50 protein-coding genes, 4 tRNA genes, 3 rRNA genes, 1 pseudogene and 1 riboswitch (1 of these 59 cut by a window edge) are annotated in these 57,671 nt (G+C 58.1%); of the genes and pseudogenes, 32 read left to right on the forward strand and 26 right to left on the reverse strand.

Annotated features, from left to right (window positions below; genetic code table 11):
• The 9 genes from RHM62_RS17715 to RHM62_RS17755 all read right to left on the reverse strand — a co-directional run.
• On the reverse strand, positions 1-74 hold the 5' end (the start) of the coding sequence (locus RHM62_RS17715) for an L-threonylcarbamoyladenylate synthase (RefSeq protein ID WP_322123354.1). It extends 928 nt beyond the left edge of the window; only the first 74 of its 1,002 coding nucleotides appear in the window; it begins with the start codon at positions 72-74; the stop codon falls past the left edge of the window.
• Between the two features lie 9 nt (positions 75-83).
• Positions 84-1,277 (reverse strand): 5-(carboxyamino)imidazole ribonucleotide synthase, encoded by a 1,194-nt coding sequence (locus RHM62_RS17720; RefSeq protein ID WP_322123355.1) that lies wholly within the window; start codon positions 1,275-1,277, stop codon positions 84-86.
• Positions 1,274-1,765, reverse strand: coding sequence for a 5-(carboxyamino)imidazole ribonucleotide mutase (gene purE, locus RHM62_RS17725; RefSeq protein WP_009666705.1), 492 nt, complete (start codon positions 1,763-1,765; stop codon positions 1,274-1,276). Before purE ends, RHM62_RS17720 begins: the two co-directional genes overlap by 4 nt.
• Before the next feature lies 1 nt (position 1,766).
• On the reverse strand, positions 1,767-2,663 hold the full coding sequence (locus RHM62_RS17730) for a phosphoribosylaminoimidazolesuccinocarboxamide synthase (protein WP_322123356.1): 897 nt from the start codon (positions 2,661-2,663) through the stop codon (positions 1,767-1,769).
• Between the two features lie 88 nt (positions 2,664-2,751).
• Positions 2,752-3,816, reverse strand: a complete 1,065-nt coding sequence (gene fba, locus RHM62_RS17735) for a class II fructose-bisphosphate aldolase (RefSeq protein WP_322123357.1) — start codon at positions 3,814-3,816, stop codon at positions 2,752-2,754.
• Positions 3,817-3,849: 33 nt separating this feature from the next.
• The gene (gene pyk / locus RHM62_RS17740) at positions 3,850-5,283 is read right to left on the reverse strand and encodes a pyruvate kinase (protein ID WP_322125440.1); all 1,434 of its coding nucleotides are present in this window, start codon (positions 5,281-5,283) and stop codon (positions 3,850-3,852) included.
• Between the two features lie 51 nt (positions 5,284-5,334).
• On the reverse strand, positions 5,335-6,528 hold the full coding sequence (locus RHM62_RS17745; protein WP_322123358.1) for a phosphoglycerate kinase: 1,194 nt from the start codon (positions 6,526-6,528) through the stop codon (positions 5,335-5,337).
• 81 nt (positions 6,529-6,609) lie between these two features.
• Positions 6,610-6,933 carry an AzlD domain-containing protein gene (locus RHM62_RS17750; protein WP_322123359.1) on the reverse strand — a complete coding sequence of 108 codons (324 nt, stop codon included), beginning with the start codon at positions 6,931-6,933 and terminating at the stop codon, positions 6,610-6,612.
• Positions 6,930-7,685: an AzlC family ABC transporter permease gene (locus tag RHM62_RS17755; RefSeq protein ID WP_322123360.1), complete on the reverse strand. Its 756-nt coding sequence runs from the start codon at positions 7,683-7,685 to the stop codon at positions 6,930-6,932. Before RHM62_RS17755 ends, RHM62_RS17750 begins: the two co-directional genes overlap by 4 nt.
• A 221-nt stretch (positions 7,686-7,906) precedes the next feature.
• On the opposite strand from RHM62_RS17755, the gene RHM62_RS17760 reads away from it, so the two are divergent.
• From RHM62_RS17760 to ybeY, 13 genes are all read left to right on the forward strand, one after another.
• Positions 7,907-10,426 (forward strand): DUF3772 domain-containing protein, encoded by a 2,520-nt coding sequence (locus RHM62_RS17760; protein WP_322123361.1) that lies wholly within the window; start codon positions 7,907-7,909, stop codon positions 10,424-10,426.
• A 166-nt stretch (positions 10,427-10,592) separates the two neighbouring features.
• Positions 10,593-12,080 carry an FAD-linked oxidase C-terminal domain-containing protein gene (locus RHM62_RS17765; RefSeq protein WP_322123362.1) on the forward strand — a complete coding sequence of 496 codons (1,488 nt, stop codon included), beginning with the start codon at positions 10,593-10,595 and terminating at the stop codon, positions 12,078-12,080.
• Positions 12,081-12,088: 8 nt separating this feature from the next.
• On the forward strand, positions 12,089-13,150 hold the full coding sequence (glcE, locus tag RHM62_RS17770; RefSeq protein WP_322125441.1) for a glycolate oxidase subunit GlcE: 1,062 nt from the start codon (positions 12,089-12,091) through the stop codon (positions 13,148-13,150).
• A 3-nt stretch (positions 13,151-13,153) separates the two neighbouring features.
• On the forward strand, positions 13,154-14,386 hold the full coding sequence (glcF, locus tag RHM62_RS17775) for a glycolate oxidase subunit GlcF (protein WP_322123363.1): 1,233 nt from the start codon (positions 13,154-13,156) through the stop codon (positions 14,384-14,386).
• 168 nt (positions 14,387-14,554) lie between these two features.
• Positions 14,555-14,752, forward strand: a complete 198-nt coding sequence (locus RHM62_RS17780; RefSeq protein ID WP_322123364.1) for a zinc-finger domain-containing protein — start codon at positions 14,555-14,557, stop codon at positions 14,750-14,752.
• Positions 14,753-14,768: 16 nt separating this feature from the next.
• A complete protein-coding gene (locus tag RHM62_RS17785; protein WP_322123365.1) occupies positions 14,769-15,197 on the forward strand; it encodes a YybH family protein in 429 nt (142 codons plus the stop codon).
• Positions 15,194-16,192 (forward strand): YheT family hydrolase, encoded by a 999-nt coding sequence (locus RHM62_RS17790; protein ID WP_322123366.1) that lies wholly within the window; start codon positions 15,194-15,196, stop codon positions 16,190-16,192. The genes RHM62_RS17785 and RHM62_RS17790 overlap by 4 nt, the downstream gene beginning before the upstream one ends.
• Positions 16,185-16,784, forward strand: a complete 600-nt coding sequence (locus RHM62_RS17795) for a DUF2946 family protein (protein WP_322123367.1) — start codon at positions 16,185-16,187, stop codon at positions 16,782-16,784. The genes RHM62_RS17790 and RHM62_RS17795 overlap by 8 nt, the downstream gene beginning before the upstream one ends.
• 61 nt (positions 16,785-16,845) lie before the next feature.
• Positions 16,846-17,673 (forward strand): HDOD domain-containing protein, encoded by an 828-nt coding sequence (locus tag RHM62_RS17800; RefSeq protein ID WP_322123368.1) that lies wholly within the window; start codon positions 16,846-16,848, stop codon positions 17,671-17,673.
• Positions 17,674-17,789: 116 nt separating this feature from the next.
• Positions 17,790-18,134 carry a hypothetical protein gene (locus RHM62_RS17805; protein WP_322123369.1) on the forward strand — a complete coding sequence of 115 codons (345 nt, stop codon included), beginning with the start codon at positions 17,790-17,792 and terminating at the stop codon, positions 18,132-18,134.
• Entirely contained in the window at positions 18,134-19,504 is a 1,371-nt protein-coding gene (miaB, locus tag RHM62_RS17810) for a tRNA (N6-isopentenyl adenosine(37)-C2)-methylthiotransferase MiaB (protein ID WP_322123370.1), read from the forward strand. The genes RHM62_RS17805 and miaB overlap by 1 nt, the downstream gene beginning before the upstream one ends.
• Positions 19,501-20,583, forward strand: coding sequence for a PhoH family protein (locus RHM62_RS17815; protein WP_322123371.1), 1,083 nt, complete (start codon positions 19,501-19,503; stop codon positions 20,581-20,583). Before miaB ends, RHM62_RS17815 begins: the two co-directional genes overlap by 4 nt.
• The gene (gene ybeY, locus RHM62_RS17820; RefSeq protein WP_322123372.1) at positions 20,567-21,031 is read left to right on the forward strand and encodes an rRNA maturation RNase YbeY; all 465 of its coding nucleotides are present in this window, start codon (positions 20,567-20,569) and stop codon (positions 21,029-21,031) included. The genes RHM62_RS17815 and ybeY overlap by 17 nt, the downstream gene beginning before the upstream one ends.
• Positions 21,032-21,408: 377 nt before the next feature.
• Here ybeY and RHM62_RS17825 read toward each other — a convergent pair whose 3' ends face one another.
• Together RHM62_RS17825 and RHM62_RS17830 are read right to left on the reverse strand one after the other, a co-directional pair.
• Positions 21,409-22,200 (reverse strand): IclR family transcriptional regulator, encoded by a 792-nt coding sequence (locus tag RHM62_RS17825; RefSeq protein ID WP_322123373.1) that lies wholly within the window; start codon positions 22,198-22,200, stop codon positions 21,409-21,411.
• A complete protein-coding gene (locus RHM62_RS17830; RefSeq protein WP_322123374.1) occupies positions 22,193-23,671 on the reverse strand; it encodes a class I adenylate-forming enzyme family protein in 1,479 nt (492 codons plus the stop codon). The genes RHM62_RS17825 and RHM62_RS17830 overlap by 8 nt, the downstream gene beginning before the upstream one ends.
• 157 nt (positions 23,672-23,828) lie before the next feature.
• Here RHM62_RS17830 and RHM62_RS17835 point away from each other — a divergent pair, with 157 nt between their 5' ends.
• The 5 genes from RHM62_RS17835 to RHM62_RS17855 all read left to right on the forward strand — a co-directional run bounded on the left by RHM62_RS17835 (position 23,829) and on the right by RHM62_RS17855 (position 30,164).
• Positions 23,829-25,355 carry a 3-hydroxyacyl-CoA dehydrogenase gene (locus RHM62_RS17835; RefSeq protein WP_322123375.1) on the forward strand — a complete coding sequence of 509 codons (1,527 nt, stop codon included), beginning with the start codon at positions 23,829-23,831 and terminating at the stop codon, positions 25,353-25,355.
• A gap of 43 nt (positions 25,356-25,398) precedes the next feature.
• On the forward strand, positions 25,399-26,583 hold the full coding sequence (locus tag RHM62_RS17840) for an acyl-CoA dehydrogenase (protein WP_009666576.1): 1,185 nt from the start codon (positions 25,399-25,401) through the stop codon (positions 26,581-26,583).
• Positions 26,584-26,601: 18 nt separating this feature from the next.
• Positions 26,602-27,798 (forward strand): acyl-CoA dehydrogenase family protein, encoded by a 1,197-nt coding sequence (locus RHM62_RS17845; RefSeq protein WP_322123376.1) that lies wholly within the window; start codon positions 26,602-26,604, stop codon positions 27,796-27,798.
• Position 27,799: 1 nt separating this feature from the next.
• A complete protein-coding gene (locus RHM62_RS17850) occupies positions 27,800-28,909 on the forward strand; it encodes an acyl-CoA dehydrogenase family protein (protein ID WP_322123377.1) in 1,110 nt (369 codons plus the stop codon).
• Positions 28,910-29,114: 205 nt separating this feature from the next.
• The gene (locus RHM62_RS17855; RefSeq protein ID WP_322123378.1) at positions 29,115-30,164 is read left to right on the forward strand and encodes a PDDEXK nuclease domain-containing protein; all 1,050 of its coding nucleotides are present in this window, start codon (positions 29,115-29,117) and stop codon (positions 30,162-30,164) included.
• Here RHM62_RS17855 and RHM62_RS17860 read toward each other — a convergent pair.
• A complete protein-coding gene (locus RHM62_RS17860) occupies positions 30,161-32,122 on the reverse strand; it encodes an APC family permease (RefSeq protein ID WP_322123379.1) in 1,962 nt (653 codons plus the stop codon). The two genes, RHM62_RS17855 and RHM62_RS17860, sit on opposite strands and share 4 nt — an antisense overlap.
• Positions 32,123-32,255: 133 nt before the next feature.
• Here RHM62_RS17860 and RHM62_RS17865 point away from each other — a divergent pair.
• Positions 32,256-32,340, forward strand: a tRNA-Leu gene (locus RHM62_RS17865).
• 140 nt (positions 32,341-32,480) lie between these two features.
• On the forward strand, positions 32,481-33,386 hold the full coding sequence (locus RHM62_RS17870) for a 5'-nucleotidase (RefSeq protein WP_322125442.1): 906 nt from the start codon (positions 32,481-32,483) through the stop codon (positions 33,384-33,386).
• Positions 33,387-33,470: 84 nt separating this feature from the next.
• On the opposite strand, the gene RHM62_RS17875 is transcribed toward RHM62_RS17870, so the two are convergent.
• The 5 genes from RHM62_RS17875 to RHM62_RS19100 form a co-directional block, all read right to left on the reverse strand.
• Positions 33,471-35,783, reverse strand: a complete 2,313-nt coding sequence (locus tag RHM62_RS17875; RefSeq protein ID WP_322123380.1) for an NADP-dependent malic enzyme — start codon at positions 35,781-35,783, stop codon at positions 33,471-33,473.
• 212 nt (positions 35,784-35,995) lie between these two features.
• Complete coding sequence (gene sctC, locus RHM62_RS17880) at positions 35,996-38,143, reverse strand: type III secretion system outer membrane ring subunit SctC (RefSeq protein WP_322123381.1); 2,148 nt, start codon at positions 38,141-38,143, stop codon at positions 35,996-35,998.
• A gap of 67 nt (positions 38,144-38,210) precedes the next feature.
• Positions 38,211-38,621 (reverse strand): hypothetical protein, encoded by a 411-nt coding sequence (locus RHM62_RS17885; protein WP_322123382.1) that lies wholly within the window; start codon positions 38,619-38,621, stop codon positions 38,211-38,213.
• A 4-nt stretch (positions 38,622-38,625) separates the two neighbouring features.
• Positions 38,626-38,853, reverse strand: a complete 228-nt coding sequence (locus RHM62_RS17890; RefSeq protein WP_322123383.1) for a hypothetical protein — start codon at positions 38,851-38,853, stop codon at positions 38,626-38,628.
• A gap of 257 nt (positions 38,854-39,110) precedes the next feature.
• Complete coding sequence (locus RHM62_RS19100) at positions 39,111-39,374, reverse strand: IS66 family transposase (RefSeq protein WP_416172272.1); 264 nt, start codon at positions 39,372-39,374, stop codon at positions 39,111-39,113.
• Positions 39,375-39,501: 127 nt separating this feature from the next.
• On the opposite strand from RHM62_RS19100, the pseudogene RHM62_RS17900 reads away from it, so the two are divergent.
• Positions 39,502-40,014: pseudogene (locus RHM62_RS17900) on the forward strand (IS66 family transposase); the annotation flags it as partial.
• 55 nt (positions 40,015-40,069) lie between these two features.
• Here RHM62_RS17900 and RHM62_RS17905 read toward each other — a convergent pair.
• The 8 genes from RHM62_RS17905 to glyA form a co-directional block, all read right to left on the reverse strand.
• Positions 40,070-40,801: an IS4 family transposase gene (locus RHM62_RS17905; protein ID WP_322123385.1), complete on the reverse strand. Its 732-nt coding sequence runs from the start codon at positions 40,799-40,801 to the stop codon at positions 40,070-40,072.
• 354 nt (positions 40,802-41,155) lie between these two features.
• A 5S ribosomal RNA gene (gene rrf, locus RHM62_RS17910) occupies positions 41,156-41,268 on the reverse strand.
• A gap of 178 nt (positions 41,269-41,446) precedes the next feature.
• Positions 41,447-44,332, reverse strand: a 23S ribosomal RNA gene (locus tag RHM62_RS17915).
• A 366-nt stretch (positions 44,333-44,698) separates the two neighbouring features.
• Positions 44,699-44,774: transfer RNA gene (locus RHM62_RS17920), tRNA-Ala, on the reverse strand.
• Between the two features lie 53 nt (positions 44,775-44,827).
• Positions 44,828-44,904: transfer RNA gene (locus RHM62_RS17925), tRNA-Ile, on the reverse strand.
• Between the two features lie 145 nt (positions 44,905-45,049).
• Positions 45,050-46,582: ribosomal RNA gene (locus RHM62_RS17930) — 16S ribosomal RNA — on the reverse strand.
• Together the 16S, 23S and 5S rRNA genes with 2 tRNA genes alongside form the textbook arrangement of a ribosomal RNA operon.
• Positions 46,583-47,100: 518 nt before the next feature.
• A complete protein-coding gene (gene nrdR / locus RHM62_RS17935) occupies positions 47,101-47,574 on the reverse strand; it encodes a transcriptional regulator NrdR (RefSeq protein ID WP_322123386.1) in 474 nt (157 codons plus the stop codon).
• A 93-nt stretch (positions 47,575-47,667) separates the two neighbouring features.
• Positions 47,668-48,912: a serine hydroxymethyltransferase gene (glyA, locus tag RHM62_RS17940; RefSeq protein ID WP_322123387.1), complete on the reverse strand. Its 1,245-nt coding sequence runs from the start codon at positions 48,910-48,912 to the stop codon at positions 47,668-47,670.
• A gap of 96 nt (positions 48,913-49,008) precedes the next feature.
• Positions 49,009-49,119, reverse strand: a riboswitch (ZMP/ZTP riboswitch).
• A gap of 125 nt (positions 49,120-49,244) precedes the next feature.
• On the opposite strand from glyA, the gene RHM62_RS17945 reads away from it, so the two are divergent.
• The 9 genes from RHM62_RS17945 (at position 49,245) to RHM62_RS17985 (ending at position 55,428) form a co-directional block, all read left to right on the forward strand.
• Positions 49,245-49,994 carry an SDR family NAD(P)-dependent oxidoreductase gene (locus tag RHM62_RS17945; RefSeq protein ID WP_322123388.1) on the forward strand — a complete coding sequence of 250 codons (750 nt, stop codon included), beginning with the start codon at positions 49,245-49,247 and terminating at the stop codon, positions 49,992-49,994.
• A gap of 12 nt (positions 49,995-50,006) precedes the next feature.
• Positions 50,007-50,456 carry a tol-pal system-associated acyl-CoA thioesterase gene (gene ybgC / locus RHM62_RS17950; RefSeq protein WP_322123389.1) on the forward strand — a complete coding sequence of 150 codons (450 nt, stop codon included), beginning with the start codon at positions 50,007-50,009 and terminating at the stop codon, positions 50,454-50,456.
• A gap of 46 nt (positions 50,457-50,502) precedes the next feature.
• On the forward strand, positions 50,503-51,204 hold the full coding sequence (gene tolQ, locus RHM62_RS17955; protein WP_322123390.1) for a protein TolQ: 702 nt from the start codon (positions 50,503-50,505) through the stop codon (positions 51,202-51,204).
• A complete protein-coding gene (locus RHM62_RS17960; RefSeq protein ID WP_322125443.1) occupies positions 51,204-51,641 on the forward strand; it encodes an ExbD/TolR family protein in 438 nt (145 codons plus the stop codon). The genes tolQ and RHM62_RS17960 overlap by 1 nt, the downstream gene beginning before the upstream one ends.
• 7 nt (positions 51,642-51,648) lie before the next feature.
• Positions 51,649-52,623: a cell envelope integrity protein TolA gene (gene tolA, locus RHM62_RS17965; protein WP_322123391.1), complete on the forward strand. Its 975-nt coding sequence runs from the start codon at positions 51,649-51,651 to the stop codon at positions 52,621-52,623.
• A gap of 7 nt (positions 52,624-52,630) precedes the next feature.
• Positions 52,631-53,896 carry a Tol-Pal system beta propeller repeat protein TolB gene (gene tolB, locus RHM62_RS17970; RefSeq protein ID WP_322123392.1) on the forward strand — a complete coding sequence of 422 codons (1,266 nt, stop codon included), beginning with the start codon at positions 52,631-52,633 and terminating at the stop codon, positions 53,894-53,896.
• A gap of 51 nt (positions 53,897-53,947) precedes the next feature.
• The gene (gene pal, locus RHM62_RS17975; protein WP_322123393.1) at positions 53,948-54,472 is read left to right on the forward strand and encodes a peptidoglycan-associated lipoprotein Pal; all 525 of its coding nucleotides are present in this window, start codon (positions 53,948-53,950) and stop codon (positions 54,470-54,472) included.
• A 5-nt stretch (positions 54,473-54,477) separates the two neighbouring features.
• Positions 54,478-55,239: a tol-pal system protein YbgF gene (gene ybgF / locus RHM62_RS17980; protein WP_322123394.1), complete on the forward strand. Its 762-nt coding sequence runs from the start codon at positions 54,478-54,480 to the stop codon at positions 55,237-55,239.
• A gap of 113 nt (positions 55,240-55,352) precedes the next feature.
• Positions 55,353-55,428: transfer RNA gene (locus RHM62_RS17985), tRNA-Lys, on the forward strand.
• Between the two features lie 116 nt (positions 55,429-55,544).
• On the opposite strand, the gene RHM62_RS17990 is transcribed toward RHM62_RS17985, so the two are convergent.
• On the reverse strand, positions 55,545-55,769 hold the full coding sequence (locus RHM62_RS17990; RefSeq protein WP_322123395.1) for a hypothetical protein: 225 nt from the start codon (positions 55,767-55,769) through the stop codon (positions 55,545-55,547).
• Between the two features lie 119 nt (positions 55,770-55,888).
• Here RHM62_RS17990 and RHM62_RS17995 point away from each other — a divergent pair, with 119 nt between their 5' ends.
• Both RHM62_RS17995 and sbcB read left to right on the forward strand, forming a co-directional pair.
• On the forward strand, positions 55,889-56,191 hold the full coding sequence (locus RHM62_RS17995) for an antibiotic biosynthesis monooxygenase (protein ID WP_322123396.1): 303 nt from the start codon (positions 55,889-55,891) through the stop codon (positions 56,189-56,191).
• 23 nt (positions 56,192-56,214) lie between these two features.
• Positions 56,215-57,648, forward strand: a complete 1,434-nt coding sequence (sbcB, locus tag RHM62_RS18000) for an exodeoxyribonuclease I (protein WP_322123397.1) — start codon at positions 56,215-56,217, stop codon at positions 57,646-57,648.
• Positions 57,649-57,671 lie beyond the last annotated feature (23 nt).

Below are 57,671 nucleotides of genomic sequence, written 5' to 3' on the forward strand. Positions count from 1 at the left end.
GGAAATGCCACCAGCCGGCCCTGTTCGAGCAGCGCGGCAGCGCGGAGGATGTCATCGTCGTGCAGCAGGCTCACGCGTGCGCCTTAGCGTGCAATGCGCAGGATCGCGCACGCTGCCTGCAAGCTCGCTTGCGCGTGATCCAGCGTCGCCGCGACGAAGGTCACGTGGCCCATCTTGCGGGACGGCCGCGGATCATCCTTGCCGTACAAATGCAGCGATGCACCGGGCAAGGCCAGCACGCGATCCCAAGCCGGCTCGATCCGTTCGCCGGTGGCGACATCGAACCACAAATCGCCAAGCAGATTGAGCATCACCGCCGGCGAATGCTGGCGCACATCGCCCAGCGTCAGTCCGGCCATCGCCCGCACCTGCTGCGCGAACTGGCTGGTGATACAGGCATCGATCGTGTAATGCCCGCTGTTATGCGGTCGCGGTGCCATCTCGTTGACGACCAATGACCCATCGTCAAGGATAAAAAATTCGATGCACAGTACGCCGACATAACCGAGATGGTCGATGATCGCCAGCGCCGCATCATGGGCCCGCATCGCGCAATCGGCCGACACGTTCGGACCGGGCACGGTGGTGGTGAAGAGGATGCCGTCGCGATGGACGTTTTCGGCAATTGGATAGACCACCGATTTTCCATCATGGCCGCGCGCTGCCAGCACCGAGACTTCATAGGCCAGCGGCAGCATTTTTTCGAGCACGCACGGCACGCCGTTCATGCCGGCAAATGCGGTGCGTAATTCGGCGATGGTCGTGACGCGGGCCTGGCCCTTGCCGTCGTAACCGAGCCGCACTGTTTTCAAAATACCGGGCAGTAGCCCATCGCTCACGGTGTCGATATCGCTATCGGCAGCGATCAGCTGGTGCGGTGCCGGCAGCACGCCGGAGCGTGCGGCGCAATCGATGAAGAAGCGCTTCTCGACCATCCGGTCCTGCGCCACCGACACGCACGCCGCCGACGGCGAGACGCTGGCATGCTGCGCCAGCAAGTCCAGGCTGGCAGCCGGCACGTTCTCGAATTCGGTCGTCACGGCCGCGCATTGCACGGCCAGTTCCTGCAGCGCACCGGCGTCGTCGTAACGCGCCACCAGATGCCGGTCGGCCGCATGTGCGGCCGGCGATTCATCGACCGGCTCCAGCACCGCGACTTTGTAGCCCATCGCTTGTGCGGCATGGACGAACATCCGGCCGAGCTGGCCGCCGCCCATCACGCCGAGCCACGTAGCCGGGGTTGCCGATGGAATCAATGCAGGCTGCAGGTCGCTCATAACGGCAATACCATCGCCAGCGCGACTTGCGTCTGCGCCGTGCGGAATACCTCGAGTTTGGCGGCCAGCGCGTCATCGGTGGTCGCCATCATCGCAATGGCGGCCAATGCCGCATTGGCGGCACCGGCTTCACCGATGGCGAAGGTCGCGACCGGAATGCCCTTCGGCATCTGCACGATCGACAGCAATGAATCCTCGCCGCGTAAATATTTCGATGGTACCGGCACGCCCAGCACCGGCACGATGGTCTTGGCCGCCAGCATGCCCGGCAAGTGCGCTGCACCGCCGGCACCGGCGATGATCGCGACCAGGCCGCGCGCACGGGCGCTTTCGGCATAGGCAAACAATTGGTCCGGCATCCGGTGTGCCGAGATCACTTGCGCCTCATGCGCGATACCAAAATCCTTGAGCATCGCGACCGCATGTTGCATCACGTCCCAGTCGGATGAGGAACCCATCACGACGCCGACTTTTACTGATTCAGTCATCTCAGTCCTCCAGCGTGCCGCCGGTCAGGCGCTCGAGCGCTTCGCGGTATTTGGCACCGGTTTTTGCGATCACGTCGGCGGGCAGGGTCGGTGCCGGCGCGGTCTTCGGCCAGTCGGTCAATGTCTCGAGATAGTCGCGCACGAACTGTTTGTCGAACGACGGTGGCGAACTGCCCGGCGCGTACGAATCGGCTGGCCAGAAACGTGACGAGTCGGCCGTCAGCACTTCATCCATCAGGTACATCGTGCCATCGGCATCGAGGCCGAATTCGAACTTGGTGTCGGCGATGATGATGCCGCGCGTGGCGGCATAATCGGCTGCTGCCTGGTACAAGGCGATACTGACATCGCGCATCTTCGCGGCCAGTTCTGCACCAATGCGCTGCTCCATGTCGGCGAAGCTGATGTTCTCGTCGTGCTCGCCGAGTTCGGCCTTGGCCGCCGGTGAGAAGATCGGTGCGGCCAGCTTGTCGGCCTGGCGCAAACCGGCCGGCAACGCCACGCCGCAGACCGCGCCGGTGGCCTGGTAATCCTTCCAGCCGGAGCCGATCAGGTAACCGCGCACGACCGCCTCAACCATGATCGGCTGCAGCCGCTTGGCCACCACCGCACGACCGCGCACCTGGTCGATTTCATTGGCTTGCACGACCGATTCCGGCGTCACGCCGGTCAGGTGATTCGGCACGATGGCGGCGAGTTTTTCGAACCAGAAATTCGACATCTGGTTGAGCACGCGACCCTTGGCCGGAATCGCTTCGTTCATCACGACATCAAACGCCGACAGGCGGTCCGTCGTGACGATGAGGATCTGGTCGTCACCGACGGCGTAGTTGTCGCGCACTTTGCCGCGGCCCAGCAGCGGCAGGGACGGGATCTCGGACTGATAAAGACTGGTCATATGTTTTTCCATAAATTCCGGCCGGGGATGCATGCGCAACGCCGGCCGTTAGGTGCCCCGTGGGACAGGTTACTGTTCAATGATCGACTTATTGAACGATCTGTTTCAGGTCGCCCTGCTTGTATTTTGTCGCCATTTTTTCGAGTGACAACGGCATGATCTTTGAGGCCTGGCCTTCGCAACCGAAGGACAGGAAACGCGACTTGGCCACCAGCATTGCGGCTTCGCGGGCAGGTTTCAGGTAATCGCGCGGATCGAATTTGGATGGATTCTCGAACAGGTAGCGACGGATCGCGCCGGTCATCGCCAGGCGGATATCGGTATCGATATTGATCTTGCGCACGCCGTGCTTGATGCCTTCCTGGATTTCTTCGACCGGCACGCCGTAGGTTTCTTTCATGTCGCCGCCGAATTCACGGATCTCGGCCAGCAATTCCTGCGGCACCGATGACGAGCCATGCATCACCAGATGCGTGTTCGGGATGCGGGCGTGGATTTCCTTGATGCGGTCAATCGCCAGGATGTCGCCGGTCGGCTTGCGTGAAAACTTGTACGCGCCGTGCGAGGTACCGATCGCAATGGCCAGTGCATCGCACTGGGTCAGGTGGACGAAGTCGGCGGCTTGCGAGACATCGGTGAGCAATTGCTCGCGGGTCATCTTGCCGTCGGCGCCGTGGCCGTCTTCCTTGTCGCCCATCATGGTTTCGAGCGAACCGAGCACGCCCAGTTCGGCTTCGACCGTCACGCCGATGGCGTGCGAGAACTCGACCACCTTGCGCGAGACTTCGACGTTGTATTCGTAGCTGGCGACCGACTTGCCGTCTTCATTGAGCGAGCCATCCATCATCACCGACGAGAAGCCGGAGCGGATCGCGGTCATGCAGACCGACGGCGACTGGCCGTGATCCTGGTGCATCACGACCGGGATGTGCGGATAGGCTTCGATGGCCGCTTCGATCAGGTGGCGCAGGAAGGGCTCGCCGGCATATTTGCGGGCACCGGCCGAGGCCTGCATGATGACCGGCGAATTGACTGCATCGGCCGCGCCCATGATGGCGAGGACCTGTTCGAGGTTGTTGACATTGAATGCCGGCAGGCCGTAGCCATTTTCAGCAGCGTGGTCGAGCAGTTGACGCATTGAGACGAGTGGCATGGTGAGACTCCAGAGCTAGTTAAATTTGGTCGTTCAGTGCGCGCCGATTTTCACGATCCGCAGCGCGTTGGTGCCGCCGGCCTGCCCCATCGGCTCGCCCCAGGTGACGACGATCATGTCATCTTTTGCCACCACGCCTTTGGCCAGCAACAAATCCTGGACGTTTTTCAGCATGACGTCGGGGTCGGTTAATTTTTCCAGCTCAAAAGGCCGCACGTTGCGGTACAGCGCGGCCTTGCGCTGGGTTGCCATGCTAGGCGTCATCGCAAAGATCGGGATATCGATGTTGTGCCGGCTCATCCACAGCGGTGTCGATCCCGATTCGGTCAATGCCACGATTGCTTTTACGCGCAGATGATACGCGGTGAACAGCGCGCCATACGCAATCGATTGATCGATCCGGCTAAAAGTGAGGTTCATGAAATCGGCGTCGAGCTTGTAGTCTTCGGATTTTTCGGCTTCGATGCAGATGGCATCCATCGCTTCGACGGTCTCGACCGGATAGCGACCGGAGGCGGTTTCGGCCGAGGTCATCACGGCATCGGTACCATCAAGCACCGCATTGGCCACGTCCGACACTTCGGCGCGGGTCGGCACCGCATTGACGATCATCGACTCCATCATCTGGGTCGCGGTGATGGCCAGCTTGTTCGAGGCGCGCGCCATCTTGATCATGCGTTTTTGCAGTGCCGGCACGGCCGCATTGCCGACTTCGACAGCCAGGTCGCCACGCGCCACCATGATGCCATCGGAGGCGTCGAGGATTTCCTGCAAGACCGGAATCGCTTCGGCGCGCTCGATCTTGGCGATCATCAGCGGCTTGTGGCAATACTGCTCGCCGGCGATGTTGGCCAGCTGGCGCGCCATCATCATGTCGGTCGCGCTTTTCGGAAACGATACCGCCACGTAATCGGCCTGGATGCTCATCGCCGTCTTGATGTCTTCCATGTCCTTGCCGGTCAGTGCCGGCGCCGACAGTCCGCCGCCCTGCCGGTTGATGCCCTTGTTGTTGGACAGTTCGCCACCGATACGCACCGTGGTGTGAATCGCGCTACCGACGATTTTGTCGACGATCAGTACGATCAGTCCATCGTTGAGCAACAGCACATCATTGGCGCGCAAGTCGCGCGGCAGCTCGCGGTAATCGAGTCCCACCACATCCTGATTGCCCAGCTGGCAAGCGGCGTCGAGCGTAAAGCTGGCCCCTTTGACCAGCTCGATCTTGCCGTGTTCGAACTTGCCGACGCGGATTTTCGGGCCTTGCAGATCGGCCATGATGGCGATCTCGACACCGCAATCGGCCGCTGCCTGGCGCACCAGCGCGGCCCGGTCGATGTGGTCCTGCGCCTTGCCGTGCGAAAAATTGAGCCGCACTACGTTCACGCCGGCGCGAATCATGCGCGTCAGGGTATCGAGGTCACTGGAGGCGGGACCGATGGTGGCAACGATTTTAGTAGCGCGGGACAAGGACATAGGGGAACCCTTTCGAAGGCGTATCTGCTGGTTGATGTGCGGTGCTTATTGACTGAAACGTTGTTGAAGAATCGCGACGGCCGGCAAGGTCCGGCCTTCGAGGAATTCCAGGAAAGCGCCACCACCGGTCGAGATGTAATCAATGCGATCGGCGATGTCGTACCTGGCAATGGCAGCTAGCGTATCACCGCCGCCGGCAATCGAGAACGCCTTGGCGTCGGCAATCGCCAGCGCCAGTGTTTTGGTGCCATGGCCGAACTGTTCGAACTCGAACACGCCGACCGGACCATTCCACACCACGGTGCCGGCTTGCGCAATCTGGCCGGCCAGCAGCGCGGCAGTTTGCGGACCGATGTCGAGGATCAGGTCATCGTCTTCGACGTCGGCCACGGCCTTGACGGTGGCGACCGCATCGGCAGCAAACTGCTTGGCGCAGACCACGTCGGTCGGGATAGGCACCGACGCGCCGCGTGCACTCATCATCGCCATGATCTCGCGGGCTTCATTGACGAGATCGGCTTCGGCCAGCGACTTGCCGATCTTCAGGCCGGCCGCCAGCATGAAGGTGTTGGCGATGCCGCCGCCGACGATCAGGTGGTCGACCTTGGACGCCAGGGCTTTCAGGATGGTGAGTTTGGACGAGACCTTGGAACCGGCCACAATCGCCAGCAATGGCCGGGCCGGCGCATTGAGCGCCTTGCCGAGCGCATCGAGTTCGGCCGCCAGCAAAGGACCGGCGCAGGCGACCGGCACAAATTGCGCGATACCGTAGGTGGTGGCTTCGGCGCGGTGGGCGGTGCCGAACGCATCATTGACGTAGATGTCGCATAGCGCGGCCATCTTTTTTGCCAGTTCGGGATCGTTCTTTTTTTCGCCACGATTGACGCGGCAGTTTTCCAGCAACACGATCTGGCCCGGCGAGACTTCGACGCCATCGACCCAGTTATGGACCAGCGTGACGGTTTGATCGAGCAGTGCCGACAGGCGCGTGGCAACAGGTGCGAGGGAATCGGATTGCTTGAATTCGCCTTCGACCGGGCGACCCAGATGCGAGGTCACCATCACGGCAGCGCCGGCGTCCAGCGCCTGGCGAATCGCCGGAATCGAGGCGCGGATGCGGGTGTCTTCGGTAATATTACCGTCGGCATCTTGCGGCACGTTCAGGTCGGCGCGGATGAAGACGCGTTTGCCGCGCAATTGGTTGGCGGCGATCAGGTCGCTCAGTCGGTTGAATTGCATAGTCAAAAATCCCGAAACCCAGGTTGGAAGAGGCCGCATTTTACCTCAGCACCCGGGCATACCTGCCGTTTTTGCAACTCGTTACTGAACCAGCCGCAGTACCGTGTACAACGCCATGCCGATAATGATCGTGCCCAGCAAATGTTTGGTGACCAGGAAAAAACCCACCGCACCGAGACCGGCCAGCAGGCGCGGATTGGTCCAGTGCAAATCGAGCGTGCCACCAACCAGCACCAGGTCGGGCGCGACGATGGCGGCCATCGCGGCGGCCGGTGCATAGCGCAGCGCGTGCTGGACTTTTTCCGGCAATTTGACGGCATGGCCGAGCAGGAAAAAAGAACAGCGCGTCAGCACGGTGGCCAGCATCAGCAGGCCGATCGTGATCCAGATTTCGGTCGTCGTCATGGCGTCTTGCGCGGCAGGTGCCGCTCCATCAGGTAATCAATCAGCATCGCCACCGTCATCCCGACCACGACTGCGACCAGCAAACCCAGCCGGTACGGCAACTGCGCCGCCGCGATCGCCACCGTGCCGGCGACCAGCACGCCACCCAGCGCTGCGAGGTTGATGGTCAGCGGAATCATCACCGCCAGCAAGGCCAGCGTGCCGGCGAAGCCGATGCCCCAGCTCTCCGGAATCTGGCTGGCCAGCAGGATGCCGGCTACCGCGCCGCTCTGCCAGGCACACCAGTTCGGGTAGCAGATACCGGTGAAATACCCGACCTTGCCGGCCGGCTGATGCAGGGTTTCGGCAGGAAAACGGCGCGGAAAAAATCCCATCGTGATATCGGCATTGAAGTAGCCATACCAGAGCCGCTGTTTCCAGCGCAGATGCGCAAAATGCGGCCCGATCGCCGCCGCAAAAATCACGAAGCGCAAGTTCACCACCAGCGCCGTCACGAACACCACCCACTCCGGCGCGTTGGCGGCAATCAGCGGCAGCGCCGCCAGCTGCGCCGAACCGGCAAACACGAAGAACGACATTCCCAGCGCCTGCCAGATCGTCAAGCCCGACTTGACCATCGCCATCCCCGACACCAGGCCCCAGGCAAAAATGCCCGGCATGGTGGCGGCGCTGACCTTGAAGGCAGCAGCGTAAGCACGTTTTTCGATGATGGCGGGAGATGGGTGGCCGGACGCGGTTTCGGAATTGAGCATGGCTTTGAATCAATGATTGAGGGCACATAGTACAGAGGAAGTTTTGGGCACCCCGAACTGATCATGGTTGGCAGTGGCCAATGCGTGTGCGTCAGGCTGGCTTGGCTAGCCCGCACACAGCTAACGGTTAGAATGCGATGGCCAAAAATACCGGGCTGATTGCTGCCGGCGAGGGTCCGCCCGGAACGGGTACTACCAGAAATCAACAGGAACTTCGCGTCATGCGCCTCCAGATTCAACAGTTCAGAATTACGCTGGCAAGTGCCATCGGCACCCCGCTGTTTTTGCTTGCCCTGCTGCTATCGACGCCAGGCTTCGGGCAGGACGTGGTCGCGCCCCCGCCGGCACCGGCGGCGATTGTCGACAATGCGCGCAAGGAAATGGATCTGGTTCAGTCCGCCTTGTCCAAAGAAGTCGACAGTGCCCAGTTACAGGAAGCGCGGCAACGCGCGCTGGCAACACAGGCGCAGCTGGAAGTCGCCGCCGAGGCCATCTCGACACAGCTTGCGCAAGTGCAGGCACGGCTGGCCGAACTTGGCACGCCTGCTGCAGGAACAAAGGAAGCACCGGATATTGCCTCGCAGCGTGCCGAACTGGTGCGATCTCAAACGGCGCTGGATTCCCAGGTCAAGCTGGCCGGCCTGCTGGCCGTCGAGGCAGAGCAGGCGGTAACGACCATCGCTACGCGCCGGCGCACCCAGTTCAGTGCGCATCTGTTCGAGCGCACCGACTCGCCGCTGAGTACCGCGTTCTGGAGCAATGTGGGATCGGATGCGCCGGCCGACATTAGCCGGGTGCGCCAGCTCGGGTCGACGATACTGGCCAGGATGTCCACGGTCGCTAAAAGCGTCTGGCTGTTGACCTTTCTGGCATGCGCCGTCCTGGTCGTGGCGAGTGGCCCCGGCGGACGCGTCCTGCTGCGCATCATCTCGACGCGCATTCCTGCCGGACGTCTGCGCCGCTCTCTGTATGCATTAGGCGTGGTCGGGGTCTGGACCGTGGTCCCCGGCGTCGCCGCCCATGTGCTGTTTACTGTCCTGACAAGCGGTGCATCGGGGGTACCGATTTCGGATGAACTGCGCGCCCTGCTGGGCGGCTTGGACGCCATCGTGTGGTTTGGCGGCTTTTGCGTCGGCCTCGGCGTGGCCCTCCTGATGCCGGCAAAACCGACCTGGCGGCTACTGCCGATTGCCGACCGGACCGCCTGGCGGCTGCGCTGGTTCCCGCTGGCGTTTGCCATCACGATGGTAGTCGAAGGCATCTCGACCCGGCTCTCGGTGGCCGCCGAATTGAGTCTCACCGCGACAGTGATCCTCAAAGGCCTGGCTGCGCTGACGCATTCCTTACTGATCGTGGCGGCGCTGGTGCAATTCCGGCGCACGGCGCTCGATAGCGCAAGCCCCGATCACCCTTCGGAAAGTGATCCCGCTGCAACCGTCGAGACCACCCCGGTCGTCCTCGCGATCCCTTTGTGGCTGCAGTCGCTGCGCTCGTTCACCTTGCTGATCCTGTTGCTGACCTTGTTCGGTTTTATCGCCGGCTACATCGCGATGGCCAGCTTTCTGCTCAATCAGCTGAGCTGGATTTTTATCGTGGCGAGTGCCGCCTACCTGCTGACCATCGTCACCGACGACCTGTTCATGACCTTGCTCGCGCCCAAGGTCCAGCCACCCGAACAGCTGGACAAGACCACGCCAGGCCAGACCGCCACCGCCGCCCCGCCGCCCCGGACACTGGAGCTGACCGCGGTCTTGCTGTCCGGCGCCAGTCGCATTCTGATCACGCTGCTCGCGCTGGTGCTGCTGGTGGCGCCGTTTGGCGAGAGCCCTCTCGAACTGCTGCACCGGGCCAGCAACGTCAACGAAGGGCTGTCGATCGGCGAGATCAGCATCCGGCCAGCGACGGTGTTCCAGGGACTGCTCGTGCTGTGCATCGGCCTGTTTCTGGTGCGTATGCTCAAGCGGTGGATAGGCAGCCGCCTGATGCCGACGACGCGGCTCGATGACGGCATGCGCATGTCGCTGACGACGCTGTCCGGCTATCTGGGCGTGATCCTGGTCATCGCCCTGTCGATGTCGGCAGTCGGGGTCGGCCTGGAGCGCGTGGCATGGGTGGCCAGCGCCCTGTCGGTCGGTATCGGCTTCGGCCTGCAGGGCGTGGTCCAGAACTTTGTCTCCGGCCTGATCCTGCTGGCCGAGCGTCCCGTCAAAGTGGGCGACTGGGTGTCCTTGTCCGGCGTCGAAGGCGACATCCGCCGGATCAACGTGCGGGCCACCGAGATTCAGATGGCTGACCGGTCTACCGTCATCGTGCCCAACTCCGAGTTCATCACGAAGATTGTCCGCAATGTGACCTACACCAATCCGATCGGCATGGTGCAAATCAAGTTGCCGATGCCGCTGGACACGGACACCCTCAAGGCAAGAGCGGTCATCCTGGAAGCCTTCGACAATCATGCCGGCGTGCTCGCCTCGCCGGCCGCGAGCGTGCAACTTGACGGCATCGACGGGCTGCGCCTGGTCTTCAACGCCTGCGGTTACGTCAGCTCGCCGCGCGCCTCGTATGGGGTCAAGAGCGATTTGCTGTTCGATATTCTCACGCGCCTGAAGGAAGCCGGGCTGAGCCTGTCCTTGCCACCGACTATCGTCATGTCGAACAGCACGGAGGTGCCCGCTGTGCCGTCTGCAGTGCGCCTGAACAATCCGGAAACGGACATCGATAATCGAAAAAAAACGAGTTGAACGACGCCGTCGCAACCCCGACAGCAATCACCCTCTGCCGATTACCGGATCGGTCCTGCGTTACCGCCCCACCTGAAAACATTTCATCCGACCCCGCAAGCATTTGAAACGCAGCCTTCTTCGCGATCCGTTAAGATGCAGGCCTGCCATCCCACTGGAACCGATCATGAATGCCGTCGCCGATCTCCCCTACACCGTTACCCGCCAACGTGATGTCGTCGACGCCTTGCGTCGTTTGTTACCCGAACGCTGCGTGCTATTCAATGACGAGGACGTCCGTCCCTACGAATGTGATGGCCTGGCTGCCTACCGGCAAATGCCGATGGTGGTCGCGCTGCCGGAGTCCGAGGCGCAACTGGTGCAGATCCTGCAATTGTGTCGTGACATGAAGCTGCCTATCGTGCCGCGCGGTGCCGGTACCGGCCTGTCCGGTGGTGCCACGCCGATTGCCGACGGGCTGGTGCTGTCGACGGCCAAGCTCAATCGCATCATCAAGGTCGATCCGGTGTCCCGCACGGCAGTGGTCCAGCCGGGCGTGCGCAACCTGGCGATTTCGGATGCCGCTGCTCCGCATAATTTGTATTACGCACCGGACCCGTCGTCGCAGATCGCCTGCTCCATCGGCGGCAACGTGGCCGAAAACTCCGGCGGCGTGCACTGCCTCAAATATGGGTTGACCGTGCATAACGTGATGCGCGTGCGCATCGTCACCATCGATGGCGATATCGTCGAACTCGGCAATAGCGCGCTCGATGCACCGGGCCTCGATCTGCTGGCCGTCTTCATCGGCTCCGAAGGGATGCTCGGCATCGTCACCGAAGTGACCGTGCGACTGATCCCGAAACCGCAGCAAGCCTGCGTGATCATGGCGTCGTTCGATGATGTCGTTAAAGGCGGCAACGCGGTCGCCGATGTGATCGGTGCCGGCATCATTCCGGCCGGGCTGGAAATGATGGACCGCACCAGTTCGCGCATGGTCGAGCCCTTCGTCAAGGCCGGCTACGATATCGACGCCGCCGCAATCCTGCTGTGCGAATCCGATGGCACACCCGAAGAAGTCAGCGAAGAAATCGCCCGCATGACGGCGATCCTGACGGCCAGCGGTGCCACCAAAATTTCCGTGTCGGGTTCGGACGAAGAGCGCATGCGCTTCTGGTCCGGCCGCAAGAATGCGTTCCCGGCTGCCGGCCGCATCTCGCCCGATTACTACTGCATGGACGGCACCATCCCGCGCAAGCGGCTGGCCGACGTGCTGCTGCGCATCGGCGAAATGGAAGTCAAATACGGCCTGCGCTGCGCCAATGTCTTCCATGCCGGTGACGGCAACCTGCACCCGCTGATCCTGTTCGATGCCAACAAGCCCGGCGAATTTCATCAGGCCGAAGCCTTCGGTGCCGAGATCCTCGAGCTGTGCGTCGAAGTCGGCGGCACCATCACCGGCGAACACGGCGTCGGCATCGAGAAAATCAATTCGATGTGCGTGCAGTATTCGCCGCAGGAGCGCGAGGCATTCTTCGCGGTCAAGCGCGCCTTCGACACCGCCTTCCTGCTCAACCCGGACAAAGCCATTCCTTCGCTGCACCGCTGCGCCGAATACGGAAAAATGCACGTGCAACGCGGTCAGCTGAAGTTTCCGGATCTGCCCCGTTTTTGAAAGACATGATGAATCAGGTACTAGACCAATTTCGCCAGCGCGTGCTCGATGCCAGCGCACAGGGCACGCCATTGCAACTGCGCGGCGGCGGCACCAAGGACTGGTACGGCCAGGCGCCGCACGGTGCGCGGCTTGACACCCGCGCCTACACCGGGATCATCGATTACGATCCGACCGAACTGGTTATCACGGCGCGCTGCGGCACGCCCTTGGCCGAGATCGAAGCCGCGCTCGACCAGAAGAACCAGATGCTGGCCTTCGAGCCGCCGTATTACGGTGATGGCGCAACCCTCGGTGGCGTAGTTGCCAGCGGCTTGTCCGGCCCGCGTCGTGCGGCCGCCGGCGCGGTGCGCGATTTCATGCTCGGCGCGGTGCTGATGGATGGCCATGGCGAAGTGCTGCATTTTGGCGGACAGGTGATGAAGAACGTCGCCGGTTACGATGTCTCGCGCTTGTTGGCCGGTTCGCTCGGCACACTCGGACTGCTGCTCGAACTATCGGTCAAGGTTCTGCCGAAGCCGTATGCCGAAACCACGCGCCAGCTGGCAATGACGCATGCGCAAGCGATCGAGCAGCTCAATGCCTGGGGCGGTCAGCCGCTGCCGATTTCGGCCAGTGCCTGGTGCGATGGCCAGCTGATGGTGCGCTTATCAGGTGCGCGTGCCGCCGTCGCTGCCGCTGAAATCCGCATCGGTGGTGACGTCGTCGACGATGCCACCCGCCTGTGGCGCGACCTGCGCGAACAGGGCAATACCTTTTTTGCCGATGAACACCATGCGCTGTGGCGCCTGTCGGTGCCATCGGTGACGCCACCGATCGACTTGCCGGGTGCGCAGCTGATCGAATGGGGTGGCGCGCAGCGCTGGCTGCAAACCCGTGCACCTGCTGCCGATATCCGTGCTGCGGCCAGCAAGGCCGGCGGTCACGCCACGCTGTACGGTGGTGATGACAAAGCCGTTGGCGTCTTTCATCCGCTGGCTCCTGCTGTTGCAGCGATCCATCGCCGCCTGAAAACCTCGTTCGACCCTGCCGGTATTTTCAATCCGGGCCGTCTGTATCCGGAGCTCTGATTCATGCAAACCAATCTTGCCGATTTCATCAAGAACACCCCCGACGGCATCGAAGCCGATGCCATCCTGCGCGCCTGCGTGCACTGCGGTTTCTGTACTGCGACTTGCCCGACCTATCAATTGCTGGGTGACGAACTCGATGGCCCGCGCGGCCGCATCTACCTGATCAAGCAAGTCCTCGAAGGCGTCGCACCGACTACCAAAACCCAGCTGCATCTGGACCGCTGCCTGAGCTGTCGCAGTTGCGAAACCACCTGTCCGTCCGGTGTGCAATACGGTCGTCTGCTCGAAATCGGTCGCAAGGCGGTCGATGCCCAGGTGCCGCGTCCGCTGGCCCAGCTGCTGGTGCGCACCGCGCTCAAGGAAGCGCTGCCGCGCAAATGGCTATTCACGCCGGCCATGAAAACCGGCCAGCTGTTGCGTCCGTTCCTGCCGAAGTCGCTGCGTAACAAGGTGCCGGCGGCACGTCCGCGTGGCCTGATGCCGATGCGCGAACATGCACGCAAGATGCTGCTGCTCGACGGTTGCGTGCAGCCGTCGATGGCACCCAACATCAATGCCGCCACTGCCCGCGTGCTCGATGCGCTAGGCGTGCAGCTGGTGGTCGCACCCAAGGCGGGTTGCTGTGGCGCGATCCGCTTCCATCTGAATGACCAGGATGGCGGGCTCGATGACATGCGCGCCAATATCGATGCGTGGTGGCCACTGGTCGAAGCCGGTGCCGAAGCGATCGTGATGACCGCCTCCGGCTGCGGCAGCATGGTCAAGGACTACGGTCATCTGCTGCGCCACGACATGATGTATGCCGACAAGGCAGCACGCATCTCGGCGCTGACACGTGACCTCAGTGAAATCATGCCGGCCTTCGAAGCGCAGCTGCAGGAAAAGCTGCGTGGAAAAATCACACAGCGCGTGGCTTACCATCCGCCGTGCACGCTGCAGCACGGGCAGCAGATTCGCGGCAAGGTCGAGAGTGTGTTGCGGGCGATTGGTGTCGATGTGCAGTTGTGCGGTGATAGTCATATCTGCTGCGGATCTGCGGGAACGTATTCGGTGACGCAGCCGGAACTGTCTTATCAGCTGCGTGATAACAAGCTCGAAAAATTGCACGCCACTAAACCGCAGACGATAGTCTCGGCCAACATCGGTTGCCTGACGCATTTACAGTCGGGCACCGATACGCCGGTGCAGCACTGGATTGAATTGATTGACGGGGCGCTGACGACGGCGCATTGAACTTGTCGAGGGCGCATTGTCCGTAGCGCCTGCGACAAGCTCCCTTCGACAGGCTCAGGGCAAACGGGAGTGAGGGCGCGCAACTCCCCCGAACCAAATGCACTGCAGCCCCGCCCGCCACGCCTGCTAAAATCAGCACCCCGTCATCCCAACAATCCGAAACCCGCCATGAGTGCTCCGAAATCCCCTCCCGCCCCTGTCGAACTGGCCGCCAGCGATCTGCCGGCTTATTGTCCCAATGATGCAATGCCGTTCTGGTCATCTCACCCGCGCGTGTTCCTCGACATGCGCCACGGCGAAGCGAAGTGTCCGTACTGCGGTACGGTGTATCGCCTGAAAGCCGGCGAAACCGTTCACGCCCACTAATTCCACGGAGCTTGCCATGTCCAGCAAGAAGCAATTGTCCGGCAGTCCCGACGATACCGAAGCCGCGTTCTACGACGCCCTCGGGCGCGCCGACCTGGAAGCCCTGATGGCGCTGTGGGCCGACGATGAAGAAATCACCTGCATCCATCCAGGCGCACCGCGTCTGATCGGTCACGCGGCAATCCGCGCATCATGGCAAGCCGTGTTTGCGCATGGCGGCGTGCACATCCATCCGGTGCAATTGCACGTCATGCAGAACCTGATGGCGGCGACCCACAGCGTGCTCGAACAGATGCGCAGCGGCGACATCACGCAAGAGATGCATATCCTCGCTACCAATGTCTACATCAAGACGCCAATGGGCTGGCGCATCGCCGTGCACCATGCGTCGATCGCGCCGGGCAAGGCACCGGTGGTGGTCGTCGATTCGACGACGCTGCATTGAAGCGCTCCGGCCACGGCCAGCAGCCCCAGCCACCCTATCGCGCGCCACGCTGGCTGCCGGGCGGCCATCTGCAAACCATCTATCCGGCCAAGTGCATCGCCACACCGGCGACACCGCTGCGGCGTGAACGCTGGAGTGCACCCGATGGCGATTTCGTGGATATTGATTTTGTCGACGGTCGTGCCGGCTTGCCGTTTGTGGTGCTGTTCCACGGGCTGGAAGGCTCGTCCGGCAGTCATTACAGCCGCGCCCTGATGGCGCATCTGCACAGCCTGGGCTGGTCCGGTGCCGTGCCCCATTTCCGGGGCTGCTCGGGCGAGATGAACCTGGCACCGCGCTTTTATCATTCCGGCGATGCGACCGAAATCGACTGGTTGCTGCGCCGTCTGAAAGTCACGCCGGCGGCGGCACAGGCCGGTGATTTTTTTGCGGTCGGGGTTTCACTCGGCGGCAATGCACTGCTGCGCTGGCTCGGCGAATCGCAGCACAGCGCCGGCATCGTCGATGCCGCTTGCGCGATCTCGGCACCGCTCGACCTGGCCGCCGGCGGCGCGGCCCTGTCGTCAGGTTTCAACCTGGTCTACACGCGCATGTTCCTGCAGACGCTGAAGCCCAAATGCCTGCAAAAGCTCGCGCAGTTCCCCGGCCTGTTCGACCGCGACAAGCTGCTGGCCGCGCGCGATCTGTATGCCTTCGACAATATCGTCACGGCGCCACTGCACGGCTATCGCGACACCAACGATTACTGGAACCGCGCCAGCGCGCGCCACGTCCTCGGCGACATCACGGTGCCGACGCTGGTGCTCAATGCCCGCAATGATCCGTTTTTACCGGGTCGGCATTTGCCCGCCAGGGCCGCAGCCGCCGTGACGCTTGACTATCCGGATACCGGCGGCCACGTCGGTTTCGCCGACGGCGCGCCACCCGGCCGGCTCGACTGGCTGCCGCGCCGCATCGTTGATTTTCTTCAGCACAGGAGTAACTCACATGGATGACATCGTGCGCAAGGCCATGGCCAAATGGCCGGAAGTGCCGCACTGCTATGGCTGGCTGGCGCTGGATGCGCGCGGCCACTGGCGCATGCGCGACGAAGCCGCGCAACAGCACAAGCAGCCCGGCGACCGGATCGCCCATGTCGCGCTGATGGGCTTCATCAACCGCAATTATCTGCACGATGCAGAGGGCCGCTGGTATTTCCAGAACGGACCGCAACGGGTCTACGTGAACCTCGAAGCGACGCCGTACATTGCCCGCACCGATCCGCAACACGGCTTCGTGCTGCAGACCGGCACCGCACTGGAGCACATCCAGGCCGCGTGGCTGACCGGGCAGGGCCAGCTGATCCTGCAGGCGGGCGAGCAGGTCGCGCAGGTCGATGATCGCGATACCGCGCACTGGCTCGGACAATTGCAGATCAACGGTGTCAGCGTCGATGACGACGCGCTGCTGGACTGGCTGGCACAACCGGCACAACCGGCGGCACTGATCCTGATTTACCGTGACCAGAAGATAGTCCTGGGCCGGCTCGATGCAGCGGCCTTGCCGGCGCATTTCGGCTTCGTCCGGTATCCGCAACCATCTGTCTAAGGTATTCTCGGCAGCTAGCGCGCGAGCTCACTCCATCTCCACAGCCACCACGGACTAACTCATGACGACTGCCACCCGGACGCAATGCATCCAGAACGTGCGGGACTTGCCGTCCCCGCCGCTGATCGTGATGGAATTACTCAATATCGTCGATCAGGACAACCTCGATATCGCGCTCCTGGCGGGCAAGGTTTCGCAAGACATGGCACTGACAGCCAAGACGCTGCGACTGGCCAACTCGGCGTATTTCGCCACCGCAGTCAAGGTCACCACGATTCATCAGGCCATCACGCTGCTGGGGTTCCAGAATGTCCGCACGCTCATTACCAAGGCGGCGCTGACCGGTTGCTTCCCCGAGCGCACCTGCAAGGGCTTCGATCACACGGTGTTCTGGCGGCATTCATGTGACGCTTCCGTCGCCGCCGGTATCCTGGCACGCCACATCGGCATGCATCCCGACATCGCGATGACGGCCGCGCTGCTGCATGACATCGGCCGACTGGTGCTGGTGAGCTGCTTCCCTGACGAGTACGCCCGCGTGCTGGCCAGGTATCACGAACACGGCGGTGCCTTGATCGAGGCAGAGCGCGACATCCTCGACATCGATCACGCCGAAGCCGGCGAACTGCTGGCGATCAGCTGGAATTTTTCGGACACGATGCGCCTGGCGATTGCCGGCCACCACGAACCGGACCGTCACGGCGTCGGCTTTCTGGCTGCGCTGGTCCACATCGCCAACGCCATCGTGCACCAGCTGGCATCGTCCGACGAAGGTCACGAACTGGCTCCGTCGGTCGCGCGCACCGCCTGGCAGGCATTGAACCTGAACGACGAGACGTATGCCCGTATCTGCGGGGAGACACAGCGCGCCATCGCCCGGCAGCGCTGAGTGCGACGGCGATCCGGCACGGGGTTGGTGATAAACTACAAGGCCATTTGCGGTGCCTTGCGCATTAACCGGCCCCGCTCCTGAATCATCCCGACAGTCCTTCCTGCGGAGCCACCATGCGTTTATCTCGCCCCCTGATCTTGCTAGCCCTGACCCTGACGACGCTGTCGGCACTGGCTTTCGACCGGCCGTTCCCGGCCGGTGCCAATCGTGCCAGCCTCGTCATCACCGACTATCCGCAAGTGCAGGTGGACGGCAAAGCGGCGCGGCTCTCGCAAGGCGCACGGATCTGGAGTACCGATAACCTGACGGTGATTCCGAACACGCTGGGCCACAGCGCGCACATCGTCAACTACACCACCGACCTCGACGGCGCGATCAACCGGGTCTGGCTGCTCAGCGCCGCTGAAGCCGCCGTCCGGCTTCCCGCCAAACCTACCACTTCAAGCCAGAATCAATAATGCAGAAAAAAGTATTCATCAAAACCTTCGGCTGCCAGATGAACGAGTACGACTCGGACAAGATGGCCGATGTGCTCAACGCTACCCACGGCATGGTCAAGACCGACACCCCGGAAGATGCCGACGTGATCCTCCTCAACACCTGTTCGGTGCGCGAAAAAGCCCAGGAAAAAGTCTTCTCCGACCTCGGCCGCATCCGTGAACTGAAGCTACTCAAGCCCGACCTGGTGATCGGTGTCGGCGGCTGCGTCGCCTCGCAGGAAGGCGCGGCCATCATCAAGCGCGCGCCGTATGTCGACGTCGTGTTCGGTCCGCAAACGCTGCACCGCCTGCCCGCGCTGATCGATCAGCGCCGCGCGTCCGGCAAGGCGCAGGTCGACATCAGCTTCCCTGAAATCGAAAAATTCGATCACCTGCCACCGGCGCGGGTCGATGGCGTCACCGCCTTTGTCTCGATCATGGAAGGCTGCAGCAAATACTGCAGCTATTGCGTGGTGCCGTACACCCGCGGTGAAGAAGTCTCGCGCCGTTTCGATGACGTGCTGGCCGAAGTGGCCGGACTGGCCGCGCAAGGCGTCAAGGAAATCACGCTGCTGGGCCAGAACGTCAATGCTTTTCGCGGCGTGATGGCCGATGGCGAGATCGCTGACTTTGCGCTGCTGATCGAATTCATTGCCGAAATCGACGGCATCGAACGCATCCGTTTTGTCACCAGCCATCCCAAAGAATTCAGCCAGCGCCTCATCGATGCGTATGCCAAGGTGCCGAAGCTGGTCGATCATCTGTACCTGCCGGCGCAGCACGGTTCGGACCGCGTGCTGATGGCCATGAAGCGCGGCTACACCGCGCTCGAATACAAGTCCATCATCCGGCGCCTGCGCGCGGTGCGGCCGAACATCGCGATCTCGTCAGACTTCATCGTCGGCTTCCCCGGCGAGACCGATGCCGACTTCGAGGCGATGATGAAACTGATCGATGACATCGGCTACGACAATAGCTTCAGCTTCATCTTCAGCCCGCGTCCCGGCACACCGGCGGCCACACTCGAGGACGACACGCCGCATGCGGTCAAGCTGGCCCGGTTGCAGCGCCTGCAAGCCGTCATCGATGCCAACACGCGGCGCTACAGCGACGCGATGGTCGGCCAGGTCGTGCGCGTGCTGGTCGAAGGCCCGTCGAAAAAAGACGCCGGCGATTTCCAGGGTCGCGCCGAGAACAACCGCGTCGTCAACTTTGCCGCCGGACCGGACGGTGCCAGCCTGGTCGGCCAGTTGCTCGACCTGACCATCACACACAGCTTCGGCTATTCGGTACGCGGTGAAATGCCCGCTGCGCCTTCACTTCAGACACCTCAACAAAGAACCGCTTGAAAACTCGCTCCCCCGCCGAACCGCTGTACTTCATTCCCGAGCCGCTCGACAACAAGCGGCTGGCCCACTTGTGCGGACCGATGGATGAAAACCTGCGCCAGATTTCTGCCGCGCTTGACGTCACCATCTTCCGCCGTGGCGAACGCTTCATCGTCGGTGGCCACAATGCCGAACGCGCAACCTCCCTGCTGGCGCAGTTCTATGCGATTGCCGACAAGGTGGTCTCGATCGAAGAAGTCCAGCTGGCCCTGGTTGAACAGCGCGCCGGCATGGCCTATGCCGAAGTCCCGGCCGCGAGCCTGAAACCGCTGCGTGGCGCGGCCAAAAAGAAAGCGCTGGAACTGATCGAGGCTGAGGCCGACACGCCAGCGCCGGAAGGCCCGACACTCAAGACCCGTCGCATGGACCTGCGCGGCCGCACGCCGAACCAGCTGGCCTACCTGAAAGCCATCCTCGACCATGACGTCACTTTCGGCGTCGGCCCGGCCGGTACCGGCAAGACCTACCTCGCGGTAGCGTGCGCGGTCGATGCGCTCGAACGCGATGTCGTCAAGCGCATCGTGCTGACCCGCCCGGCAGTCGAAGCCGGCGAACGGCTGGGCTTTCTGCCCGGCGATCTGGCCCAGAAAGTCGACCCGTATTTGCGCCCGCTATACGACGCGCTGTACGACTTGCTCGGTCACGACCGCACGCAAAAAATGTTCGAGAAACAAGCCATCGAAATCGCGCCGCTGGCTTACATGCGCGGCCGCACGCTGAACCATGCATTCGTGATCCTCGATGAAGCGCAGAACACCACGCCGGAACAGATGAAGATGTTCCTCACCCGGATCGGCTTCGGCAGCAAGGCTGTGGTGACCGGCGACATCACGCAGATCGATTTGCAGCGCACGCAAAAGAGCGGACTGGTCGATGCAATCGACGTGCTCGACAACGTCCGCGGCATCGCCTTCACGCGCTTCAACAGCGCCGACGTGGTCCGTCATCCGCTGGTGGCGCGCATCGTCGATGCGTACGCAGCAGCCAGCGCGCCGGCCCCGGTCAAACAAGCAGCGAGCCGCCGTGTCGCAAAAAAATAAACTCTCGTTATCGGTCCAGTATCCGGACCCGCGCCTGGCCACCGTCGTGACCCGCCCGCTGGTGCGGCGCTGGGTCCGGGCAGCGCTATTCGCGCCGGCAGAACTGACCGTGCGCTTCGTCGACAGCGACGAAGGCCGCACGCTCAACCGCGATTACCGCAGCAAGGATTACGCGACCAACGTACTGACTTTTGCCTATAACGATGGCGAAGAAGATCCCGATGACGACATCACCCGCGCCGACCTGATCCTGTGCACCGACGTGCTGCAGGCCGAAGCACTCGCGCAAGGCAAACCACTGCTCGCGCATGCTGCGCATCTGGTGGTGCACGGCGTGATGCACGCGCAGGGCTACGACCACGAAAACGAGCTCGAGGCCGATGAGATGGAAGCGCTGGAGATCGAGGTGCTGGCGAAGCTGGGGTTTGGGAATCCGTATCTGGAATAGCGTGGCGCGGGATCATAGGCTCGGGAGTGTAATGAATCGCCGGACGCGTCGTAGCCGTTGAAGTTGATTTTGAAGTTGAAGTTGAAGAGGCTTTTGAAGATCGTAGGGTGCAATAACCGAAGGGCATTGCACCGAATGGACCGCCTGCGGTTCATGAAATTGAAAGCACTCCGTCATGACCTAGCCGGGGGCCCGGCTTGGTCGTAGCGGAGCACAGACAGTTTCATCAACCGCTAGTGGTGCACCCGGTGCAATGCCCTCCGGTTATTGCACCCTACGATTTTGTTGCGGTTGCGGTTGCGGTTGCGGTTGCGGTGGCGGTGGCGCTTGCTTCAGAAAACCAGAGAGTCATTGAACCAACAGCGGTTCCGCATCCATCACGCCGCCATCGCCCGCCGCAACTGCTCAACCAGATCAATGAGCCGCGGCCGCACTTCCCGCACCAGAAAATCCGCCGACAACGAAAACGCCGGACCACCGCAATTGATGCTCACCGGCGTACTGCCATCGGGCGGACGGAACGCAATCGCAATCGCATTGACGCCCGCTTGCCAGTCACCAATCGACGTGCAACAACCGAACTCGCTGTACTCGTCGAGCGCGCGTTGCACGCCTTCCTGCAAGGCCGGCCAGCCAGCCTCGTCGAGTTCGCGCGCCCGCGCCAGCAGCTCGTTGCGTTCGCCCTGCGGCGCCACGGCCAGATAAGCGCGACCCATCGCGGTACTGGCCAGAGGAATGCGCGAGCCGACATCCAGGCTCAGTGTCAGCGCCGCCTGGCTGCGGCAATTTTCGATGTAAATCATGCTGAGCCGGTCGCGCATGCCGAGCGACACCATCGCATGCGAAAAGTCTGCCAGCTGCTGCATCGCCGGCCGCGCCAGCTGGCGCACATCGAGCCGGCTCAGCATCGCGCTGCCGAGCGACAGCGTGGCAGTACCCAGCCGGTACTTGCCCGCACTTTCGTCGAATTGCAGATAACCCAGTTTGGTCAGCGTGTAGGTCAGGCGCGAGACAGTCGACTTTGGCAGCTTGCTGCGCTCGGCCAGTTCCTGATTGCCCAGCATCTTGTCGCCGGAGCGGAAGCACGCCAGCAAATCCAGTCCGCGCGCCAGGGCGGTCACGAAGTGACGGTCTTCCTTGACCACGGCCGGCTTGACGATCTTATGCATTGGCGATGGCCAGCTTGTGCAGTTCGCGCTTGAGGATCTTGCCGCTGGCGGCGGCCGGCAGGCTGGCCAGCGCGATGATTTCGGCCGGCATCTTGTACGGCGACAGGTTGGCGCGCAGGTACTCGTGCAGATGGGCGCGGTCCAGCACCGCATCGGCGCGCAGTTCGATGAAGGCCAGTACCTCTTCATTGTCGGCACTGCTGCGTCCGATTACGGCCGACTGCACGATGGCAGGATAGGCATTGAGGACTTGCTCGACTTCGACCGGATAGACATTAAAGCCCGAGCGGATGATCAATTCCTTGCTGCGGCCGACGATGGTCACCGCGCCATCGGCATCGATGCGGGCCAGGTCGCCGGTATGCAGCCAGCCGTCGGCAGTCAGTGCGTCGGCGCTGGCTTCCGGTGCGCGGTAATAGCCGGCCATCACGTTCGGCCCGCGCACCTGCAATTCGCCGATGCCATCGACATCCTGCATCAAGGTATCGAGCCGGATCTCGATACCCTCGATGGCCGGCCCGACCGAACAGTCGGTACGCGGCACGTCCATGCGGGTCTGGCAGATTGACGGCGCGGCTTCGGTCATGCCGTAGCCGTTGTGCAGCGGGATACCGAAACACGCTTCGAAATCGGCCTTCACCGAGGCCGACAAGGGTGCCCCGCCCGACTGCGCGACCCGCAATTGCGGTGCCGGCAAGCGCTCGCCCGATGCCAGTAATTTGGCATACATCGCCGGCACGCCATGCAGCACCGTCACACCGTCGTGCGCCAAGGCGTGCGCCATCGCCAGCGGATCAAAACGTGGCACCAGCTGCAATGCCGCACCACTGGCCAGCGCCGCCACCAGCAGAGCCGACAGGCCGTACACATGCGACAGCGGCAGCACGCCATAGATCACATCCTGCGGTGTCAGTGCGCGGATCTTGCGGCTGTTGGCACCGATGAACAGCAGGTTCGCATGCGTAAGCATCACCGCTTTCGGCGCACCGGTGGTGCCGGAGGTGTAGACCAGCGCGGCCACGTCGGGTGCTGCTGGCTCGGTCGTGACCCCGGCCTGCAACGGTCCCAGCATCACCGCGCCGATGCCCTCCCATTGCTGCAATTGCGCGCCCTGTGCCTCGCCATGGCGGGCGGCCTCGTCCGAACCGGCACTGAAATACATGGCCCGGCGCGCGCCGGAGTGCAGCAGGAAGTTATCGATTTCGCGCGCTGACAAGCGGGCATTGACGCTCGCCGACCAGGCCCGCAAGCGACTCACGGCGAGGATGGTCAGCGCCAGCGCGACCGAGTTTTCGGCTACCAGCAGGACCCGGTCGCCGGGGCGCACGCCGGCCTGCTGCAGTTGCCGCACGACGGCATCGACCCGCGCGTCGAGGTCGGCGTAGGTAACACTGTCATGACGGTCCTGCAGCGCGATATGGGTGGCGTGAGTACGGGTGAAAGACTGGAAAACCTGATCGATACGAGACATAGTTGAGCTCCGCCGGAGTGAGCCAGTATTCTGCACTGCAGAATCGCGATTGACAAGCGTGAACAAATGCAATTGCCGGTTGACAGCCCTGCTCTGCCTCAATACAGTATGGCAACCCAAAAAACATATTCTGCACTGCAGAACACCGGAGACCAGCATGTCCGAGTCAATCCATTCCATCGCGACGCCTGCACCACTGATCGGCATCATCGGCTGCGGCGTGATGGGACGTGGCATTGCGCAGATCGCCGTGCTGTCCGGTGCGACCGTTTTTCTGGCCGACGCCGGTGCCGGTGCGGCCGCCGCTGCCAGCCGCACGCTGGCCACCACGTTCGCCACGCTGGTCGCCAAAGGCAAGCTGCAGGAAGACCACGCCAGCGATGCGCTGGCCCGCCTGCATGTGTGTGGTGAACTGGCCGACCTGGCCGATTGCGATGTGATCATCGAAGCGATCATCGAGGATCTCGCCGCCAAGAAGACCCTGTTCGCGACGCTGGAGACACTGGTGCGTCCCGACGCAATCCTGGCATCAAATACCTCGTCGCTGTCGGTCACGGCGATTGCCGCCGGCCTGCAGTATCCGCAGCGCGTGGCAGGCTTCCACTTCTTCAATCCGGTGCCGCTGATGAAGATCGTCGAAGTCATCGGCGGCATCCTGACTACCGAGGCAGTCGTTGCGCAATTGCTGGCACTGGGCCGGCACTGGGGGCACACGGCCGTGCGCGCCAAGGACACGCCGGGCTTCATCGTCAATCATGCGGGACGCGGCTTCGGTACCGAAGGCTTGCGCATCCTGGCCGAAGGCGTGACTTCGGTGGCGTCGCTGGACCGCATCCTGCGCGACACCGCCGGCTTCAAGCTCGGTCCGTGCGAACTGATGGACATGACCGGCCTCGATGTCTCGCATCCGGTGATGGAATCGATTTATCGCCAGTATTACGACGAGCCGCGCTTCCGGCCGCAAGGCCTGACCCGGCAAATGCTGACGGCCGGGCTGCTCGGCAAGAAGACCGGACGCGGCTTCTATGCCTACGATGACAACGGCAAGAAAGTCGTGCACGCCGAACTCGCCAATCTTCAGGCCGAGCCGGGCGCGGTCTGGCTGAGCAGGGCCGAACCAGCGCTGGCGGAGCGTTTGCTGGCGGCCGGCTACGCCGTCGAATCCAGCGTCACGCCATCGGCGCAGGCGCTCTGCATCGTCACGCCGTTGGGTCAGGATTGCACCGACTGCGTGGTGCAGCAAGGCCTGGATGCGCGCCGCACGGTGGCTATCGATGCGCTGTTCGACAGCCCGACCCATCATGTGCTGATGACCAATCCGGCCACCGACCCTGCCTATCTGGCGCGGGCCTGCGGCCTGTTTGGCCGCGACGGCGCGCGCATCAGTGTGCTGCACGACAGCACCGGGCTGGTGGCGCAGCGCGTGCTGGCCCACATCATCAACATCGCTTGCGAGATCGCCCAGCAAGGCATCGCGCTGCCGGCCGACATCGATCGCGGTGTCGTGCTGGGCCTGGGCTATCCGCAAGGACCGCTGGTCTGGGGCGATCAGCTCGGTGCCGCCACCGTGCTGCGCATCCTGCACAATATCGAACGCCTCAGCGGCGACACGCGCTACCGGCCAAGTCCGTGGCTGCAGCGTCGCGCTGCACTCGGTTTGTCGCTGCTGCACGCGCCCGCCTGATTCCGATCACACTGGACACCATTCACTTTTTCCGAGGACTGCCATGAAAAAATCTGCACCTTTCCACTGGGACGATCCGCTACTGCTGGATCAGCAACTGACCGACGAAGAACGCATGGTGCGCGACGCCGCGCACGCGTATTGCCAGGACAAGCTGCAACCGCGCATCCTCGAGGCCTTCCGTCACGAAAAAATGGATGCGTCGATTTTCCGCGAGATGGGCGAGCTCGGTTTGCTCGGCCCGACCATTCCGGAAGAGTATGGCGGTCCCGGTCTGAACTATGTCTGCTACGGCCTGATCTCGCGCGAAGTCGAGCGGGTCGATTCCGGTTATCGCTCGATGATGAGCGTGCAGTCCTCGCTGGTGATGACACCGATTTTCGAGTTCGGCACCGAAGACCAGCGCCAGCGTTTTCTACCCAAACTGGCGACCGGCGAATTCATTGGCTGCTTCGGCCTGACCGAACCGGACCATGGCTCGGACCCCGGCTCGATGGTGACGCGCGCGCGCAAGGTCGCTGGCGGCTATGCGCTGACCGGCAGCAAGATGTGGATTTCGAATTCGCCGATCGCCGATGTGTTCGTGATCTGGGCCAAGGACGATGAAGGCGCGATCCGCGGCTTCATCCTTGAAAAAGGCATGGCCGGTTTGTCGGCACCGGCAATCCACGGCAAGTTCGGTTTGCGCGCATCCGTCACCGGCGAGATCGTCATGGACAACGTGTTCTGCCCCGAAGAAAACGCCTTCCCCGATGTGCGTGGTCTGAAGGGGCCGTTCACTTGCCTGAATGCAGCGCGCTACGGCATTTCATGGGGTGCGCTCGGTGCAGCGGAATCCTGCTGGCATATCGCGCGCCAGTACGTGCTCGACCGCAAGCAGTTCGGCAAACCACTCGCCGCGAACCAGCTGATCCAGAAAAAACTGGCCGACATGCAGACCGAGATCACGATGGCGCTGCAAGGCGTGCTGCGCCTGGGCCGCATGAAGGACGAAGGCACGGCGGCCGTCGAAATCACGTCGATGATGAAGCGCAATTCGTGCGGCAAGTCGCTCGATATCGCGCGTGTCGCGCGCGACATGCTGGGCGGGAACGGGATCTCGGACGAGTACGGCGTGATCCGTCACATGGTCAATCTGGAAGTGGTCAACACCTACGAAGGCACGCATGACATCCATGCGCTGATCCTCGGCCGTGCGATGACCGGCATCCAGGCATTTAGCAGCTAATCTTTTTTCGAGACCCGCATGGATCTGAATTTCAGCAACGACGAGCAGGCATTCCGGCAGCTTGTACGCAATTTCATTGTGCACAATCTTCCTGACGATATCCGGCACAAGGTCACCCGTGGCCTGAGCCTGGGTCGCGACGATTACCTGCGCTGGCAGCACATCCTGCATGCGCAGGGCTGGGGTGCGCCGTCATGGCCGGCCGCGTTCGGCGGACCGGGCTGGAGTGCCACGCAACAGTATATTTTTGATGAGGAATCCGCCGCTGGCGGTGCGCCACGCGCGGTGCCGTTCGGCCTGAAAATGGTCGCGCCGGTGCTGATGCAATTCGGTTCGCCGGAGCAGCAGCAACGCCATCTGCCGAAAATTCTGGCGGGTGAAGAGTGGTGGTGCCAGGGCTATTCGGAACCCGGCGCCGGCTCCGACCTGGCCTCGGTGAAAACCCGTGCAATACAGGATGGCGACGACTACATCGTCAATGGCCAGAAGACCTGGACCACGCTGGGCCAGTATGCGCAGTGGATTTTTTGCCTGGTACGAACCGACACCGAGGTCAAGCCGCAGCGCGGGATTTCCTTCCTGCTGATCGACATGGCATCACCCGGCATTACGGTGCGACCGATCATCACGATGGATGGCGCGCATGAGGTCAATGAAGTCTGGTTCGACAATGTGCGGGTGCCCGTAAGCAATCTGGTCGGCACTGAAAACCAGGGCTGGACCTACGCCAAATTTTTGCTCGGTCATGAACGAACCAACATCGCCGGCATCGGTATCGGCAAGCGGGAACTGGCGCGCCTCAAGCGTGTCGCGGCACAGCAAATCAAGCACGGCAAACCGCTGCTGCAAGACCCGCTATTTGCCGCCCGCATCGCGCAAATCGAGATCGACCTGATGGCGCTGGAGATCACCAACCTGCGCGTGCTGGCCGCCGAAGCCGAGCGCCGCACACCGGGTCCGGAAGCCTCTATCCTGAAAATCAAGGGTACCGAAATCCAGCAGGCGATCACCGAACTGCTGGTGCAGGCGGTCGGACCGTACGCGTTGCCGCTGCGGCGCGATGCGATGGCCGAGGGCTACGACGGCGAGCAGGTCGGACCCGATGACGCTACCGCGCTGGCAGCCGGTTATCTGAACATGCGCAAGCTGTCGATCTACGGCGGCTCGAATGAAATCCAAAAAAACATCATCGCGCAAATGATCCTGGGACTCTGACATGGACTTCACCTTTCACGACGAGCAGAACATGCTGCTCGAAACGACGCGCCGCTATCTCGGCAAGGATTATGACTTTGCGAAGCGCCAGCAAATCATTGACGGTTTCAGCGCTACGGCCTGGCAGGGTTTTGCCGATCTCGGGCTGCTAGCCTTGCAGGTGCCGGAAGCCGATGACGGGCTTGGCGGGACACCGGTCGATACGCTGCTGGTGATGACAGCGATGGGCGAAGCGCTGGTACTGGAACCTTACCTGGCCAGCGCGGTGATGGCGACTACGCTGATCGCGCAACTGGGCACTGCGCAGCAACGTGCAGCGTTGCTGCCGGCGCTGCTGGACGGCAGCCTGATTGCGGTGCCTGCGCATGATGAAGCCGGCACGCGCTTCGACTGGACGCAGATTGCCACGCGCGCCACGCCGATGGCGGATGGTTTCGTGCTGAATGGTCAGAAATGCCTGGTTGCTCATGCCAGCTCGGCGCAGTTGCTGCTGGTCAGTGCGCTGCTGCCGGACGATCGTATTGCGGTGTTCGGTGTGCCTTGCACCACCGCGGGCGTGCGACTGGTGTCTTACCAGACCGTCGATGGCGTGCCGGCGAGCGAGGTCTATCTCGACCAGGTGGTGGTGACTTCAGACGCGCTCTTCGATCACGCCGGAACGGCACTGGCCGACATGCGTGACCGGGCGCTTGCTGCGGTCTGTGCCGAGGCGGTCGGCATCCTCGACAAGCTGCTCGCGGCAACGGTGTCGTATGCCCGCGACCGCCAGCAGTTCGGTGTCGTGATCGGCAAATTCCAGGCCTTGCAGCATCGTATGGCCGACATGGTCCTGCATTGCGAACAGGCGCGTTCGATGAGTTTTCTGGCGGCTGTGCGCTGCACCGATGCCGACCTCGCGCAGCGTGCGGCGGCGCTCTCGGCCGCCAAGGTCGTGATCGGCCAAGCCTGCCGGTTTGTCGGGCAACAGGCAGTGCAATTGCATGGCGGGATGGGCGTGACGGACGAGCTGATCGTCAGTCATTACTTCAAACGCTTAATGGCCATCGAGTTGCAGTTCGGGAGTACCGATCAGCATCTGGAAGCGTTTGCGGCACAACTGAAGGCGGCCTGACCTTCCCGCTCACGCTGCTATTGCATTGTGAGCAATCAGGTTGCGTGCAACCTTCATCGTCACCGGCAAGCACCGTATTTTTTCTTCCGGATGACCGGAAACTGCATCTCGCATCCGCCCGGCGCGACCATCTGACGGCGCGCCAGGCGGAGCTTGCCATAGCTCCACCAGCGCAGCATTCCTTTCCCGCACAAGGAGCTACGTCATGGCAGAGGCCAATTCGATTCCGTCCGAATCGCACTACGGCAGTTTTTTATCCACGCTGAAATCCCGTATACACTCGGCCCAGTTCAAGGCGCTACGCGCCGTCAACAAGGAGTTGATCGCGCTGTATTGGGACCTCGGCAAGCTGATCGAGGAGCGACAGATCGCTGATGGCTGGGGCAAAGGCGTAGTTGAAAAACTGTCACGGGATCTGCGTGCCGAGTTCGGCGAAAAAAGTGGCTATTCGGTGCGTAATCTCTGGTACATGCGCATTTTCTATCGTGAATACAAGGACATGCCAATTCTGCAGCCATTGGCTGCAGAATTGGCATGGACAAAAAATACGCTGATCCTTGACCGCTGCCAGAATGCGCAGGAGCGCGAGTTCTACCTGCGCGCCACCGCCCGCTTCGGCTGGACCCGCCGCGTACTCGACCACCAGATCGACGGCAAGACGTTCGAAAAATATCTGCTGAACCAGACCAGCTTCGATACAGCGCTATCCAAGGCCGTGGCCAGCCAGGCCAAACTGGCGGTGAAGGATCACTACACCTTTGCCTTCCTTGAACTGGCCGAGGCGCACGAAGAGCGCGAACTGGAAGCGGCGCTGCTCGGCAAAGTGCGTAACTTTCTCCTCGAAATGGGACCGCACTATACGTTTGTTGGCAACCAGTACCGGCTGACCGTCGGCGGCAGCGACTTCTTTATCGACTTGCTGCTCTACCACCGGGTATTGAAAAGCCTGATCGCCATTGAACTGAAGGTCGGAGAATTCCAGCCTGAGTACAAAGGCAAGATGGATTTCTATCTGTTCGCCTTGAACGAGCAGGTCAAGGTCGATGGAGAAAACGATGCGATTGGCATCATTGTGTGCAAGAGCAAAAACCGCACGGTGGTCGAATACGCCCTTAAAACCACCACCATGCCGATCGGCGTTTCCACCTATGGCACCAGCTCACGACTACCGGAGGCCTATCGCAAATTGCTTCCCACTGAACAGGAAATCGCGGAACGCCTGAAAGATTGGCACCTGCCAGACACGGAGTGCTAGACCTTCATCGGCAGAATCACCATTTGCAAACCATCAAAATGCAAGCGCCGCTGGATCGCCAGCGCAGCCTGGTTGTGCAGCAAGCGGATGAACCAGTTATCAGCTTCGAAGATCAGTTTGCTGGTGAAAAAAATCGCATTCGGATAGGTCCGGCTGATGTCTTCGCATTGATGCGTCACTTCATCGACGACATCGGTACCGAAGCCGAGTGAAGAAGCCGATGCCATGCCGTGGCTATGGCAAAAATCAACGAAGAACTTGAGCGTGGCATTGGCTTCTGCCCGCATCAGTTCGACCGCCCCTTCGCCGCCGTAGGCATGGGAATCGACTGTGCGCGCATTGACGAAGACAAAATTCTTGAAGTGTCCGGGAAACATGCGCTGGACCCACAGCAGTGCGTGCAGACCGCCTCCACGCGATGTGCCGACGATGAAGACGGCAGTCTGATTATCCGGATCGGGTTCGACCGGACCGACATGCGGGCCGAAGGGTTGATTGGCAAAGACCTGATCGACCGACCGGATCGCTTCCTTGGTCTCGCTGTAATGATTGCGGATGTAGATGCAGAGCGCGGCAATGGCCGCGATGATGACTGCCGTTGCCCAGCCGCCGTCGGTAAATTTCTCTACCAGCAAGACCATCAGAATGCTGAAGCAGATCGCAAAACCAAGCAAAGATAACAGGAAGCGCCGCCTCCAGTGCTCCAGCTCATTGCGATGCCGCCACCAGTACAGACACAGACCGAACAGCGAAATGGCGAAGGTCAGGAACACGGAAATCGAATACAGCACCACCAGCAAGGTGACGCTTCCGCGGGTCCAGAACAGGATCGCCAGGGCAGCAACGCCCATGACCAGGATGCCGTTTTGCGTCACCAGCCGGGTCGACAGATACCGGAATTTATGCGGCACCCACGAGTCGCCCGCCATGTTCGACAAGACCGCCGGTCCGCCCAGAAAACCGGTATTGGCGGCGACAAACAGCAAGCCGGCCTCGAAGGCCAAGACAACGATCAAAGACAGTTGGCTGCCCCACGGCCCCATGCCGAGACTGTCGATGATGGCCTTGAACGTGGTGGCATTGAGGGTCTGGCCTTCGACCGGCCGGGCATCCCACAGCAGGTACAGCAGAATGATTCCGCTGGCGGTGAATGCCAGCGATAGCGCCATGTAGAACATGGTCATCTTGCCGGTATGGACGCGTGGTTCCGCCAGAATATTGACGTTGTTCGACACCGCTTCAAGGCCCGTGTACGTACCACCCCCTTGCGAATACGCCAGCAGCAACATGCCTGCCACGCCTATCCAGCCGATGTTGCCGGCTAGCTGGGTTGTCTCGGCGAGGGTATGGGGCACCAGCCCGGGCAAATTGCCTGCGTGGGCAATGATGCCGTAGACAATCAGGAACAAATGGGTCGCGACGAACCCGAGGAAAATCGGCAACAAAATCTTGATGGCTTCTTTCATGCCACGCAAATTGAGCACGATCAACAGACCGATCACGACTACTTCCGTCCACAGCTTGTAAGCATGAAAGCCGAGGGGCAGCAAGGATGCCAGTGCTTCGACGCCGGCGGCCACGGAAATGGCGACCGTGAGTACATAGTCGAGGATCAGTGCGCATCCGGCGATGAGTCCCATGTAGGGGCCGACCAGCTTCGATGCCACCCGATATCCGCCGCCACCGGTCGGAAACAGTTCGATGACCTGGTTGTATGCCAGCGCAATGATGAAGACTGTCAGCGCCGTGGCAATCGCCATGTAGAGGCCGAGGTGCGTATGCACGCCAAGGGCGCGGAAGGTCTCTTCAGGACCATACGCCGAGGACGACAATCCATCGGCACCTAGTCCGACCCAGGCAAGAAAAGCCACCAATGCGAGTGAATGGCGTGTTTCGGTTTTCAGGGGATCGAGCGCCTTGCCCAGGAAAACTTCCCTGATTTTTTCCCAGCGGATCATCGGTGGCGACCGCGTTGCGCGGTTGTAATAATCGAGCCGGAATCATACCTTGAAGTTTACGCGGCAATGGTGCAATCAGCGGGCCAGCGAGGTTGCCCCGCACAACTTAATGCGCCATAATGTTGCCTGCGTTGCCGGGATGGCGGAATAGGTAGACGCACGGGACTCAAAATCCCGCGCTGAAAGGCGTGCCGGTTCGATTCCGGCTCCCGGCACCAATCAGGTTCAAACAGGTTCAAACAGACTCAAGTAACGTCATCAAAAATGAGCAGTCAGCTAATCGTATAAATTTTTTATACTGTTACTTGCCTGTTTTTTTTCGTCTGCTGCTTTTGCCCTCCCTCTTTCTGGAGTCATGATGCCGGTATCGCTCGATCAATTGCTGGTCATCGGAATTTCTTCCCGCGCGCTGTTTGACCTCGAGGTCGAGGAAGCGATTTTTCAGCAGCATGGATTGGATGCCTATCGACAGCATCAACTCGAACACGAAGACCAGATACTGCAACTCGGTGCCGGCTTTGCACTGGTGCGGGCGCTGCTGAAGCTCAATGTACTGACGCACAACCAGCGTTTTGTGGAAGTCGTAGTCATGTCGCGCAATTCGTCCGAAACCTCGATGCGTATTTTTAACTCGATTGCCTATCATGGGCTCGACATTACACGGGCCGTGTTGTCGGGTGGTGCGCCGCTGGCACCCTACCTGCATGCTTTCAATGTGAGCCTGTTTCTGTCGCTGCACGATGACGATGTTCAGGCAGCCGTAGACAGCGGTGTGGCGGCAGCCTTGCTGTATCAGAAACCAGATAACGTACTTGAGGAGCTCGATCAGATCCGGATTGCCTTCGATGGCGATGCCGTGCTGTTTTCAGATGAGTCAGAGCGGATTTATCAGACGCAAGGTATCGAGGCATTTGAACGGCATGAACGCGAAAACGCACTGAAGCCGTTGCCGGAGGGGCCGTTTGCCCGACTGCTCAAGGCATTGTCGTTCATTCAGAATAACTTCAAGGCCGCTGACGGGCGTGCGCGTCCGATTCGTACCGCCTTGGTGACGGCCCGCTCTTCACCTGCGCACGAGCGCGTAATTCGAACATTACGTGCCTGGGATGTGACGATAGACGAAACGTTTTTCATGGGAGGTGTGGCGAAGTCGGATGTACTGGCGGCATTTCGTCCGCATATGTTTTTTGATGATCAGCTGGGTCATTGCGACCGCGCATCAACCGTTGTACCAACCGGTCGCGTGCCATTGAAGCTGCTTTGAAAAACGCATTTTTTTTCAATAGATCGTGCATAAAAAAAGCCGGCAGCTACATTGGCCGCCGGCTTTTTTTGGGGCTGGCCTGTCTTAGCGCTCTGCGATTGCGTCCACCACACACAATGCCGTCATATTAACGATGCGACGTACGGTCGCCGATGGCGTGAGGATGTGGACAGGCTTGGCGCATCCCAGCAGGATAGGCCCGATCGCGATGCCATTTCCGGCGGCAACTTTTAGCAAGTTGTAGGCGATGTTGGCCGAATCCATGTTTGGCATTACCAGCAAGTTGGCATCGCCCTTGAGAGGCGAGTCCGGCATCATCTTGTTCCGCAGTTTGCTGTCAAGCGCCGCATCGCCGTGCATTTCGCCATCAACTTCAAGATCTGGTGCGTCGCGCTGAATGATTGCCAACGCGGCACGCATTTTCTTGGCGGACTCGGTGTTGCTGGACCCAAAACTGGAATGCGATAGCAAGGCAGCGCGAGGATACAAGCCGAAGCGACGCATTTCTTCTGCTGCCAGGATAGTGATTTCAGCCAGCTGTTCCGCAGTCGGATTTTCGTTCACATGGGTATCGACCAGTACGAGCTGGCGATCCGGCAGGATCAGTCCGTTCATCGCCGCGTAGACGTTGACGCCATCGCGCTTGCCCAGGACTTGATCAATGTAGTGCAAGTGCAGCGCATTCGTGCCGAAAGTGCCGCAGATCATGCCGTCTGCATGGTTTTTGTGGATCATCATCGCGCCGATCAGCGTGTGACGACGACGCATTTCCAGCTTGGCCCATTGTTCGGTCCCGCCTTTGCGCAGGGTGATTGCCAGGTAGGACTGCCAGAAATCACGATAACGCTCGTCCTGGTCCGGATTGATCACCTCGAAATCGACATCCGGCTTCAGGCGCAAACCGAATTTTGCAATGCGCTGCATCAGCACGGCTGGGCGACCAACCAGAATTGGCTTGGCAAGTCGTTCATCCACGACAACCTGCACAGCGCGCAAGACCCGCTCTTCTTCACCTTCGGCATAGACGATACGTTTAAGTTCGTCCGGAGCATTCTTAGCTAACTGGAAAAGCGGCTTCATGAACGTGCCACTGTGGTACACAAACTGCTGCAGGCGGTCCACGTAAGCCTGCATATCCGTGATCGGACGAGCGGCCACACCAGAGGCAGCTGCTGCTTTAGCAACGGCTGGCGCGATTTTCATCATCAACCGGGGATCAAACGGCTTCGGGATCAGGTATTCACGGCCGAAGCTCAGGTTCGCGATGCCATACGTGGTGGCGACGATGTCAGATTGTTCCGCTTGCGCCAGTTCAGCGATCGCATGAACGGAGGCGATTTCCATTTCACGGGTGATCGTCGTGGCACCACAGTCGAGTGCGCCACGAAAAATATACGGAAAGCACAGTACGTTATTAACCTGATTCGGATAATCCGACCGGCCGGTGGCGATGATTGCATCACCACGCACCGCCATGACTTCTTCAGGCAGGATCTCCGGCGTCGGGTTGGCTAGTGCAAAGACCAGCGGGTTGGCGGCCATGCCTTTGACCATGTCCTGTTTCAGGACACCACCTGCCGATAGTCCGAGGAAAATATCGGCACCGGGCATGACATCGGCCAAAGTGCGGGCATCGGTTACTTGAGCGAAACGATCCTTATCCGGATCCATCAGTTCAACGCGCCCCTGATACACCACGCCGGCAAGGTCGGTGACAAAAATATTCTTAATGGGGAAGCCAAGGTCGACGATCAGATCCAGACAAGCCAGAGCAGCCGCACCAGCGCCGCTGACGACCAGTTTGCAATCTTTGATGTCCTTGCCGACGACTTTCAAACCGTTGAGGATTGCCGCACCAACGATGATGGCCGTGCCATGCTGGTCATCATGAAACACCGGAATTTTCATCCGGTCGCGCAACTTTCGCTCGATATAAAAACATTCCGGTGCCTTGATGTCTTCCAGGTTGATCCCCCCGAAAGTCGGCTCCAGCGAGGCAATGATGTCGCACAACTTATCAGGATCAAGTTCATTGATTTCGATATCAAATACATCGATACCTGCGAATTTTTTGAACAGTACGCCCTTGCCTTCCATGACCGGTTTCGACGCCAGCGGGCCGATATTTCCCAAACCCAGCACAGCGGTACCGTTAGTAATAACAGCGACCAGGTTTCCACGTGCCGTGTAGCGAAATGCGTTGGCTGGATCAGCAACGATTTCCTCGCAAGCAGCGGCAACACCCGGCGAATACGCCAGGGCAAGATCGCGCTGATTGGTTAATTGTTTGGTAGGTGTGACACTGATTTTGCCGGGAGTGGGAAACTCGTGGTATTCGAGCGCAGCCTGACGTAGTTGCTGGCGAATTTCTTCCTTCTTCTCGATCATCGAATCCATCTCTGCAGCCTTCCTATTGAGTTTTATAACGTAATCAAGAAGTTTAGCAGAGCCACTCATGCGTTCTTATACGTATTTGTACCATTGCTTGTGTGTGTAAAGCGCAATTGTCCCATCCAAAAGCTGTAGATTCCGTGCTTGCTATCACCGCAAACCTTAGCGTTTCTCGCTGTCGAGTTGGCATCCTGCTTAGGCCGTTACGCTACCGCGGTCTATTGTCGATAGCGAAGTAACAGCACTTGCTGCTTTTTCTTCTTCGTCTCTTTGGGTGTCACGGAACTGGGCTCATCTGATTGAGCAAAAGTACGCTGAGGCACATTTGGTGTCATATCATTTGAAGCAAGCACTTGACTGACTTGTGCACGAGTTAGTGTATCTAGAACTTGTGCCGGTGCCGGCCCCCTTGTTGTACCAGATGCGCTTGAGGGCGCCATCTGCATTGCCGGCGATGGTGATGGAGACAGAGTTGCGGGTAGTTGTGGAGCAGGTAGTTGTGGAGCTGATACTCGTGGATCGGGCGAGACTGCAGCACGCGTTTGTTGCCGTGCGGATGGGGATTGCGGCACTAACTGAGAGGCTCGATCGGCTTGCAAAATATCACGTGCTTTTTCGGTAAGTGACGATTGGCGATTTGCTTGCAAACCGGTCAACCCGGAAATCCTTGGCGTAATCAGAAACAGCCGTTCACGATTGTTGATGCTATCCGCGTTATTCTGAAACAGCCCGCCAATCACAGGAATGTCGCCGAGAACTGGAATTTTTTGACGACTCTGCGTTTTCGCTTCGGAGTGATAACCGCCGATAAGCAAGGTATGTTGCGGTTCGATAATGGCTTGTGTGGTGATCGTTGATCGTGTGACGTTTGTGCTGCTCGCGGCGTCAGCGGAAAACGCGCCATCCTCTATATTGATATCCAACCGCACCCGGGTGAGCGGACCCTCGCGCACGATGCGCGGCGTGACTTTCAGCATCGTGCCCACATTCACATTTGCGAGATCGACGACTCGCTCCCCAACCAACGGCAAATAGCGACTCTGGCTTAAATCCAATACGGCGGCGATGTTCTCAAGAGTGGAAATTGTCGGTTTGGCCAATATACGCGCATCGCCCTTGTTTTCCATTGCGTTCAATCTGGCGTAAAAATTTGCTGCATTCTTGATCAATAATGTTGATCCGGATACGGGCAAAGACGCACCTTTGGAATCTGTGGACATACCATTAAATGTCGCGCTAACACTACCGGCATTGAATCCCCACTCAGCACCAAGCTGATTGAGTTGGCTCCGGTCAATGTCAACGATCAATGCCTCAATTTCAATTTGTTGAGGTTCAATGTCGAGTTCGGTAATTAATGCCTGGTACATCGCTCGCTTATTTCCGCTGTCATAAATAATAATCGCATTGAGCGATTGGTCAGCATCGATACGCACACTCGGCATTTTTGAACGCGGCGAGCGTTTGAGTTCGTCCGTATCGCCATCCTCATTACGAGGATTCGTATTGTAGTCACGAGCACTAGCAAGCAAGGTACGACTTGACTCACCCGTTCTGGGTGAGGTGGTGAGTTCTTTGGCGCCGCCACGCCCGGATTTTCCTTGCCGCGAACGTTTATCACTACCCACCGAAAAATCATCAGGACTGGAAAAACCCTGGCTCCCCTGTGCATTTAGCAGTCCCGACAGAATGGATTTAACACCGGGAATAATATTGTCTGCTTGACCGCGGGTACTAATTGTCCTGTCAGTGGCACTGGCATATTTCAGACGAAACACCATTAACTGTTTTTCAGTAATACCGTTTTTCTTGCTTTCACCAGTGGGCAATAATGTTTCGCGCACCAGATCGACATACTGCCGGGGACCACTTACTAATACCGCCCCTTCATCTGGCAGTTCACCCCAACCGAAACGTGAATCGAACAAACCCAGACCAGTCAAAGCGGCCTTTGAGTCCAGAACAGCATCTTCTCCGACTTGAATACGCATTGACGTCACATCACTGGACCGACCAACATACAACGTGTCGTTATAGACGAACCAACGGAAAGAATACTTCGCAGCCAACCGATCAAGGAATTCGGATCCATTACTTCCTTGAAATCTGCCGCGCAGAACAGCATCCGTGGACATCGTGTTCTTTAATTTAACCCCATAGGTTGTACTAAATTCCTGTAACACATCAGACAGCGTCATGCCGCTTGCGTTAATACCAAAACCAGTTGCTTTCCAGCTTGCTGGAACCGCGGCAGCTACTTTTTCCACCATAAACAAAGATGACAATATATAAAAAATGGAAGCCAATAAATATATACGAATATCCACGTATTTGGAGACCCATAGCGAAATCTTTGTGCTGTGCATAAATTATCCTATTCGTGAAATAGGTAAAAATATTTATATATGAAGGAAGGCTGTTAATTATTTATCTTCAACGGTAAAGTAATCTACGAATACGTTGCTCTTCCCTTGACTTTGAATTTTCACTTGAAGAAAAATTATTTTCGACAGCTGTACTTGGAATACAGCAATCCATCTGATTAAGTAATTTCTCAAAATCAATTTCAGCATCGCGCCATGACCGAACACGTGGCAACCATTTTATTAGCAATAACAATTCATTACGATCATCAATTGCAATACCCGCATCAAAAGAAAGAACCATTGAAAAAGATGATTCCAAAAAAGTTGTTAAATCGGACTGAGTATATGGTTTTGATAACACGCCACTTAATATGGCACCCTCAGAAAATATTTCCAAACAGACTGAAGTGCCGTCGAAATTGATAGTTTCATTTAATGGGAGCTTATCTAAAATATCATTTTCACTAAATTCTTCCATATAGTTATTTTGATTCGTTCAAGGCTGCCTTCTTACCTTTTTCATTGAGTTTTATCGTCGCTTCCATGGCTTGTTGGGAAACCTGACGTTTTTGCAATTGCGCAAAAAACTCCGAGGGATCAGGCTCCTCTCCTCGCATCCCTCGCTCAAAGTAATCGTCCAGTTGCTCATTTGCCCCATCATAGTGTTGCCCTAAACGACGCAATACTGGCATGACTTCGCTTGCGGCCATATTGATCTCCTTAAGTTGAATTTCTCCCTGACACTTCATGAGTAACAAGGTAACGGTCTTAGTTCAATCGATGTGAGCGCTTCGCTAATAAAATCACGATCAATTTTATTTCGCAGCAAATGCGAGATTTAGCGCAAAGCGGCCGCAAGCTTATCGATGACATTTCACGGTAGTAATTAATTGAGTTGATTGATAGGTTGATCGGCGATATGCGTGAGCACACGGAGCAGGCAGGCCGCCGCATCAATACAGGTCAGTTAGACGGAGCCAATCAGTACGTGAACGGCTGCAACGCCCTTGTCGTCGCAGTCGACATATACGAAAAGGAACGTTTCTCGTCTTTGGGCAACGCTGCGCAATGCGCGTTTAGCTACCTTGTTGTCGATGTCGGCGATGCGGTGATCGCAGTACAACAACAATGCTTGCCACTGGTTACTCACGTAATTGATGACTTTGGTCTCGTAGGATTTAGTCGACAGAGCCAGCAAGCGCGCTCGCAGCCATACTTCGAAGGCGAACAACAGGAAAAGCGCTTGGGTTTATCGTATTAGCTTATGTACATCCAGTGACTTGTCGCATAGCGGTTTTTCAATCTCATACAGTTCACAGATTCGGCGCAGAAGCGCGGTGGTAATCGCCATTGGATGGACGACATTCACCAACGAGGTGCTGCGCCGGATCGGCGAACTGTACGAGATTGAAGAACCGCTGCGCGGCAAGCCACCGGATGTGCGCAAGCAGGCTCGACAATCTGAGACGTTGCCCCTGCTGGTAAATTTCGAAGCGGGGCTGCGTGCGCGCTTGCCGACCCTGTCGACCAAGTCCGACACGACCAAAGCCATCAATTACGCGCTCAACCAGTGGCAGGCGTTGCTGCTGTACTGCGATCACGGCATCGCCGAGATCGATAACAATGCGGCTGAACGTGCTCTGCGCGGCGTCGCTCTGGGACGCAAAAATTTCTTGTCCGTCGGTGCCGACAGCGGCGGCGAGCGCGCTGCCGCCATGTACGCGCTAATCGGCACCGCCAAACTGAACGGCATCGATCCGGAAGCCTACCTGCGCCATGTGCTCACGCACATTGCCGACCATCCCATCAATCAAATCAACGATTTGCTGCCTTGGAATGTGGCCGACCAGCTTGGCGCCGCTTCGCGCTAAATCCCGTATTTGCTACGAAGCGCAATTGGTCAAGACGTTGCTCGTGAGCTTTCAATTACCCATATCTTTCTGAGGCAAGATTAAAACCGAATTGCATATTTGCCAGTCGACGCATGCCTCGCCACATAACAATATTGCCTGGTGGTGAATCATTGGCCCTTGCGAGATAACCGCCCAGTTGGGCAATTTTTTCAAGATAGCGCGACAGTGGTGGCAGCTTACGGGCCCGCTTACTGTCTTTTACCAAACAGTTGAACAGTTCAATTTCGACATTGGTCAGTGCTACTGTTGGCTTGGCATCGGGGCATGTCCGGTTAATCATGGTGAGCCAGAACAGTCGCCAACTAATGATGCAAAAAACAGAGATCACGTTGGCGAGTCGATCCGCTGTGCGTAATCGGGACTCTTCGGCTCGGCATCCGGACTTCAGAATGTTATGAAACGTCTCGATTTTCCAGCGCAGGGCATACCAGTCGAGTTTTTCAATCGCTTCGCGCCGGGAAGTGACTGACAAATCGGTGATGAGCTTCCACTCGATAGGCTTCCGATTGGCTGGCGCACCGCGTTCACGCGCGTGGATGACCGTCAAGGAAAGAGCGGGATACCGGCTCTGTTTGCCAATGGGGGGCCGGACTTTGATACAGCGATAGCGAATCTCCAGATCGACATCGATGACGTTTCCTTTTTGATCTGAAGTCTGAACACGGTACATTCCTTTCAACCGAATCTCCTCCATCTCGTCGGCGACCGTGTGAGTAACATCGCCGGCCAAACGATCGACCCCCAATTGGGAGTGGCGGTTTTACGCAGCTGACGATACAAAACCTATATCAGTTTTGAATCGTTGTTGAAGACATCGTAGTGCTGCAAGCGCGCGATAGTATTGAAGCGATCCGCTTGTGCGCAACGCGTCTTGTGGTGATGCGCGCAGGCAAGGTGATCTCACGTACGCCGGTGGCGATTGCGATGGTGGATTTGCCAGGTCGACCTTCGATGGTGGATTGGAGGGTAGGTCGATAAATCGCCATTCGGCACACGGCGGTTGAGGGAATAGTCGTCAATTTTCCTTTGCTTTTTCTGCCGCGCCAATGCAAAAAGGCCCTTCTTTCGAAGGGCCTTCTTGTTTGCTGCATGTAACTGAGCCTGACGATGACCTACTTTCACACGTGTTGACGCACTATCATCGGCGCAACGTCGTTTCACGGTCCTGTTCGGGATGGGAAGGGGTGGTACCGACGCGCTATGGTCATCAGGCTTAACTTGTAGAATCCTCTGTGGGGGCCGTTGATCTGGCTCCTTCAGGGGACGCAATTCGGAAGAAGTAAAGAAGTACAACACACACCTTGAAATCATCTTCAGTGTGCAGTTAGCGGGCGTGATGCATCAACAATCGCATACGCCATACTCGTCGTCTCTAACCCATCAAGGTTATAGGGACAAGCCTTACGGGCAATTAGTACTGGTTAGCTTAATGCATTACTGCACTTCCACACCCAGCCTATCAACGTCCTGGTCTCGAACGACCCTTCAAAGGAATCAAGTTCCTGGGAAATCTCATCTCAAGGCAAGTTTCCCGCTTAGATGCTTTCAGCGGTTATCTCTTCCGAACTTAGCTACCCGGCAATGCCACTGGCGTGACAACCGGTACACCAGAGGTTCGTCCACTCCGGTCCTCTCGTACTAGGAGCAGCCCCCTTCAAATTTCCAACGCCCACGGCAGATAGGGACCAAACTGTCTCACGACGTTTTAAACCCAGCTCACGTACCACTTTAAATGGCGAACAGCCATACCCTTGGGACCGGCTACAGCCCCAGGATGTGATGAGCCGACATCGAGGTGCCAAACTCCCCCGTCGATATGAACTCTTGGGAGGAATCAGCCTGTTATCCCCAGAGTACCTTTTATCCGTTGAGCGATGGCCCTTCCATACAGAACCACCGGATCACTATGTCCTACTTTCGTACCTGCTCGACTTGTCAGTCTCGCAGTTAAGCACGCTTATGCCATTGCACTATCATCACGATGTCCGACCGTAATTAGCGTACCTTCGAACTCCTCCGTTACACTTTGGGAGGAGACCGCCCCAGTCAAACTGCCTACCATGCACTGTCCCCGATCCGGATAACGGACCAAGGTTAGAACCTCAAACAAACCAGGGTGGTATTTCAAGGTTGGCTCCACGAGAACTAGCGTCCCCGCTTCAAAGCCTCCCACCTATCCTACACAGATTGGTTCAAAGTCCAATGCAAAGCTACAGTAAAGGTTCATGGGGTCTTTCCGTCTAGCCGCGGGTAGATTGCATCATCACAAACATTTCAACTTCGCTGAGTCTCGGGAGGAGACAGTGTGGCCATCGTTACGCCATTCGTGCAGGTCGGAACTTACCCGACAAGGAATTTCGCTACCTTAGGACCGTTATAGTTACGGCCGCCGTTTACTGGGACTTCAATCAAGAGCTTGCACCCCATCATTTAATCTTCCAGCACCGGGCAGGCGTCACACCCTATACGTCCACTTTCGTGTTTGCAGAGTGCTGTGTTTTTATTAAACAGTCGCAGCCACCAGTTTATTGCAACCCTTTCGTCCTTCCTCCGCAGGGAGGTCAAACTACAAGGGCGTACCTTATCCCGAAGTTACGGTACCAATTTGCCGAGTTCCTTCTCCCGAGTTCTCTCAAGCGCCTTAGAATACTCATCTCGCCCACCTGTGTCGGTTTGCGGTACGGTCTCGTATGACTGAAGCTTAGAGGCTTTTCTTGGAACCACTTCCGATTGCTTCGCTTATAAATAAGCTGGCCTCAACCCCTTGAATTACGCACCCGGATTTACCTAGATGCCTTCTACAAGTCAAGGACCGGGACTTCCAACACCCGGACAACCTTCCGCGATCCGTCCCCCCATCGCATCATACGACGGTGCAGGAATATTAACCTGCTTCCCATCAGCTACGCATCTCTGCCTCGCCTTAGGGGCCGACTCACCCTGCTCCGATGAACGTTGAACAGGAAACCTTGGGCTTACGGCGTGGAGGCTTTTCACCCCCATTATCGCTACTCATGTCAGCATTCGCACTTCTGATACCTCCAGCATCCTTTACAAGACACCTTCGCAGGCTTACAGAACGCTCTCCTACCATATCGACGTCATAAATGACGTTAATATCCGCAGCTTCGGTGACTGGCTTAGCCCCGTTACATCTTCCGCGCAGGACGACTCGATCAGTGAGCTATTACGCTTTCTTTAAATGATGGCTGCTTCTAAGCCAACATCCTGACTGTTTTAGCCTTCCCACTTCGTTTTCCACTTAGCCAATCTTTGGGACCTTAGCTGGCGGTCTGGGTTGTTTCCCTCTTGACGCCGGACGTTAGCACCCGACGTCTGTCTCCCTTGCTCGCACTCATCGGTATTCGGAGTTTGCAATGGGTTGGTAAGTCGCGATGACCCCCTAGCCATAACAGTGCTCTACCCCCGATGGTGATACAAGAGGCACTACCTAAATAGTTTTCGGAGAGAACCAGCTATCTCCAAGTTTGTTTAGCCTTTCACCCCTACCCACAGCTCATCCCCTAATTTTTCAACATTAGTGGGTTCGGACCTCCAGTGCGTGTTACCGCACCTTCATCCTGGCCATGAGTAGATCACTTGGTTTCGGGTCTACACCCAGCGACTGAACGCCCTATTCGGACTCGATTTCTCTACGGCTACCCTATACGGTTAACCTTGCCACTGAATGTAAGTCGCTGACCCATTATACAAAAGGTACGCAGTCACGGATCAAGTCCGCTCCTACTGTTTGTATGCACACGGTTTCAGGATCTATTTCACTCCCCTTCCGGGGTTCTTTTCGCCTTTCCCTCACGGTACTGGTTCACTATCGGTCGATATCGAGTATTTAGCCTTGGAGGATGGTCCCCCCATCTTCAGACAGGATTTCGCGTGTCCCGCCCTACTTGTCGCAAGCTTAGTTCCACACCAGACATTTCGTGTACGGGGCTATCACCCACTATGGCGCCAATTTCCAGTGGCTTCCACTATGTCTCATGCTAGATCTTGCAGGCTCTTCCCATTTCGCTCGCCGCTACTTTGGGAATCTCGGTTGATTTCTTTTCCTGCAGCTACTTAGATGTTTCAGTTCGCCGCGTTCGCTTTGCAACCCTATGTATTCAGGTTGCAATGACCATTAAGGCCGGGTTACCCCATTCGGAAATCTGCGGATCACAGCGTGTTTGCTCGCTCCCCGCAGCTTATCGCAAGCTACTACGTCCTTCATCGCCTGATATCGCCTAGGCATCCACCATGTGCACTTAGTCACTTGTCCCTATAACGTTGACCTCTGTACCACCAGCGTCTTTCTTTCGAAATGCACCGGTGACACAAAGACGGTTAGAACAACTGAGTACTACGTATGCACTTGCACCTTTGTAGCTACTTGCGTAGCCCAGCTAGATGCAAGCATGTTGAATCCATGTTTGTTGATTACAATCACTACCCACCAGCGCCTTTAATTCTCGCTTTCACGAGTCTCATCGACACTGATAAATCTTTACTTCTTCCAAATTGTTAAAGAGCGAACAGCTCATGGTTTCTTGTTATAAAAAACCAAACCTAATACCTTGTCATTCGCTTCGCGAATGACGCTGCTTAGGTTTGCATTTTTACTTCACTGCATTTATTCATCGTTCTCTGGTGGAGGTTGACGGGATCGAACCGACGACCCCCTGCTTGCAAAGCAGGTGCTCTCCCAGCTGAGCTAAACCCCCCAGGTGTTTCACTGACTGCTTAACTACTTGCTGCTTACCACCCTACTCTGTCTTGGTGGGTCTGGTTGGGCTCGAACCAACGACCCCCGCGTTATCAACACGGTGCTCTAACCAACTGAGCTACAGACCCGCTTGAACCCGCGCCACTTCACCACGACATATCACCACACTCTCGTGCACTTCCTTGTCATCGCTTGCTTGTTTTTACTGCTTGCTGTTCTTCTCTCGACTAACAGCTGATAAGTGTGGACACAGGGCTTCCGCGCATGCTCTAGAAAGGAGGTGATCCAGCCGCACCTTCCGATACGGCTACCTTGTTACGACTTCACCCCAGTCACGAATCCCACCGTGGTAAGCGCCCTCCTTGCGGTTAAGCTACCTACTTCTGGTGAAACCCGCTCCCATGGTGTGACGGGCGGTGTGTACAAGACCCGGGAACGTATTCACCGCGACATGCTGATCCGCGATTACTAGCGATTCCAACTTCATGCAGTCGAGTTGCAGACTACAATCCGGACTACGATACACTTTCTGGGATTAGCTCCCCCTCGCGGGTTGGCGGCCCTCTGTATGTACCATTGTATGACGTGTGAAGCCCTACCCATAAGGGCCATGAGGACTTGACGTCATCCCCACCTTCCTCCGGTTTGTCACCGGCAGTCTCATTAGAGTGCCCTTTCGTAGCAACTAATGACAAGGGTTGCGCTCGTTGCGGGACTTAACCCAACATCTCACGACACGAGCTGACGACAGCCATGCAGCACCTGTGTACTGGTTCTCTTGCGAGCACACTCTGATCTCTCAAAGCTTCCAGCCATGTCAAGGGTAGGTAAGGTTTTTCGCGTTGCATCGAATTAATCCACATCATCCACCGCTTGTGCGGGTCCCCGTCAATTCCTTTGAGTTTTAATCTTGCGACCGTACTCCCCAGGCGGTCTACTTCACGCGTTAGCTGCGTTACCAAGTCAATTAAGACCCGACAACTAGTAGACATCGTTTAGGGCGTGGACTACCAGGGTATCTAATCCTGTTTGCTCCCCACGCTTTCGTGCATGAGCGTCAGTGTTATCCCAGGGGGCTGCCTTCGCCATCGGTATTCCTCCACATCTCTACGCATTTCACTGCTACACGTGGAATTCTACCCCCCTCTGACACACTCTAGCCATGCAGTCACAAATGCAGTTCCCAGGTTGAGCCCGGGCATTTCACATCTGTCTTACATAACCGCCTGCGCACGCTTTACGCCCAGTAATTCCGATTAACGCTTGCACCCTACGTATTACCGCGGCTGCTGGCACGTAGTTAGCCGGTGCTTATTCTTCGGGTACCGTCATTAGCCCACCGTATTAAGATGAACCGTTTCTTCCCCGACAAAAGAGCTTTACAACCCGAAGGCCTTCTTCACTCACGCGGCATTGCTGGATCAGGGTTGCCCCCATTGTCCAAAATTCCCCACTGCTGCCTCCCGTAGGAGTCTGGACCGTGTCTCAGTTCCAGTGTGGCTGGTCGTCCTCTCAGACCAGCTACTGATCGTCGCCTTGGTAGGCTTTTACCCTACCAACTAGCTAATCAGATATCGGCCGCTCCACGAGCATGAGGTCCTTGCGGATCCCCCACTTTCATCCGTAGATCGTATGCGGTATTAGCGCAACTTTCGCTGCGTTATCCCCCACTCCAGGGCACGTTCCGATATATTACTCACCCGTTCGCCACTCGCCACCAGGGTTGCCCCCGTGCTGCCGTTCGACTTGCATGTGTAAGGCATGCCGCCAGCGTTCAATCTGAGCCAGGATCAAACTCTTCAGTTTAATCTCTGTGTTTTATGTCCTCTCGGACATGGTCATCGCTGACCGGTCGCTCACTCAAAATACTGACAGGATCAATCTTTCAATCTTTCCTATATTTCTTCGTGAGCACTTGCTTATATGTAAAGACTCCGTAGCAACCTAAGTCACCACAGTGCACTTCCACCAAGTGCCCACACTTATCAACTGTTAATTGTTAAAGAACTTACCGCACCATCCACAACACTTCGATTACCCTCACCGACCGTGCCGTCTTGTGTGCTGCTGACAAAGCGTTTTGTTTGTCTGCTGCAGAGAAACAAGATTATGCTGCTTTGCGATGTTGGCGTCAACCTTTTCGTTGGCGCGTTCTGCTTTTAATTTCCAGCAAAACCCCAGTTCCGTCGCCTTCTTGCGCTAACGTCGCTGCCACATCACTTGCCGCAATCAACTTCCGAACCCCTGCCATTCCCGCCTTTCGACGGGAGCCGAACTATATCAAATTCTCGTCGGAGCTGGCAAGGCATTGATATGAATAATAGTCACGACTTTGGGTCTGCCTTGCGCTCATGCGCGACTTCCGCGATCGCTGCCTGGAACTCAGCCACGTCTTCGAAGCTTTTGTAGACCGACGCAAATCGTATGTAGGCGATTTTATCTAGGCTTTTCAGCTCATACATCACCAATTCGCCAATGTGACCGGATGTAATTTCCCGCTCTCCACTAGTTCGAATTTTTTCTTCGATACAGTGGACCGCAGCATCAACTGCTGCAGCCGGCACTGGGCGCTTTCGCAGCGCCAACATCAAACTGCTTCGCAACTTGATTGAATCGAACTCTGTACGGCTTCCGCTTTTTTTGACAATAGCAGGCATTACCAGCTCAATACGTTCGAAGGTAATGAAGCGCTTTTCGCACTTGACGCAACGGCGACGACGGCGAATTGCATCACCTAACTCTGACACGCGCGTATCAAGCACCTGCGTGTCGTCATGCTGACAGAATGGGCATTTCATTCGACAATTACCATCCGTTGAAAACTACAAGAACACATGAAGCGGGCTTTATTATTCTTGATGCCAGGATGCTTCCTGGCATCATTCATTACTTCAACCGTAGACAGGGAATGCGCTGGTCAACTGCTGCACTGCGACCTTAACCCGTTCTATGGTCGCGGCGTCGTGAGGATTATCCAGCACATCAGCAATAAGATGCCCCACTTTAATCGCCTCGATCTCGGTAAAACCACGCGTTGTCATCGCAGGGCTACCGAGACGAATCCCGGATGTCACGAATGGCTTTTCCGGATCATTTGGAATCGCATTCTTGTTGCAGGTCATGTGCGCGGAGCCGAGGATCGCTTCTGCCTCCTTGCCGGTAATTTTCTTTGAGCGCAAATCCACCAGCATGACGTGCGATTCAGTCCGTCCGGACACAATACGCAAGCCACGTTCGATCAGTGTCTTTGCCAATGCGTCGGCATTCTTGATCACTTGCTGCTGATACGTTTTGAATTCCGGCTCCAATGCCTCCTTGAACGCGACCGCTTTTCCGGCGATCACATGCATCAACGGTCCACCCTGAATACCTGGGAAGATTGCCGAGTTGATCATTTTTTCGAATTCGGCTTTCATCAAAATGATCCCACCGCGCGGGCCACGCAATGACTTGTGCGTTGTCGACGTCACAAAATCCGCGTGTGGAACAGGGTTTGGATAAACGCCGGCAGCAATCAGCCCGGAGTAATGCGCCATATCCACAAGGAAATAGGCGCCCACTTCTTTGGCTATTTTTGCAAACCGTTCAAAGTCAATACGCAGCGAATAGGCAGATGCACCGGCAATAATCAGTTTTGGCTTATGTTCGCGTGCCAATGCTTCCATGGCTTCGTAATCAATTTCTTCGGCCGCATTGAGACCATATGAAACGACGCTGAACCATTTCCCGGACATGTTCAGTGGCATACCGTGCGTCAAGTGACCGCCTTCTGCCAGCGACATCCCCATGATGGTGTCGCCCGGTTTCAATACCGCAAAGAAGACCGCCTGATTAGCTTGCGATCCGGAGTTCGGCTGCACATTGGCGGCTTCCGCGCCATACAACGCCTTGAGCCGGTTAATCGCCAATGTTTCTGCCATGTCGACGAATTCGCAACCGCCGTAATAGCGCTTGCCGGGATAGCCCTCTGCGTATTTATTAGTTAGCTGCGACCCTTGCGCTTCCATCACAGCAGGTGACGTGTAGTTTTCTGACGCAATCAACTCGATGTGATCTTGCTGACGCGCGGTCTCCAGCTGCATGGCAGCCCATAATTCCGGATCAGTTTTGGCAATGGTTTGGTTTTTATCGAACATGACATACTCCAATTGATGAACGTGCAATTTAACATTGCATGAGTCAACTGAGGGCCAATAGAAGATGACGGGCAGCCTCAGTCGTGCGTTCCATTTTTGGGCTGCCCAGGCGAACGGCTGATGAAAAACTCACGTTCCCCGGTGGTATCCACCTTATCGCTCGCCTCTGTATTAGAAGCCAACTTTTCGCCAGTCACGTGAGTAGAAATGGTACGAAATTGTAAGTGAACCTGCCGGTTTCAGCAAGGCACCTCAGAATCGGGTCCGAAGCGTGCAAAGGATTCAGCTACAATTTTGGTCTTTCTTCAATGGCACGACTAAAAGGAAACTCCATGATCGTTTTAATTACGGGTGCTACATCAGGTTTTGGTGCAGAAATGGCGCGCAAATTCGTCGCCCACGGCCACCGTGTCATCGCCACCGGCCGCCGTCGCGACCGCCTTGACGAACTCAAGATTGAACTCGGTGCCAGCGTACTTGCCGTAGAGATGGACGTGACCGACAAGGAAACAATCACAGCCGCCCTCGCGGGACTGCCGCAAGAGTGGCGCGACATCGATGTTCTCATCAACAATGCCGGCCTGGCATTGGGCGTTGAGCCCGCCCAGCAAGCCTCTCTCGACGATTGGGAGACCATGATAGAGACCAATTGCAAGGGCTTGGTCACCATGACCCGTTTGATGTTGCCCGATATGGTCAAGCGCGGCAGCGGGACCATTATCAATATCGGATCAACTGCCGGCGCCTACCCCTATCCGGGTGGCAATGTCTACGGTGCTACCAAGGCTTTCGTCGATCAGTTCACGATAAATTTACGGGCCGACCTGGTTGGTACCGGCGTACGTGCGTCGAATATTGCACCGGGCCTGTCCGGTGGCACTGAATTCTCAAATATCCGCATGAAAGGCAATGACGAGGCAGCAGCGAAAGTGTACGAGGGTACGGTCCCGCTGAATGCAAAAGATATCGCCGAAACCGCATTCTGGATTGCCACGCTGCCAGCACACGTCAACATCAATTACGTCGAGATGATGCCAACCTGTCAGGGCTTTTCGCCGTTTACCATTAAGCGTACGCAATAAGGAGTGTTGCCGATGCACATGCCCTCCGAGTCGACGCCGGACAATGGTGCACCGGCACCGTATAGCTGGACGATACGGGTGTACTACGAGGACACGGATGCCGGTGGCGTCGTGTTCTACGCCAATTACCTGAAGTTTTTCGAGCGTGCCCGCACCGAATGGCTGCGCGCCGCAGGCATCGGACAACGCTTGCTTTCCGAGGGAGACGGCGTCATGTTCGTCGTGAAAAGTACCAGCGTCGACTATCAAGCCCCGGCAAAATTAGATGATGAACTGAAACTCACGGTCGTGGTCCAACGCCTTGGACGCGCTTCTGTCGAGTTCTTGCAGGAAGCGTGGAAAATCACGCCGGCCGGTTCGACTCTGCTGGCAGTCGGCCGTATCAAGGTAGGCTGCGTCAATTGTGCAAGCTTCCGCCCGAGCGCGATTCCACCTCAGGTACTCGATCGTATCCAGCAATGAACGCGATTATCCCGATCAACAACAACCGCTACCATACAGACCATCAATGACCGTCACCCAAGATCTCTCTTTTGTTTCCCTCATCGCCAACGCCTCAATACTGGTGCAATTGGTACTGGCCCTGTTGCTGACTGTCTCGGTCATGAGCTGGACGTATATTTTCCGCAAGGCCTTTTCAATCAAGAATGCGCAAGCGCAGACCGAAGAATTCGAGCGCGCCTTCTGGGCCGGCGGAGATCTCAACACGCTGTACCAGGACGCCGCTTCCAATCGCCGGCGCAACGAAGGTGCAACAGGTGCGCAAGAACGCATTTTTGCTGCAGGCATGAGCGAATTCAACAAGGGCAAGGCATCGCTATCGAACCGCAATCCCGGCGACGCCAGCCAGCTCATCGACGGCGCACGACGCGCCATGCGCGCTGCCTATCAGCGCGAAATGGATGCGCTCGAATCCCACTTGTCATTCCTCGCATCGGTCGGATCGGTCTCGCCCTATGTGGGCTTGTTCGGTACGGTCTGGGGCATCATGAATGCCTTTCGCGGCCTGGCCAATGTTCAGCAAGCGACCTTGTCGGCCGTCGCTCCGGGTATCGCCGAAGCATTGGTCGCGACCGCCATCGGCCTGTTCGCAGCGATTCCCGCCGTCGTTGCCTACAATCGCTTTTCGCATGACGTTGACCGCCTGTCGATCCGATTCGAAAGCTTCGTTGAAGAGTTCTCGAATATCCTGCAACGTCAGGCGCGCTGATCATGAGTTCATCCATGCGCAGCAGCCGCACCCGCAAATTCAAGGCCGACATCAACGTCGTTCCCTACATCGACGTGATGCTGGTGCTGCTGGTTATTTTCATGGTGGCCGCGCCGATTACCAATCCCGGTGTCATCAATTTGCCGACCGCCGAGAAATCATCGCTGCCGCCATCGGAATACATTCAGATTTCACTGAAGCCTGACGCCGCATCCACGATCGGCATCAATGGCCAGAAAAATACCGCAGCCAAACAAGAGACGACCACCAGCCGCAAGGATTTGCTGGAACGACTCAAAGCGCTACATGAAGCCAACCCGGACATGCCGGTCATGATTTCCGGCGACAGGGATAGTCGCTACGAAGAAGTCATCAGCCTCATTTCCGAAGCCAAGAAGTTCGGCATCACACGCGTCGGCCTCGCGACCAAGTCCTGAGATGGTCATGAAACCGGTTGCACAGTATGTAATACCCAAGGAACCCGGCCGCTGGCGCGCGATCGCACTGGCTGCGGCCGTGCATGGCGCGCTGCTGGTCATGCTATGGATAGGCGTGCGCTGGCAAAACGAGTCGCCGCTGGTTGTCGAAGCCGAAGTCTGGAGCCCGCAGGTGCGAGAAGCCGCGCCCAAGCCGCAGCCTGAACCTGAACCCGAGCAACCACCGAAACCCGTCGTCAAGGAAGTTCCGGAGCCGGTCGCGCCGCCCAAGCCCGTTGAAAAAGTCGCACCCGTCGTCAAGCCGCCGGTGATCGATCCCGAGATCGCGCTGGAGCAGGAAAAAAAGCGCAAGGCCGAGTTGCTGAAAGAGCGCCTCGAAGAAGAGCGCCAGGACAAACTGAAAAAACTGAACAAGGAAAAGCGACTGGAGAAAGACAAGCAAGATAAGCTCGAAGCGAAAGAAAAACTGGAACAACAGGCCAAGCTCGACGCCAAGGAAAAGCAGGACAAGCTGGATAAACTGGCAAAGCAGGAAGCACAGGAAAAGGCTGACCTGAAAAAAGCCGAACTCGACAAGAAACGCAAGCAAGACGAGATCGACGACAAGCGACTGGCCAGGATCCGCGACGAAGAAATGAAGCGTATCGCCGGCGGCGCCGTTGGTCCGGGCGGCAGCGGCGATGCACCAAAAAGCCAGGGACCGCGCGGCGACCCGAGCTACATCCAGAAAGTCGGTGCAAAAATCCGCTCCAATACCGTGTTCAATGGCGCGGAAGACATCGAAGGCAACCCGCCAGTCGAGTATGCGGTTGAGCTACTGCCCGACGGCACGGTGCGTGGCATACGCAAACTGAAAACCTCCGGCATACCGGGCTTCGATGAAGCCGTTCGCCGTGCAATTGAAAAATCACAACCCTTCCCTGCCGATAAATCGGGTACGGCGCCTTCGGGCTTCACCGTGTCCCACAAACCCAAAGATTGATCAGCCAATGAAAAAAACTCTCTTCTCTGCCCTCGCCCTGCTTGGTCTGGTACTTGCCACCGCAGCCCATGCCCAATTGCGCGTCGACATCGCCGGCGTCGGTGCCAACCAGATTCCGATCGCCATCGCCACCTTCGCCGATGAATCGATCGCACCAGCCCAAGTCAGCACCATCATCAAGGCCGACCTGATGCGCAGCGGGTACTTCAAAATCATCGATGCCGGCACGATGTCCGAAACCTCCGACATTAATTACGCCGACTGGAAATCCCGCGGCGCCGATGCGCTCGTGGTGGGCAGCGTGCAGCGTCTGGCCGATGGCCGCTTCGACGTGCGCTACAAGCTGCTCGACATGATCAAGAGCGCGCCGCTATCGGCGCTCTCCCTGACTGCACCGGAAGGCCGCACCCGGGTCACCGCCCACAAGATTGCCGATGACATCTATGAAAAACTGACCGGGGTGCGCGGTGCCTTTGCCACCCGCATTGCCTACGTCACCAAGTCCGGCAAAGAGTACCGGCTCGAAGTGGCCGATGCCGATGGCGAAGACACCAATGTCGCCTTACGTTCGAACGAGCCGATCATCTCGCCGGCCTGGTCGCCCGATGGCACCCGTGTCGCCTATGTCTCATTTGAAAACAAAAAACCGGTGGTCTACGTGCAAAACCTGGTGACACGCCAACGCACCGTGCTGGCCAATTACAAGGGCAGCAATTCGGCACCATCGTGGTCGCCCGATGGCAACCGGCTGGCCATTGCCTTGTCACGTGACGGCCTGACCCAGTCCTATATCGTCAATGCCGACGGGACAGGCTTGCGCCGCGTAACCAACAGCAGCGGCATCGACACTGAACCGCAGTTTTCGGCTGATGGCCAAAGCATTTATTTCACCAGCGATCGTAGCGGCGGACCACAAATCTACAAGATGCCGGTCAGCGGTGGCGATGCCCAGCGCGTGACGTTCAAGGGCTCGTACAACATCAGCCCGCGCGTCTCGCCGGATGGCAAAACACTGGCGTTTATTTCCCGCCGCGACAGCGGATTCCAGTTATATGCGATGGACCTCGCTAATGGTCAGGAACAACGTCTGTCAGACTCTGCCAAAGATGAGTCGCCGAGCTTTTCACCGAACAGCAAGTACATCATGTACGCCACCGAATCAGGGCGACGTGGCTCGCTTGCGGTAGTATCCGTCGACGGTCGGGTGAAACAACGCCTGACTACGCAGGCCGGCGACATCCGCGAGCCGACCTGGGGCCCATTCATCAAATAAGATTTCAGTCCTTATTTCAATCAGTCAATTTGTCTTTACCAGGAGAAGTAAATGCGTAACTTATCGACCTTTGCCGTTGTCGCCGCCAGTGCCTTGTTGTTTTCGGCCTGCTCATCCACCAAGCTGGATGAAAAGCCTCCGGTCGAAGATCGTTCGGGTAGCGCCGCCATGGCCGCTCCGGCTGACACCCGTACCGTCAATCCGGTCAATGCCGGTTCGACCGATCCATTGAACGACCCGCAAGGCGTGCTGGCCAAGCGTAGCGTCTACTTCGACTACGACAGCTATGTCGTCAAAGCCGAATTCAAGTCGGTCCTCGAAGCCCACGCCCGCTACCTCAGCGCCAACAAGTCACGCAAGATCATCATCCAGGGCAATACCGATGATCGCGGTGGCCGCGAATACAACCTGGCACTCGGCCAGAAGCGTTCCGAAGCAGTGCGTCAGGCAATGAGTCTGATGGGCGTAGCAGACAGCCAGCTCGAAGCCGTTTCGCTGGGCAAAGAAAAGCCTAAAGCCACCGGCAGCGACGAAGCCGCCTACGCTGAAAACCGTCGCGCTGACATCGTCTATTGATTGCCATGACGCGCTTCGGAAAATCCTTGTGTGCCGTGGCCATGCTGGCCGCGGTGTCCTCTTTCACTCTGCCTGCACAAGCCGGACTGTTCGATGATGACGAAGCGCGCAGGGCCATTCTTGATATCCGGGCCCGCATCGACAGTGTCCGGCGCGATGCCGACATCAAGCTCGACACCAAGGCCGACAAGAACAGCCTGCTCGATGTCGCCAGCCAGAACGAGCAACTGCGTCAGGAAGTGGCGAAGTTGCGCGGGCAACTGGAAGTGTTGACCAATGAAGTGGCCAACACGCAGCAGCGCCAAAAGGATTTCTACGTCGATCTCGACACACGCTTGCGCAAGCTTGAACCGCAAAAGATGACTGTCGATGGCAAAGAAACGAGCGTCGAGCCGGCCGAACAGAAGACGTACGAAGCCGCACTGGCACTGTTCAAGGCGGGCGACTACAAGACGTCCGGCGCAGCGTTCACCGACTTCATGCGGCGCTATCCGCAATCCGGCTTTGCACCGTCGGCTCAGTATTTTCTGGGGACGACCTACTATGCACAACGTGATTACCGCAATGCGATCACCGCACAGCAGGTCGTGGTCAAGAACTATCCGGAAAATCCGAAAGCAGCAGACGCCTTGCTCAACATCGCAAGTTGTTATGCCGAGCTGAAAGACCGTCCGGCGGCCAAGAAATCCCTTGAAACCCTGGTGGCGCAATATCCGTCATCACCGGCTGCCCAGACCGCAAAAGAACGCCTGGCTACAATGCGCTGACCGCGATGAACCTGCCGATCCGATGGGATCAGCAGGTCACCGCAAAATAGTTTAGTCAATTAGACCGCAAGGTTTGACAGATCCATCTTGAGTTCCTATAATCTCGGTCTTTCGGGTCGTTAGCTCAGCTGGTAGAGCAGCGGACTTTTAATCCGTTGGTCGCAGGTTCGAATCCCGCACGGCCTACCACGAATAAGTTGGATGCAATTGAAGGTAATTGCTTGAAACGGCTCACAGCAATGTGAGCCGTTTTTGTTTGTGTGCCCGATGCACAGCATATTAATGCGGCACCGGGGTAACTTGGCCTACTCCGCAGTCGACTTCACTACCGTAATCCGGTTGATGAAAAATTCACCATCGATGCAGGTGCGGTGCGGCACGCCGGCCACCTCGAAACCCGGACCGCCATCTTCAACCCAGCCGCTGGCCAGCAAATCAAACTGCTGCTCGTTCAAGCCGAGCATGGGTGCCGTGATGACAAACCGGGCCCCCTCCTTTTGTCGCAACACGACATCATCGATCTTCGCCATACCATCCCTGTCCAATAAAAAAACCTGCGCCATGATACTGCCCCAACGTCGATCGTCGCTGTCGTCGCCATGCAATTCGGTGGGATAATCAGCGCTTTCCAAGCTACCGTCAGGCCATCATGATTCTCGAACTCGCAGATATCCGCATCCTTCCCGGCAAACAAGCTGACTTCGATATCGCCATCAAGCGCGGCGTCGCACTGGCCATCAGCAACGCCACCGGCTTTCGCGGCTATAAGATCAACAAAAGCGTCGAATCGCCCGAGCGTTACGTGCTGATGATTTACTGGGAAACCCTCGAAAACCATACCGTCGATTTCCGCGAATCGGCCGCCTTTCAGGAATGGCGCGCACTGGTCGGCCCGTTCTTCGCTAGCGCACCGGTAGTCGAACATTTCACGCTGTTAGCCAAATCGGATTAAATCAACACGGACTGCGGATCACGATGTCATCACACACTTTTCTCTGGCACGACTACGAAACCTTCGGCGTCAACACCCGCAGCGACAGGCCGGCGCAATTCGCGGCCATCCGCACCGATGCCGAACTCAATGAAATCGGCGACGAGATCATGCTGTACTGCCAGCCGGCCAATGACTATTTACCCGATCCGCAATCCTGCCTGATCACCGGCATCACGCCGCAGGTATGCCTGCAGCGCGGCTTGCCCGAATACCAGTTTGCCGCCGCCATCGAAGCGGCGTTTTCCGCCAGCGGCACCGTCGGGGTCGGCTACAACACGATCCGCTTCGATGACGAAATCACGCGCTTCCTGTTCTGGCGCAACCTGATCGATCCGTACGCCCGCGAATGGCAAAACCAGTGCGGTCGCTGGGATCTGATGGATGTCGTGCGGATGACGTATGCACTGCGTCCCGACGGTATCGACTGGCCGATGAACGATGAAGGCAAACCGAGCTTCCGCCTCGAACTGCTGACCAAGGCCAATGGTATTGCACATGCGGCCGCGCATGATGCGCTGTCTGATGTGCGCGCCACGATTGCACTGGCGCGACTGATCCGCACGCAGCAGCCCAAGCTGTTCGACTTCTGCTTCGCGTTACACAAGAAAGACCGCGTCAGCGCCGAGATCGGCCTGCCGGCACGCAAACCTTTTTTGCATGTATCGGGCATGTTCCCGGCCGAGCGCGGCTGCCTCGGTGTCATGTGGCCACTGGCCACGCACCCGACCAACAAGAACGAAGTCATCGGCTGGGACCTGTCCCGCGACCCGTCCGAACTGGCCACGCTGGATGTCGAGTCGATCCGCCTGCGTATGTTCACGCGCAGTGCCGACCTACCCGAAGGCGTGACCCGTTTGCCGATCAAGACCATCCACCTGAACAAGTCGCCCATGGTGGTCGGCAACCTGAAAACCCTGTCGCCGGCGATGGCAGAAAAATGGCAGATCGATCTGGAGCAGGCCCACCGGCATGCCACCCTCGCCGCCACGCTCGGTGACATGGACGCGCTCTGGAAGCAGGTGTTCCAGCGTCCGGCGCAAGCCACGCCGGATGTCGACGAAGACCTGTACAACGGCTTCGTCGGCAATGGCGACCGGCGCAAGCTGACCGAGTTGAGGGCGCTGTCGCCGGCAGTACTGGCAAAAACTCACCCGGGCTTTGACGACGTGCGACTCGAAGAACTTCTTTTCCGCTACCGCGCGCGCAACTTCCCCGACACGCTCGATGCCGCCGAGGCCGAACGCTGGGAACAGCACCGCAGCGATCGCCTGTTCGAAGGCAGCGACGGTGCCCGCACCGTCGACATCCTGTTCGGTGAAATCGACCAGCTGTCCGAACAGGCCGACACCCGCGGCGAAGAAATCCTCGGTGCGCTGTACGACTACGTGGAAATGATCGCGCCGGCACCGCAGTGATGCCGGTGCACGTATCGATGCGC

The sequence above is a fragment of the Actimicrobium sp. CCC2.4 genome, assembly GCF_034347385.1.
In the GTDB taxonomy this organism is placed as follows: Bacteria; Pseudomonadota; Gammaproteobacteria; order Burkholderiales; family Burkholderiaceae_D; genus Actimicrobium.

Bases quoted from the DNA above. Each gene is read 5' to 3' on its own strand.
- RHM62_RS17720 (WP_322123355.1), bottom strand. From the start codon at position 1,277: ATGAGCGACCTGCAGCCTGCATTGATTCCATCGGCAACCCCGGCTACG.
- purE (WP_009666705.1), bottom strand. From the start codon at position 1,765: ATGACTGAATCAGTAAAAGTCGGCGTCGTGATGGGTTCCTCATCCGAC.
- RHM62_RS17730 (WP_322123356.1), bottom strand. From the start codon at position 2,663: ATGACCAGTCTTTATCAGTCCGAGATCCCGTCCCTGCCGCTGCTGGGC.
- fba (WP_322123357.1), bottom strand. From the start codon at position 3,816: ATGCCACTCGTCTCAATGCGTCAACTGCTCGACCACGCTGCTGAAAAT.
- RHM62_RS17745 (WP_322123358.1), bottom strand. From the start codon at position 6,528: ATGCAATTCAACCGACTGAGCGACCTGATCGCCGCCAACCAATTGCGC.
- RHM62_RS17750 (WP_322123359.1), bottom strand. From the start codon at position 6,933: ATGACGACGACCGAAATCTGGATCACGATCGGCCTGCTGATGCTGGCC.
- RHM62_RS17755 (WP_322123360.1), bottom strand. From the start codon at position 7,685: ATGCTCAATTCCGAAACCGCGTCCGGCCACCCATCTCCCGCCATCATC.
- RHM62_RS17760 (WP_322123361.1), top strand. From the start codon at position 7,907: ATGCGCCTCCAGATTCAACAGTTCAGAATTACGCTGGCAAGTGCCATC.
- RHM62_RS17765 (WP_322123362.1), top strand. From the start codon at position 10,593: ATGAATGCCGTCGCCGATCTCCCCTACACCGTTACCCGCCAACGTGAT.
- glcE (WP_322125441.1), top strand. From the start codon at position 12,089: ATGAATCAGGTACTAGACCAATTTCGCCAGCGCGTGCTCGATGCCAGC.
- glcF (WP_322123363.1), top strand. From the start codon at position 13,154: ATGCAAACCAATCTTGCCGATTTCATCAAGAACACCCCCGACGGCATC.
- RHM62_RS17780 (WP_322123364.1), top strand. From the start codon at position 14,555: ATGAGTGCTCCGAAATCCCCTCCCGCCCCTGTCGAACTGGCCGCCAGC.
- RHM62_RS17785 (WP_322123365.1), top strand. From the start codon at position 14,769: ATGTCCAGCAAGAAGCAATTGTCCGGCAGTCCCGACGATACCGAAGCC.
- RHM62_RS17795 (WP_322123367.1), top strand. From the start codon at position 16,185: ATGGATGACATCGTGCGCAAGGCCATGGCCAAATGGCCGGAAGTGCCG.
- RHM62_RS17800 (WP_322123368.1), top strand. From the start codon at position 16,846: ATGACGACTGCCACCCGGACGCAATGCATCCAGAACGTGCGGGACTTG.
- RHM62_RS17805 (WP_322123369.1), top strand. From the start codon at position 17,790: ATGCGTTTATCTCGCCCCCTGATCTTGCTAGCCCTGACCCTGACGACG.
- miaB (WP_322123370.1), top strand. From the start codon at position 18,134: ATGCAGAAAAAAGTATTCATCAAAACCTTCGGCTGCCAGATGAACGAG.
- RHM62_RS17825 (WP_322123373.1), bottom strand. From the start codon at position 22,200: ATGCATAAGATCGTCAAGCCGGCCGTGGTCAAGGAAGACCGTCACTTC.
- RHM62_RS17830 (WP_322123374.1), bottom strand. From the start codon at position 23,671: ATGTCTCGTATCGATCAGGTTTTCCAGTCTTTCACCCGTACTCACGCC.
- RHM62_RS17835 (WP_322123375.1), top strand. From the start codon at position 23,829: ATGTCCGAGTCAATCCATTCCATCGCGACGCCTGCACCACTGATCGGC.
- RHM62_RS17840 (WP_009666576.1), top strand. From the start codon at position 25,399: ATGAAAAAATCTGCACCTTTCCACTGGGACGATCCGCTACTGCTGGAT.
- RHM62_RS17845 (WP_322123376.1), top strand. From the start codon at position 26,602: ATGGATCTGAATTTCAGCAACGACGAGCAGGCATTCCGGCAGCTTGTA.
- RHM62_RS17850 (WP_322123377.1), top strand. From the start codon at position 27,800: ATGGACTTCACCTTTCACGACGAGCAGAACATGCTGCTCGAAACGACG.
- RHM62_RS17855 (WP_322123378.1), top strand. From the start codon at position 29,115: ATGGCAGAGGCCAATTCGATTCCGTCCGAATCGCACTACGGCAGTTTT.
- RHM62_RS17860 (WP_322123379.1), bottom strand. From the start codon at position 32,122: ATGATCCGCTGGGAAAAAATCAGGGAAGTTTTCCTGGGCAAGGCGCTC.
- RHM62_RS17870 (WP_322125442.1), top strand. From the start codon at position 32,481: ATGCCGGTATCGCTCGATCAATTGCTGGTCATCGGAATTTCTTCCCGC.
- RHM62_RS17875 (WP_322123380.1), bottom strand. From the start codon at position 35,783: ATGGATTCGATGATCGAGAAGAAGGAAGAAATTCGCCAGCAACTACGT.
- sctC (WP_322123381.1), bottom strand. From the start codon at position 38,143: ATGCACAGCACAAAGATTTCGCTATGGGTCTCCAAATACGTGGATATT.
- RHM62_RS17885 (WP_322123382.1), bottom strand. From the start codon at position 38,621: ATGGAAGAATTTAGTGAAAATGATATTTTAGATAAGCTCCCATTAAAT.
- RHM62_RS17890 (WP_322123383.1), bottom strand. From the start codon at position 38,853: ATGGCCGCAAGCGAAGTCATGCCAGTATTGCGTCGTTTAGGGCAACAC.
- nrdR (WP_322123386.1), bottom strand. From the start codon at position 47,574: ATGAAATGCCCATTCTGTCAGCATGACGACACGCAGGTGCTTGATACG.
- glyA (WP_322123387.1), bottom strand. From the start codon at position 48,912: ATGTTCGATAAAAACCAAACCATTGCCAAAACTGATCCGGAATTATGG.
- RHM62_RS17945 (WP_322123388.1), top strand. From the start codon at position 49,245: ATGATCGTTTTAATTACGGGTGCTACATCAGGTTTTGGTGCAGAAATG.
- ybgC (WP_322123389.1), top strand. From the start codon at position 50,007: ATGCACATGCCCTCCGAGTCGACGCCGGACAATGGTGCACCGGCACCG.
- tolQ (WP_322123390.1), top strand. From the start codon at position 50,503: ATGACCGTCACCCAAGATCTCTCTTTTGTTTCCCTCATCGCCAACGCC.
- tolA (WP_322123391.1), top strand. From the start codon at position 51,649: ATGAAACCGGTTGCACAGTATGTAATACCCAAGGAACCCGGCCGCTGG.
- tolB (WP_322123392.1), top strand. From the start codon at position 52,631: ATGAAAAAAACTCTCTTCTCTGCCCTCGCCCTGCTTGGTCTGGTACTT.
- pal (WP_322123393.1), top strand. From the start codon at position 53,948: ATGCGTAACTTATCGACCTTTGCCGTTGTCGCCGCCAGTGCCTTGTTG.
- ybgF (WP_322123394.1), top strand. From the start codon at position 54,478: ATGACGCGCTTCGGAAAATCCTTGTGTGCCGTGGCCATGCTGGCCGCG.
- RHM62_RS17990 (WP_322123395.1), bottom strand. From the start codon at position 55,769: ATGGCGAAGATCGATGATGTCGTGTTGCGACAAAAGGAGGGGGCCCGG.
- RHM62_RS17995 (WP_322123396.1), top strand. From the start codon at position 55,889: ATGATTCTCGAACTCGCAGATATCCGCATCCTTCCCGGCAAACAAGCT.
- sbcB (WP_322123397.1), top strand. From the start codon at position 56,215: ATGTCATCACACACTTTTCTCTGGCACGACTACGAAACCTTCGGCGTC.